Source organism: uncultured Dysosmobacter sp. (assembly GCF_947631635.1).
GTDB lineage: Bacteria > Bacillota > Clostridia > Oscillospirales > Oscillospiraceae > Oscillibacter.
On the sequence record NZ_CANRMB010000007.1, the window covers coordinates 1 to 56,880 of the forward strand.

Below are 56,880 nucleotides of genomic sequence, written 5' to 3' on the forward strand. Positions count from 1 at the left end.
ACCTCCGGCTTTGACCGCTACTTCCAGATCGCCCCCTGCTTCCGGGACGAGGACGCCCGGGCGGACCGCTCCCCCGGCGAGTTCTATCAGCTGGACATGGAAATGGCCTTTGCCAACCAGGAGGATGTATTCGCCGTTCTGGAGGATGTCCTGCCCCCCATCTTCGCTAAGTACGGCAAGTATGACCGGGCCTCCGGCGCGCCCTTCCTGCGCATCCCCTACACCGAGGCCATGGAGAAATACGGCTCCGACAAGCCCGACCTGCGCATCGACCTGACTGTGACAGACGCGACCACCGTTCTGGGCGGCTGCGGCTTCGGCCCCTTTGAGGGCAGCGTGGTCAAGGCCGTGGTGGTCTCCGACTTCCACGAGACCCGGAAATTCATCGACAAGACCCTGGCCGACGTGGAGGTCGTTTCCGGCGGCAAGCCCTACTGGTTCCGCCTGGACGAAAAGGGCGAGATCGTGGGCGGCATCGCCAAGTTCGTCCAACCCATCAAGGAGCAGGTCATCGCCGCTCTGGGGCTGAAGCCCAATGACTTTGTGGCCCTGTCCGCCGGTAAGCTGGGCCAGGCCCAGAAAACTGCGGGCGTTCTGGTCAAGACCCTGGGCGCCGCCGTGCCCGGCCACATGGACCGCGAGCAGTACGCCTTCTGCTGGATCGTGGACTTCCCCATGTACGAGATCGGCGAGGAATCCGGTGAGCTGGAATTCTGCCACAACCCCTTCTCCATGCCCTCCGGCGGCCTGGAGGTCCTGCTGAAGGCCGAGCGGGGCGAGATCGATCCCCTGTCCATTACCGCCGACCAGTACGACCTGGTCTGCAACGGCGTGGAGCTCAGCTCCGGTGCTGTCCGGAACCACTCCCCCGAGATCATGATCAAGGCCTTTGAGATGGTCCGACTGGGCGAGGACGACGTGAAAGCCAAGTTCCCCGCCATGTACAACGCCTTCACCTATGGTGCCCCCCCCCACGCAGGCATCGCCCCCGGCGTGGACCGCATGGTCATGCTGCTGGCTGGCGAGGAGTCCATCCGGGAGATCATCCCCTTCCCCATGAACAAGAACGCCCAGGACGTGATGATGAGCGCCCCCAGCGAAGTGACTCAGAAGCAGCTGGACGAGCTGCACATCGCCCTGGTAAAACCCGAGGCATAAAATCAGTCTTATCGGTGAAAAAAGTCCCTCTCTAAAGTGGAGAGGGATTTTTTTCATCAACGGTGATGCGAATAGGTCAGACAGAGGATGTGGTTTGATCGCATCCTTTCTTTTTTTGCAGGACTATGATACACTATGGATATCTTTCTCCATGGAGGTGTTCTATGCGTCGCTTTTTTCTCGCGGTGCTGACTGCTTTTTTGATCGGTGTGTTGGCCGCCTGCGGGGCCCCCGCTGAAGGGGGACCGACCGCCCCGGCGGAGCCTCCCGCTGAGGAGTCCCCTGCAAAGGAACCGGAAGCACCCCCCTCTACGGAGCCGGAGGCTCCGGTGGACCCCATGGAGCGCCTGCTCTCCTCCATGACCCTGGAGGAAAAGGTGGGGCAGCTGTTCTTTGTCCGGGTCCCGGCGGACAGTGCCGTGGAGGATGTGGGGACCTACCACCTGGGCGGTTACATCCTCTTTGGCCGGGATACTCAGGACAGGACCGCAAACGACCTCATCCAAACCATCCAGCGCTATCAGGACGCCGCGGCCATCCCCCTGCTCATCGGTGTGGACGAGGAGGGCGGCACGGTGGTGCGGGTCAGCTCCAACCCCCATCTGCGGGCGTCTAAATTCAAATCCCCCCAGAAGCTGTCCGCCTCCGGCGGCATGGAAGCCATCACAGCTGACACCCACGAAAAGGATGTGCTGCTGCACGCCCTGGGGTTTAACGTGAACCTGGCCCCGGTGGCGGACGTGTCCACCAGTGCGGGCGACTTCATCTATTCCAGGTCCTTCGGCCAGAACGCCTCTGCCACGGCGGACTATGTGGCCCAGGTGACCGCCCGGATGACCGCCGACGGCATGAGCAGCGTCCTCAAGCACTTCCCCGGCTACGGAAACAATGTGGACACCCATACCGGCATCGCCGTGGACCAGCGGCCCCTGGAGACTTTTGAGACCTCCGACTTTCTGCCCTTCCAGGCGGGCATCCAGGCCGGTGGGAAGCAGACCGCCGTACTGGTGTCCCACAACATCATGACCTGTGTGGACGACGCCCTGCCCGCCTCCCTCTCTCCGGCCGTCCACGAAATTTTGAGAGGCGGCCTGGGCTTTGACGGCGTGGTGATGACCGACGACCTGGCCATGGACGCTGTGGCGGCCTATGCCAAGGACGGCGCCGTGGCGGTGATGGCCCTGGAAGCCGGAAACGACCTGATCATCACCACCGACTACCGCACCCAGATCCCCAAGGTCATCGAGGCCGTAGAAAGCGGCGTTTTGGAGGAACCAGTCATCGACGCCGCCTGTCTTCGGGTCCTGCGGTGGAAGTCCGCTCTGGGCCTGCTGACAGAGTAATACAGATCTCCATGTCCAAAATTTCCCCTTCTTCTGGGGCGACAAAGCAAAATCTCCCGCCATCCATATACAAATTGTATAAATATTTGAAATATATACGCTTCGTGTAATATTTCTTCTTCAAATTGATATCTCCGGGTCTTAAGACCCATCTCACGATCTGAAAGGAAGTTTTCCACATGGAAACCGAAAAGCTCTACTACCAAGACCCCTTCCTCCGGGAATTCACCGCTGCGGTCCTCTCCTGCGAGGAGGCCAAAGGTTCCTACAAGGTCGTACTGGACCGCACCGCCTTCTACCCCGAGGGCGGCGGCCAGCCCGCCGACCACGGGACCCTGGGGGACGCCGCCGTCACAGATGTCCACGAGAAAAACGGCGTGGTTTTCCACACCTGTGACAAGTCTTTAGAAATTGGACAGACTGTGACCGGCTCCATCGACTGGCCTCGCCGCTTCGACCACATGCAGCAGCACTCCGGCGAGCACATCATCTCCGGCATTCTCTGTTCCGACTACCACTGCGACAATGTGGGCTTCCACCTGGGAGCCGATACCGTGACCATCGACTATAACGCCGACATCTCCTGGGAGCAGGCTCTGGACGCGGAGCGCAAGGCCAACGAGGTCATTTGGGCGGACCGGGCGGTGGAGATCGGCTATCCCTCCCCCGCCGAATTGGCCGCGCTGGAATACCGCAGCAAAAAGGAGCTGACAGGCAAAGTCCGCATCGTCACCTTTCCCGCGGCGGACTGCTGCGCCTGCTGCGGCACCCATGTTCTGCGGGCAGGTCAGGTAGGGCTTGTCAAGGTCCTGTCCTGCCAGAGATTCCGGGAGGGTGTCCGGCTGGAGATCGTCTGCGGCAGGCGGGCCCTGGAATATCTCTCCGCGGTCTACGACCAGGACCGGGCGGTGGCCCAGCGCCTCAGCGTCAAACCCCAGGATACCTTCGCCGCCGTGGAGCGGCTGGAAGCGGAGCTGTCCGCCGCCAAGGTCCGGCAGGCACAGCTGGAAGAACAGGTCTTTGATGCCATCGCCGCAGAAAACGCGGGAAAGGGCGACGTGCTGCTGTTCCAGCCCGCCATGAAATCCGACAGTGTACGGAAGCTGGCGGACACTGTGGCCCACCGCTGCGGGGGATTGGCGGCGGTATTTGCCGGAGAGGACGGCCACTATGCCTACGCGCTGGTCCGGGCCGACGGAGCCGATATCTCCGCCCTTGTCAAGGAGCTGAATCATTCGCTGAACGGCCGGGGCGGCGGGCGGAACGGCTTTGCCCAGGGCAGCGTTCAAGCCCAGAGCGGCGCTGTCTGCCGCTTCTTTCAAAAATAAGCCAGGGGGAAAATCTGATGGCACGTATGCGGTGCAGGCGGGGCGCGGGACGCGGTCTGTGACCGGCTGCCCTGGATGACTCCCCTGCCCCGCCTGTAAGGGTATTTCCGTATATGAATCGGGAGACGATATGCCTAAGTTCGTGTATGCCCCGGAAGAAAAGGAGGAACGATATGAACTATGTCTGGATCACCTACCACCACGAGGAGGACGACGAACCCTCGGAGGTCTATTTCGAACTGGATGAAAACCGGATGGAGGTCCGAAAAGTGGAGTTTTTCCGCAATGGCCTCTGTTTTTCCTACGGAGAGGAGCGGGGCAATTTTGACGCCCTGTCCAAAGAGCCCTTCCCGGAGGACCTGCGTTCTTTGAACCTGGAGGGCGAACGGGATGTGAAGGCCATCTCCCGCAGCTTTTTCCAGGAGATCTGGAACCAGGCCCAGGAGCGGCCAGATGGCTTTATGGGGATGTTTTTCTGATGAGGACCATTTATTTGGCCGGCGGCTGCTTCTGGGGCATGGAGCGGCTCTACCGCACACTGCCGGGTGTGGTGAATGTGACGGCCGGTTATGCCAACGGCAGTTCTCTCGCCCATGCCTATTATGAAGCGGTCTGCACCGGCGTCACCGGATTTCGGGAGGCCGTACAGGTGGACTATGACCCTGAAGCGGTCTCTCTGGCCCACCTGCTGTTTGCCTTTTTTGCCGTCATCGACCCGGAGACTCCCAACCGGCAGGGACCGGATTTCGGCAGCCAATATCAGGCCGGCGTATACTGGACCAATGCGGAGGATGCTGCCGCCGTTCAAAAGATCGCCGCCATGGAGGCGGCCGCATATCCCTATTTTGCCGTGGAGCTCAAACCGTTGGACTGCTTCTTTCCCGCCGAGGCGTATCACCAGCGGTATCTGGAAAAGCACCCCAGCGGCTACTGCCATGTCTCTCCCGGAAAAATCGATGCTCTGCGCCGGTACCCCTTTGCGGACAGGCCCTATGACCGCCCTGCGGCTCAATTGCTGCGGGCCTGGCAGTCCGAGGGGACAGAGCAGTAAACAGCAGAACGATCAAAAAGGCCTGCGGATGATTCCGCAGGCCTTTTGCAGTATTTGCTTGTAATCAGACGACAACGAAGAATTTCACCAGGAACAGTGCGGAGATGACATACGTCAGCACGGACACATCCTTGGCCTTGCCGGTGAACACCTTGATAACGGTATAGGAGATGAGCCCCAGGCCAATAGCATGGCCGATGGATCCGGAGACGGGCATACCGATCAGCATCAGCGACACGGGGAGCATCTGGTCCATATCGTCGAAATCCACATTCTTCAGACCCATGAGCATCAGCACGCCCACATAAATCAGCGCGGCGGATGTGGCCGCGGCGGGAATAATGGCGGCGATGGGGGCTATGAAGATACAGGCCAGGAACAGAATGCCCGTGGTCAGGGCCGTCAGGCCGGTGCGGCCGCCTGCCTCAACGCCGGAGGCGGACTCCACGAAGGTTGTGACGGTGGAGGTGCCGGTGCAGGAGCCGACGATAGTGCCAATGGCGTCGGACAGCAGGGCCTCCTTCATGTTGGGCATATTGCCCTCCTTGTCCACCATGCCGGCCCGGGAGGCAGTGCCCACCAGAGTGCCGATGGTGTCGAACATATCGATCATGCAGAAGGTGATGATCAGGGTGATGGCTGTAAACCAGCCGATCTCCAGGAAGCCGGAGAAGTTGAACTTGAAGAAGGTGGTCTCCACCATGTCGGCAAAGGGCGGCACAAAGGAAGCGGTGCTCAGGGAGGCAAAGGGATTGGTTCCCAGGAACAGCGCCTGCCCCGCCCAATAGATCACCGACGCCACCAGCATACCCAGCAGCACGGCGGCCTTGATGCCCTTCTTCGCCAGGATCACGATCACGAACAGCCCCACAAACATGGTGACCACGGTGAGGATCATGGCGCTGTATCCAGAGCCCATGGAGGTCTTTGCCACGCTGGGCGTCAGAGCGCCGAAGAAGTCCCGCATCACGTAAAAGGGACCGCCATTTTCAGAGTAGATACCCACATTGGAACCCAAGCCGATATTCATCAGCATCAGGCCGATGGCAGGAGCGATGCCTAGCCGCACACCCAGGGGAATGGCATCCACGATCTTTTCCCGGATGTTCAGGATGGACAGGATGATGAAAACGATGCCCTCCATCAGGATGATGACCAGGGCGGCCTGGAAGCTGGCCACATAGCTCATGCCGGTCAGGGCCGCGATGTTGGCCGCCACCACGGCGAAGAAGCTGTTCAGGCCCATGCCGGGGGCCAGGGCAAAGGGTTTGTTTGCCAGGAACGCCATGCAGAACATGGCGATGGCCGAGGCGATGCAGGTGGCCATAAACACACCGTTCCACAGGGAAGATCCAACATCAAAGTTGGTCAGCAGATTGGGGTTCAGGGCGATGATGTACGCCATCGTCATGAACGTGGTAAGTCCGGCCAGGATCTCTGTGCGGACCGAGGTGCCATTCTCCTTCAGTTTAAATATTTTTTCCATAATGCCTCCCTTTCTCTCCGTCTTTCACCCAACTCTTGCAGAAATTGTTAGATGAAAAAGCAGTTTCTGTATTTTTATCATACGAAACTTTCTTGGAAAATACAAGTGGCTGCTCCACGTCAATTTGTGGAAAAAGATTTCCCCTTTTTGGATAAACCCACAAGAAAAAAGGCATGCCAGGATGACATGCCCTCTCTCCTGTTCAATATTGGAAATGCGTCCCGTAATAGTATTCCAGGCTCTGGAAGGTGTGCAGCGCAACTTTTCCCGCCTCGTCCAGCGTCTCCACCAGTTGTCCGTTCTGCACATAGCGGCCCACGGTGGTCAGCACAGGGATCTGCCGCCAGATGTCCGTGGTGGCCTGGGCCCAGGCGTCGCCCTGCCAGCCGCACTGGTCAAACAGCAGGTTCATCAGGAAGCAGGAGGACACGTCCGGTCCCTCCCCCTGGAAATCATTGCCCAGCGCCGCCTTGGCCGCGTCGTTGGCCCAGATCAGATACCGGGTGCCGTAATAATTGTAAAAGCCCTCCTCTGTGGAGGTATCCAGGTTGACGCCCAGCTCCTGATAGGCGGAATTGCCGTCACCGAACCAAGGCTTATGGTCTCCGAATACCACCACGACCACCGGCCGCTCCTCCTTTCGGAACTGATCCAGCAGCCATTGGAGCTGGACCGCCGTATCCTCCACGGAGCCCAGATAGTTATCCACAATGTTGGTGGTCTCTGTAGAATACCGGCCGTCGGTGTAGTGGTTGCCCCGCCAGACGCTTTCCGTGTCATAGGGGCCATGGCCCTGATAGGTCACGTTGAAGGAGAAATAGGGCTTCCCCTCCCCGTCCCGGTTGGCCTCGTACAGCTTAAAGATCTCCGGCAGCAGCACATCATCGGTGGCAATTCCGCCGGTGTAGCGCTCCCCGTAATAGTTCTCCTGAAAATAGTAGGTGGGCAGGCCCAGATAGGTGTTGACGTTGCGGCGGTTGTAGAACCACTCATAGCTGGGATGGCTCCCCTCCACAGCGTAGCCCTGTCTGCCGAAGTACCAGCCGTAGGAGTTGGTGTTGGTGCGGTAGTTCCACTGGTCCGCGTAGCCCGTGAGAAAGGCCCGCTCCGTGTTCACCGTACCTCCGGCAAAAATGTTGGTCAGAAGGTTTCCGGTATAGCTCTCCGCCTCCAAAGCGTGGTAGACAGCATACGCCTTTTCCCAGTCGATGCCCTCCACACCCGCGAAGCGGGAGAAGTCCGCAAAGGCCTCCAGCTGGAGGGTGATGACGTCCACCTGCTCCTCCGCCGGGATGTCCGCAGAGACGTAGCTTTCCAGCAGGGCCGCCGTCTCCCGCTCGCTGTATCCGCCGGGTGCCTTGATGGAACCCACGGTGACGCTGTGGAGGAAGGGATAGACAAATCCCTTGGAGATATAGACCTGGGTGGAGGACCAGCGGTTGATATAGTCGTAATTCGCCGTGCGGGCATTGTAAAGGTCCTTGTCCTCATAAAATTTCCAGGCGGGCACACAGAGCAGCGCCCCCGCCAGAAACAGCGGCAGCCGCACCTTCCATCTCGGGATGCCCCGCACCAAAAACAGCAGCAGAAGCGTCCCCAGCACGATGCAGGCAAGGCCGAACCAGACCCGCTTGTCCGGCGTCAGGTCGTAGTTGGCGGTCTTGGTGATGGAGCCGGCCTCCCGCAGGTATTTCAGATCCTCAAACATCAGGGGATCGTCCCGAAAGCGCAGCTTGTAATAGTTGCCCAGCGACAGCCCCCAGACCAGGATGGAGGACAGCAGAAACGCGATCCAGGGCCGCCCGGCCAGCAGGTATAAAAGCAGTACCAGTCCCACCACAGGCGCCACGTTCAAAAGCAGCAGCAGCGGCCGCTGGAGATAGCTCTTCATCAGCATGTCCGTGTAGTCGCCATAGGCGAAAAAAATGGACAGCATCCCCAGACATACACCGGATGCCAGCATGACGGCAGCATTCCAAAACCAGAACGCGATTTTTTTGCCTCTGTCCAGACCGGCGGAAGAGGTTCCAAACAGCCAAAAATTTTTCAAGTGATCCATGCCTTTCCTAAAACCGGACGGCCCCGGAACCGATCAAACCGCATTCCGGGGCCGCAATCTATCCAACAAAAACAATAGGCCAGCTTTTCAGTCAAATACGCCTTCAACTCACTGATGGGGATCCGCACCTGCCTCCCCATCAAACTTGTTTGATGGGGTCCCCTTGATCCCATTTTTGCCCAGGCGAAGTGAATCCGCTTGGACGTAAGGCTCTGCCTCCGGCAGACCGCTTACACGCCGCGCCGCGGCGGGACCATGGAGCAGTCCGGCTATTCTCTTAATAGGCCAGCTTTTCCGCCAGATATGCTTTCAGCTGGGAAATAGGAATCCGCACCTGCTCCATGGTGTCGCGCTCGCGGACGGTGACGCAGTTGTCGCCCGCCTTCTCCGCGTCGCCCACGGTGTCGAAGTCCACAGTGACGCAGAAGGGCGTGCCGATCTCGTCCTCCCGGCGGTAGCGCTTGCCGATGGAACCGGCGTCGTCAAAGTCCACCATCCAGTCCTTGGACAGCTCCCGCTGGAGTTCCAGCGCCTTGTCGCTGAGCTTCTTGCTCAGGGGTAGAACCGCCACCTTGAAGGGTGCCAGGGCGGGATGCAGATGGAGCACCACACGGACATCGTCCTTGCCGTTCTTGTCCTGACCCACGACCTCCTCGTCATAGGCCTCGCACAGGAAAGCCAGGGCCACACGGTCCGCGCCCAGGGAGGGCTCGATGACATAGGGGATATAGTGCTCGTTCTTCTCCTGGTCGAAGTAGGTCAGATCCTTGCCGGAGGCCTCCTGATGGCGGCCCAGATCGTAGTCGGTACGGTCGGCGATGCCCCACAGCTCGCCCCAGTCGGTGAACGGGAAGGCATACTCGATGTCGGTGGTGGCGCGGGAGTAGAAGGCCAGCTCGGCGGGCTCATGGTCGCGCAGCCGCAGGTTCTCCTCCTTGATGCCCAGGTCCAGCAGCCAGTTCTTGCAGAAGTCCTTCCAGTAGGCGAACCACTCCAGGTCCGTGCCGGGCTTGCAGAAGAACTCGCACTCCATCTGTTCAAATTCCCGGGTGCGGAAGGTGAAGTTGCCGGGGGTGATCTCGTTCCGGAAGGCCTTGCCCACCTGGCACACGCCGAAGGGCAGCTTGCGGCGGGTGGTGCGCTGGATATTGGAGAAGTTCACGAAAATGCCCTGGGCGGTCTCAGGCCGCAGATAGCAGGTGGAGGAGGAATCCTCGGTAACGCCGATGGCGGTCTTGAACATCAGGTTAAACTTGCGGATGGGGGTGAAGTCGTGCTTGCCGCAGACAGGGCAGACCACATCCTCATGCTCCGCGATGAACGCGTCCATCTCGTCAAAGCTCATGGCGTCCACGTTGACCTCAGGATGCTCCTCGCCGATCAGCTTGTCGGCCCGGTGGCGGGCCTTGCAGGCTTTGCAGTCCAACAGGGGGTCGGAGAAGCTGGCCACGTGTCCGGTGGTCACCCAGGTCTGGGGATTCATGATGATGGCCGCGTCCAGGCCCACGTTGTAGGGGTTCTCCTGGACGAATTTCTTCAGCCAGGCCTTCTTCACGTTGTTCTTGAACTCCACGCCCAGAGGGCCGTAGTCCCAGCTGTTGGCCAGGCCGCCGTAGATCTCGCTGCCGGCGTAGACAAAGCCGCGGTTTTTGCAGAGATTCACGATTTTTTCCAGGGTCTTTTCGCTGTTTTTCATATTGTTTTCTCCTTCTGTGGGCCCAGGGCAAAAAAACGCCCCGAGCCGGATTTCGGCTCAGGGCGAGTTAATCATAACCCGTGGTTCCACCTGAATTCGTATCTGGCTGATACGCACTCTCTCCCGGTAACGGCGGGGTCCGGCGGGGCATTTCCGCTCCGCGGCTCAAAGGGGCCTTCTCCCCCTCTCCGCAGGGACTTGCACCGACCGTCCCCTCTCTGATGCGGAGCTGATGAGGATACTGTTCCTTCTCACAGCCTTTTCTATCGTGGGTGAGAGTGTATCATGTTTTGGGCCGAATGTCAAGGGTATGACCTTCAAGTCCTCCCTGATATTTGCAGGATCGCAATCCATATCCTGGTTCCCCATCGATCCTCTCTTGATATTTTTCACCCAATCAGCTATGTCGGCCACAGAAGCCCCGCCGCTGTGGTCCGGTCTTGAAAACCGGCGCGGAGATGTTCTCCGCTTGCCCAGCGGCGGGGCTTTTTCTGCCATTTAGGAACCACTCTCAATGAAGGGAAGGCGGGCACGCCTGTGCCCGCCTTCCTTCTGCTTTGTTTACTTCCGCTGCTTTGTCAGTCTTCCTTCCCGTCCGGGAAATGGAAGGTGTCTCCCGCCTCGAGATATTCGAACTCCGAGTAGGTAATCGTTACCGCCGCGAAGTCCACTGTCGAGGTGTCGCCGCCGAAGGCGATGACGGCCTCCACCTTCGGTCTCGGATCCTCCGAGGTGAAGTACAGCATCCCGTCGCTCCGGTCGTATCGGAGGGCCGCCGTGCCCTCCAGCGTGGTCAGGCGGTAGAGGGAGATGGTGGCGTCGTAGGTGCCGTCCCCACGGTCAGCCAGCTCCAGACTGCTGTACACATCGGGCGTCCCCTGGGTGTCGACGTACACGCCGGCCACGTTCCTCCCCATGCCGCCGTAGCGGAGGCTGGTCCCCTCCGGGTTCTGGAGGGTGATGATCCCCGCCCTGCCGTCCTCCACCAGGGTGAACCATACCGCGCCGCCTGCCCCGGCAACGGAACCGTCGTGATAGAAGAGGTCCGCCCGTTCCTCCGTATATTGGTTCTCGGACATGGCGTCCTTCAAACCCTGGGTAATGACCTCATCGTAATGGGGCAGGAACTCCTCCGCCGTCATGATGAGGGTCTCCCCCTTCTCCGAGGCCAGTACCCGGGGCCAGGCAATCATGCCGGCGACATCCTCCCGGCGGTCCTCCTCCACGGCTTTGTAAAACTCACAGTAGAACGACTGGGCAAAGCTCTCCTCCATCCCGGTGGCGTTGTAGAAATCGTCCTCCGTGAACATCGGTTCCACCTCGGTGTCCCCGGTCATCTCCGGCTTCCGGACATCCTTCAAAACCGTAAAGTCAATGCCGTCGGCCAGGGCCTCCAGGTGCTCCCGGTCCAGGTTCCCCGGCCACAGGGGGTCGTCGGGGTTGGTGCCCGCCAGCACGTTCACCGCGATGAAGCAGTCCGGGAAGTCCCCCAGCACCAAGGCCTTCCCCGGCCCCAGGGCCAGCACCACCGTCTCGCCGGAGGCCGTCTCATACTGCCACTGGTTGTACTCGCTGACGTCGGTGATATTCAAGGTCACCTCGTCAAAGACACCCTTCACTGTCCGGCGGAGCTGATAGTCCACCTGACCGTAACCTTCCACATACGCGTTGCCGTCGAACTGGAAGGTGCCGTCGTCGTAAAGATAGGCCCAGTACTTCCCGTGCTCCTCCGACAGGAATTCGCCGCCGATCCTGCGGCACAGCTCGTCGTGCTCGATGATGTTGATCTCCCGGTGAACGTCAAGATCGTACTTCTCCGTGATCTCCTTCAGCTTCTCCACCATCTCACGGGTGTAGACGGAATACTGGCTGAACCGCTGGTAGTCCGGGTCGTCCTCCAGCCCGGTGGGGCCGTTGCCGATGGCCTCCAGCGCGCCGCCGTCGTCATAGGTCTCCAAAAACGCCTGCCATTCCGCCCCGGCCTGGTTCTCCGGGCTGTTCTGAAAGCCCGCCAGGCTGATGGTATCCACGCTGTTCTCCACCCGCTCCCCAGTCTCCGGGTCCAGCATGGTCACATCCTCTTTGCCCAGCAGCAGGTCCCGCAGGCCGAACAGGTCCGCCGCCACTGCCGCGGCGGACAGCGCCGCCAGCAGGGCGATCACCGCCGCCAGGGTCATGATATTTTTAGAGATACGCTTCTTTTTTGGTCTCATAGCCTCCATATCCTCCCATCGGATCACCGTGGAAGAATGGACCTGGGAAAAGGTCCGCCGGTACAGCTCACGCATCCTTCCACACCTCCTTCAGCTGCTTCTTCAACAGCTCCCGGGCCCGGGACAGGCGGGTCGTCACCGCCGACTGCCGCAGGCTCAGCAGAGCCGCGATCTCCTTGGTGGAGAGTTCCTCGTAGTAAAACAGGTCCAGCACTGTCCGGTATTTCTCCGGCAGGGCCATCACCGCCTGGTACAGTTCCCGTTCCTCCGGCTTGTCAAACACCGGCTGGTCCGGGACTGAATCCAAGGGTACCCGCCGCCTTCGCCAGGGACTTTTTAGGGCGTCCTTACAGACATTGATGGTCACCCGGATCAGCCACCGTCGCAGGTGCTCGCCGCCCTCAAAGGGCTTCTCCGCCGTGTAAAGGCGCAGAAACACCTCCTGCACCGCGTCCTCCGCATCCTGGGAAACGCCGAACTGGTGCAAGGCAATGCGGTATACCATGTCCTGGTACTGCCCGACGGCATTTTGAAATTCACTTTGTTCCATGGTTCTCTCCTGTTTTGAAAGCTTTCACTTATCATACGACAGAGCAGGGCGTTTTGTCACGAAAAGTAAAAAACCGCCCGGAAACTCCGGGCGGTTTTTCTAATCAACGGTATCTCACCGCTTCTCGCGGTCATAGGCCACGATCACGCGGCGGTTGGGCTCGGTGCCGGTGGAGTAGGTGGTCACACCGGGCACCTCCTGCAAAGCGGTGTGGATCACATGGCGCTCATAGGCGTTCATGGGCTCCAGCGTGACGCTGCGGCGGTACTTGACCACCTTGCCGGCCACCTTGCGGGCCAGGTTCTGCAAACTCTGCTCCCGCTTCTCCCGGTAGCCCTCGGCGTCCAGCTGCACGCGGACACGGCCGCCGGTGCGGTTGACGGCATAGCTGGTCAGCTGCTGGATGGCATCCAGGGTCTCGCCCCGGCGGCCGATCAGCGTGCCTAGGCTCTTTCCCTCCAGAATGACCTTATAGCGGCCTTTCTCCGGCAGATAGACCTTGACCTCGGCGGAGCTCTCCATCTGGGCCAGCAGGCCGGACAGGAACTTTTTGATGGCCTGGGCCTTCTCGTCGTCCACTTCCTCGCCCAGCTCCCGGACAGGGGCGGGCCTGCTCTCTACCTTTTCCTGCCGGGTGGGAGCGGGCTTCTCCGTCTTTTTCTCGGGCTTTGGAGCCTTCTTGGGCTGCTCAGGCTTCGGCTGGACCTTGGGAGCGGCAGGAGCCGCAGGGGCGGGCTCCTCTTCCTCTTCAGGGCCATAGCTCACCCGGACCTTGGCCGGGCAGCTGCCCAGTCCCAGGAATCCAGACTTGGCGCGTTCCAGAATCTCAACGGACACATCATCCCGGTCGAGACCAAGCTGTGCCAGAGCCTTGCTGATGGCCTCGTCCTCGGTTTTGCCCGTTACATCGATAAACTCTCTCATAACGGTCCCTCAATCCTTATCTTCATAACGGTCTTCCTTATAGGAGCGGCCGCGGGCGTAGGGGCGGTCGCCGACGCGGCCAGCCTCTGTGGTGCTGGTGCCGGCCTTCTTGGCCTTCAGCGCCTTGGCCTCCTGTGCGGCCTGCTTCTTCTCTTTCAGAGACTTCTTCTGCACGGACTGCTGGCGCTGCTGCTCCTGCTGCTTCTTTGCCTCTTCCATCCGTTTCTGACGGTCCGCCTGGCGGGCCTCATAGAGGGCATTCTCCTCCTCTTCCAGCTTCTTGTTGTAGAACTTTCCGAGGACAGCCTCCTGAATCGTGGAGAACACGCTCTGAGCGATCCAGTAGATACCCAGGGCGGCGGGCATGATGAACGCGATGTACACGGAGAACAGGGGCATCATATACATCATCATTTTGGTGGAGCCTGCGCCGGGGCCATTCTGCTGGGGCTGCTGCTTCATGGTGATGCGGGTCATCAGCAGCTGGAAGCCTCCTGCCAGGATTGGGATCAAGATCAATCCAATCACTGCCCAGGAAAAGCTGAAATTGGAAAAAGCACTGCTGGGCATTGCCGACAGATCCAATCCCAGGAATCCATAATCCAGATTGATCCATCCGTCGATGCCTGCCACGGCTTCCGGGACCTGTGAGGTAACGGCCTTGACCAAATTGATCTGACCATAGGACTGCAGCTGGGTGATACCGTTCTTCACAATGACGGCGCCGGTCTTGTCTGTCATGACGATGGTGGACATGTCCACACCGGCAGCGGTGACTTTTGCCACCAGCTCCTGCACCACGGAATTGGAGAGCAGCATGAAATGGGTGATGGGCTGGCGCATGATGGAGTACAGAGCCATCAGGATGGGCAGGGGCAAAAAGCTCCACAAACAGCCGCTCATGGGGCTGACGCCCTCCTCGGCATAGAGCTTCTGTACTTCCTCAGCATACTTCGCCTGGTTGTTGGCGTACTTCTTCTGCAGCTCCTGCATCTTGCCGGACAGCCGGGTCATACGCATCATGCTCTTCTTGGACTTCATCTGGAAGGGCAGCATGATGAGCTTGATCACCAGTGTGAACAGGATCAGAGCCGCGCCGTAAGAGCCTGTCAGACTGTAAAACAGGCGGACCAGCCACGCGAACGGGATACAAATATAGTATCCGAGAGTCGAAAACATAGGCGTTTCCTCCAAATTGTAGTCAAACCCGGCAACCTTGCCAGGTCAGCCGCCCGGGGCGGCATTTACCAGCCGAGCTGGTCGGGGGAATGCAAAGAGAGGCTCGTCCCCTCCTTGCCTTTCAGGGCACGGGGTCATATCCGCCCTTGTGAAACGGATTGCAGCGCAGGATGCGCCTGAACGCCAGCCAGCCGCCCTTCAGGGCGCCGTACTTTTCAATGGCCTCCAGGGCATATTGAGAGCAGGTGGGGATGTAGTTGCAGCAGCGGGGACGGTAGGGAGAGATGGCCTTCTGATAAAACCGGATCATGGCCTTCATGAGGTGCTTCATACGTCCTCCTTCAGGAGGTCCAGCTTCCGGCACAGCCGCAGGAAAGTGTCGTTCAGATCCTTCCAAGGGGCTGTCGTGGTCCGGCTTCTGGCCACCAGAATGATGTCATAGCCCTGCCGGAGCTTGTCCCCGTTGAGACGGTAGACCTCCCGCAGGCGCCGCCGGGCGCGGTTGCGCACCACCGCATGTCCCAGCTTCACGGAGACGGTGACGCCGAGACGGTTGTGCCCCAGCCTGTTTTTCCTGCAATAGAGCACCATCCCATTGCCAACCGCCGACGCGCCCTTCTGGTACAGCCGGCGAAACTCATAATTCTCTTTTAATGTCACCGCTCGCTTCATATGCTTCCCTGCCTTGCCATTTTGAACAGAAACTCTTTTAGGGACGGAGGAATCCAGAAAATTCCCGCCGTCCCTCAAGACGTCTGTTCAAGTGTCTCCCGCGCGTCCGTTTCGCTTAGTAGGACAGACGGGCGCGGCCCTTGGCGCGGCGACGGGCCAGGACCTTACGGCCGTTGGCGGTAGCCATTCTCTTGCGGAAGCCATGGACCTTCTGGCCGTGCAGCTTCTTGGGCTGATAGGTACGTTTCGTTGCCATGTTTGAGACACCTCCTGTCAGAATTCCGGCCGCCTTGCGGCGGCTCTTACTCGACACCATTTCTTTCAAAACGGCGCAGTAAACAATGATCAAACGCCCTTGCCTGCAAATACAAGCACAAAGCGCAGCGGCGCTTCTGCGCCGCGTGCCGTTCATTATAGCATATCCAAACAAAAGGTGTCAATAAAAACTTGAAACTTCCATAAAATTCACGATTTTTTCTCCTTTTCCGCACTAAAAAACAGAACGTCTCAAAATATAGTGTTCTAATTGCAAAAGATCATCTATATCTAGTTCTTTTTTTACCACTTTCTGTTACATCTTATTATTAGAATAAGTATTGCCTCTCCTCCGATTTTTTGGTATAATAAATCTGTATTGTTTTGCCCATTTTTTTACTAGAGAGAGGTGTTTCTTTTTGAATTCTGTCGCTGACGTGTGGGATAACGTCCTGCAACAGCTGAAGAAAGAGCTTTCGGATACCACCATTGCCACCTGGTTCGACGAACTGGAGGCTGTGGACATCCGGGGCAACACATGTATCCTCCACTGTGCCAACGACTTCAAAAAGGGCTACATCGAGTCCCTGTTTTTGAAGAACATCAAGGCCTCCCTCCACGACATTTTCTCCATGGATTTTGAAGTCCAGATCCTGGACGATGCGGCTTTTGCCGAGTTCAGCGGCGGCGCCAAAAAACAGGGCGACCGCTTTACATGCGCGGAGTTTACCTTTGACACCTTTGTGGTGGGTCCCTCCAATAAACTGGCCTATGCGGCCTCTGTGGCTGTTGCGGAGCACCCTGCTCAAAACTACAATCCGCTTTTGATCTACGGCGATTCCGGCCTGGGAAAGACCCATTTGATCTACGCCATCGCCAATGTCATCCGCCAAAACGATCCCCGCTCCAAGATCGCCTACGTCAAGGGCGACGATCTGACCAACGAGCTGGTGGATGCCATCCGGGAGGGTAAAACCGCTGAAATGCGGGAAAAATACCGGCAGGCGGATCTGCTGCTGGTGGATGACGTACAGTTCATCGCCGGCAAGAAGCAGACCCAGGAGGAATTCTTCCACACCTTCAACACCCTGTATGAATCCGGCCGCCAGATCGTCCTGACCTCTGACCGCCCGCCCTCTGAAATGACACAGCTGGAGGACCGGCTCCGCACCCGGTTTGAATGGGGCCTGCTGGTGGACGTGGCGCCGCCTGATTTCGAAACGCGGCTGGCCATCGTGAAAAATAAGGCCGCGCTCCTCGGCATGGAGCTGCCGGACAAGATCTCCGCCTACATCGCGGAGAACGTCACCGCCAACGTCCGCCAGCTGGAGGGAACCATCAACAAGATCCTGGCTTATAAAGACCTGCTGGGCAACGACGCCGACGAGGAGACCGTCACCCGCGCCATGCAGGACATTCTGAAGCGCAGCAACGAGTACATCCCCACCCCCGACGCAATCCTGGAATACATCAGCAAATATTACGGCCTGGAGGAATCCGTCATCCGGGGCCAGCAGCGGATCCGGGACGCGGTGGCCGCCCGGCAGATCGCCATGTACCTCATCCGCAGCATGACGAACCTCAGCTTGGACGACATCGGCAAGGTGTTTGACAACCGGGACCACTCCACAGTGCTGTACTCCATCCAGCAGGTGGAAAAGAAGATGAAAAAGGAGCCCTCCTTTGCCGAAACGGTGAAGGAAATCAAGACCAATATCAACTCCAAACGGTGATTACTTTTTTCCACATCTTTCGTGGAAAAGGAAAAAGATGCTGTGGAAAACCGGCAGAAAAAAGCAGCCGTGGAAAATCCGTACCATTCTTCCACAACCTCTGTGGAAGCCCAATTTCTTGAAAATACAAGAACTTTCTGTTTTTTCCACAAATTTTTATTCTATGGCTACTTTTCCTAAAGACGATTTATTTTTTCTTTTAAAAAAGACCATTCGTGACTATCAACACTCCATATAGAGAGGAAGCGTCTGAATATGATGAAATTCTCCTGTGAAAAAGTCCTGCTGCAAAGCGCCATCGCCATTACCAGCCGGGCCGTCGCGCAAAAAAGCTCCATCCCCGCGCTGGAGGGACTCCTTCTCCACACGGACCATCAGCTGACCATCTCCGGCTACAACATGCAGACCGGCATCCGCACCAAGGTCTCCGCCGACGTGACCGAGAGCGGTGACATCGTGCTGAATGCCCGCCTGTTCGGCGACATCATCCGCCGGATGCCCGACGATGTGGTGACCTTCACCGCCGACGACAAGCTCATGGTCCATCTCAGCTGCGGCGACGCGGATTTCGACATCCAGGGCCTCAGCGCCGCGGATTATCCCGACCTGCCCAACGTGGAGGATGAGTACTCCATGTCCATCCAGCAGAAAACCCTCCGGTCCATGATCGAAGAGGTGGCCTTTGCCGTCTCCACCAATGAGAGCCGCCCGGTACACACCGGAGCGCTGTTTGAGATCAATGAAAAGGGGCTTACCATGGTGGCTGTGGACGGCTTCCGCCTGGCCATCCGCCGGGAACCCTTGGAGAAGATCGAGGGCGGCGCATTCCGCTTCGTGGCGCCCAGTTCCGCCCTGAACGAGGTCAAGAGCATCTGCGGCGATGTGGAGGAATTCGCCGCCGTCACGCTGGGCAAACGGCATATCATGTTCGAGGTGAACGACACGGAGCTGATCTGCCGCCGTCTGGAGGGCGAGTTCCTGGACTATAAGAACGCCATTCCCCGGAAGAATCCCATCACGGTCATCGCGGACACCAAGGCGCTGATCGAGAGCATCGACCGTGTATCCGTGGTCATCTCTGATAAGCTGAAGAGCCCTGTCCGCTGCACCTTCGATCAGGACAAGGTCCTTTTGTCCGCCAAGACCGCAAACGGAGAGGGCAAGGACGTCTGCCGTGTCTCCGGTGACGGAGACGGACTGGAGATCGGCTTCAACAACCGCTATCTGATGGAGGCGCTGCGGTATGCTCCCGCTGACAGCGTAAAGATCGAGCTGAACACCAGCGTCTCCCCCGCTATCATCGTCCCCGTGGACGGTGAGGAAAATTTCCTGTACATGGTCCTTCCCGTGCGTCTGAAATCCGCGGAGTAATGGAGTTCTATGAAAACTGTTACAATCACAACTGAATTTATCAAGCTCCAGGACCTGCTGAAATTCGCCAATCTGGTGGAGACCGGCGGGGCGGCCAAGGAGTGCGTCCAGTCCGGCGAGGTCACGGTAAACGGGGAAGTCTGCACCATGCGGGGCAAGAAGATCCGCCCCGGCGACGACGTCTGCTTCGGCGGACAGCATTACATGGTGTCCTATGCGGATTGACCGCCTGGAGCTGGAGTGCTTTCGCAACTATGGCCGGCAGGCGGCGGATTTTGATTCCCGGTGCAACGTGATCTTCGGAGAGAACGCCCAGGGAAAGACCAACCTGCTGGAGGCGCTGGTCTACCTCTCCTGCGGCAGGTCTCCCCGGGCCAGAACGGACCGGGAGATGATCGGATTTGACGCGGTATCCGCCAGAATGTGCGCCCAGGTGTCTGCCCGGGACCGGGAGTTTCGGGTGCAGGTGGACCTGTTCCGGGACCGGAGGCGGAAGATGTCTGTCAACCAGGTCCCGGCCAAAAACAGCGCCGCTTTGAGCCAGGTCTACAACACCGTCTTTTTCTGTCCGGAGGACCTGTACCTGATTCGGGAGGGCGCCGCGGCCCGAAGAAAATTTATGGATACGGCGCTGTGTCAGCTCCGTCCCCGGTACGCCGCGGCCCTGGCTGAATATCACCGGACCTATGAGCACAAGACCCGCATCCTGCGGGACGGACAGGAGCGGCCGGACCTGCTGGCGGCTCTGCCGGATTTCAATGAGCATCTGGTGCGGTACGGCGCGGTGCTCATCCATTACCGCCAGCAGTTTGCCCGGCGGCTGAACGAGTACGCGGCGCTCCACCACTTGGAGTGCTCCGGCGGAAAGGAGCGTTTGGAGGTCCGGTATCAAACGGTGTCCTCCGTCACGGACCCCTCGGCGGACATGCGGGTTTTGACGGACCAGCTGCGGCGGCACATGGAATCCCATCAGGCCGCGGAGCTGGCGTCCCGACTGTGTCTGTCCGGCCCCCACAAGGACGATCTTCTGGTCAGCATCGACGGACGGGACGCAAAGGCTTACTCCTCCCAGGGGCAGACCAGGACAGCCGCTCTGGCTTTGAAACTGGCTGAACGGGAAATCTATAAAAACGCCACCGGAGAGTATCCGGTCCTGCTCCTGGATGATGTGCTTTCCGAGCTGGACCCCAAACGGCAGGAATTCGTTCTGAACCGCATCCAGGGCGGACAGGTGTTCATTACCTGCTGCGAGGATGACCGTTTGCCTCAGCTGCTAGGCGGCAAGGTGCTCCACGTCCATGCAGGGAAGCTGGTTTGAGAATAAAAAAATGTTTCATTCCGCTACCGCCAGTCATGGCCTGCATGGCGCTGGCCGCTGTGGGTGTTTGCGGGATGAGCGGTATTGTCCTATTTTGAAATACATTTTGCGTGTTATGAAACCAAAGAGGCCCAGATCAGCGGCGAGAGGATCTTGAAGGAGATGCCGGACATCGCCCTGACAGACGCGGATTTGGCGCTTGAAGAGACTCTTTTATCCGCGCCGGAGGTCATAGAGGCGATGAAATCCGGTGAGAGTATGTCTCTGCCGGATTTCCTGACGGAACAGCTGGCGAATGGATATCTGCCGGAAAATGCGGAGCTGTTTGATGTTTCCGTCTCGCTGAACACGGTGTATTTTGACTATTTTGAGACCCCGGAAAAGAGAGTCATGCTGGCGTTTTTCCAGGATGAAACCTATGGACAGCAAAAGACCATCGGCCTGTACAAGGTCAAAGGAGACGGCGTGGTGTGTAAGGCGGTTTATGAAAATGAAAACGGCGATTTGAAAAAATATACGGAATCCCGCCACTTGTTCGCTTATTCTCGGGACCGCCTATGGGAGGAATGAGAGATGTACCTTCATTTAGGACAAAACGAGATTGTCCCGGACCACCGGATCATCGGTATCTTCGACCTGGATAAATGCACCTACGGCAAGCGGACACGGGAGTATCTGGCCGCCGCTGAAAAAGAGGGCGTGGTGCTGGATATCTCCGGCGACATTCCAAAATCCTTTGTGATCTGCGACCACCCCTACCACCCGCAGATAGTCTACCTGTCCCAACTGAACGCCGCCACATTGCAGAAGCGGGCGGAGAGCCGGAAGATGGAATTATAAGGACAGGGAACATGAATATCGCGCTGCGGGAACTGTGGCAGATCGGCTTCCTCCATGTCCTGTTTTATCCGAGTCACTTCCTCTTTTATATTGGATGGGCGGCGGTGGTTTTGGGCGGACTGATCCAGTGGCTGCTTTTGAAGAAGGCAAAATGTACAGGAACAAAGTGGGTGTTTGCGGGACTGCTGCTGTTCGGACTCTTGGCCGGTGAGACGGGCTACCAGACGATTATCGGCTGGGATCAGCTGCTTCCGCTGTTTGGGTATTGGATTTGCCTGATGCTTCTGTTGGGCAGCGGCGCGGCCTGGGTCCTGCATCGCTTTTTCCAAAAAACGCATTCCATATAGTTCATTAACCTGAAAAACGCACGGGATTTTTCAAGAGGGCAATGCCCGCTGTGCGTAAAGCGAATTGTGATTGATTATAAAATCGTCACATTCAGGGCAAGGAGAAACGGGCCGGAAATGGCTCCGGCCCGGCTCTTCTTGCCTTGTATCAGGAAAACATTCCCTTGAAAGGAGAACCTACATGGCTGAAAATGAGATTCTAATGAGTTCCCAGACGGAACACGAGTATAACGCCTCGGAGATCCAGGTCCTGGAGGGCCTGGAGGCGGTGCGGAAGCGGCCGGGTATGTATATCGGCTCCACCTCCTCCTCCGGACTGCACCACCTGGTGTACGAGATCGTGGACAACGCCATCGACGAGGCTCTGGCGGGTTACTGCACGGATATCCTGGTGCAGATCAACGAGGGCGATACCATCACCGTGGTGGACAATGGCCGCGGCATTCCCGTGGATATCCAGGCCCAGACCGGAAAGCCCGCCCTGGAGGTGGTATACACCATCCTCCATGCGGGCGGCAAGTTCGGCGGCGGGGGCTACAAGGTATCAGGCGGTCTCCACGGCGTGGGCGCCTCCGTGGTCAACGCCCTGTCCGAATGGCTGGAGGTCCAGGTCCACAAGGACGGCAAGATCTATGAGATGAAGTTCTCCCGGGGCCATGTGACCCAGGAGATGACCGTCATCGGCACCACCGACCGCTCCGGCACCACCGTCACTTTCAAACCGGACCCGGAGATGTTCGAGGATACGGTGTACAATTATGAGACCCTCCACACCCGTATGCGGGAGGAGGCCTTCTTGAACGCGGGCCTGCGCATCCACACCGTGGACAAGCGTCCCGGCATGGAGCAGGACGACAGCATGTGCTTTGAGGGCGGCATCCGGGAATTCGTCACCTGGCTGAACAAAAAGAAGGACCCCCTGCACAACGGCGTTATCTATATGGCCGGACAGAAGGACGACTCCATGGCGGAGATCGCCATGCAGTATAACGACGGCTATAACGAGACCATCCTCTCCTTCGCCAACAACGTCCACACCCCGGAGGGCGGCATGCACGAGGAGGGCTTTAAGCGCGCCCTGACCACGGTGCTGAACAACTACGGCCGAAAGATCAAAATGTTGAAGGACGACGAGAAGGTCTCCGGCGAGGACTGCCGGGAGGGCCTGACCTGCGTCATCTCCGTGAAGCTGACCGAGGCCCAGTTCGAGGGCCAGACCAAGGCCAAGCTGGGAAACAGCGAGATCCGGACCCTGGTGAACAACATCGTGGCGGCCAAGCTGGACACCTTCCTGGAGGAAAATCCCCAGGTGGGCCGCATGATCCTGGACAAGGCCCTCACCGCCAACCGCGCCCGGGAAGCCGCGAAAAAGGCCCGGGAGTCCATCCGCCGCAAGACGGCGCTGGGCGGTGCGGCCATGCCGGACAAGCTGCGGGACTGCAACGAGAACAACCCCGAGCTCACCGAAATCTACATCGTCGAGGGCGACTCCGCAGGCGGCTCCGCCACTCAGGGCCGGGACTCCCGCTTCCAGGCCATCCTTCCCCTGTGGGGCAAGATGCTGAACGTGGAAAAGGCCCGGGCGGACAAGGTGTACGGCAACGACAAGCTCCAGCCGGTCATCACCGCCTTGGGCGCCGGCATCGGCGAGGAGTTCGACGCCGCGAAGCTCCGCTATCACAAGGTCATCATCATGGCGGATGCCGATGTGGACGGCTCCCATATCCGCACCCTGCTGCTGACCTTTTTCTTCCGCTTCATGCGGCCCCTGATCGAGCAGGGGTATGTGTATTCCGCCGTTCCCCCGCTGTATAAGCTGACCCGGGGCAAGACCACCCGTGTGGCCTATGATGATGATGAGCGGGACATGATCTCCGCGGAAATGCGGGGCGGTAACCCCAATGTGAAGATCGATATCAGCCGCTTCAAGGGTCTGGGCGAGATGAACCCCCATGAGCTGTGGGAGACCACCATGGACCCCGAGCGCCGCACCCTGCGCCGGATCACGCTGGACGACGCGGTCAAGGCCGACGAGACCTTCACCATCCTCATGGGCGAAAAGGTGGAGCCCCGTAAGGAATTCATTGAGAAAAACGCCCAGTACGCGGTGAATCTGGATTATTGACCTCATAAAGGAACTTTATTGTGGAAGAAATCGTTGAAAAAAGAGATGTCCCGGCAATGCCGGAAGACATTAAAATTCAGTTTGCCGCCCGGGGCAGTATGCCCTATCAGGAAATAAAGGATATTTCTGAGGAAGGGATCCTGGATATCCTTCAGAAGATCCGCGGCGGGCAGTATGCCAGCCTGCTTCTGGCGCCGGAAGAGGAGGATCTGGACAAATTCCTGATGATGGAATCCTCTTCTGATCTGATCTTCCTGCAAATCTGGGACGCGGAGACGGAAACCGCTTGGTCCTGCTTCGACCCCGCCTGGCTGGATTCTGACGAGGAAGCCCCGATTGAACCCAGCGACGGACAGTCGGTGTTCCAGATGCGGAACACCGTACCCAACACGCCGGAAAACCGGGAATTGATGGCCAAATGTGCGGAGTGGTATATCCACACACTTGAGCCTTATCCGGGCATGGACTGGCTGAAAATGACCCAGTGAACTTTTCATAAAAAACGAACCTCTTACGAAGGAGGAGTCAATGTACAATGAGTAAGAAACCCCAATATGACCCCGAGGAGATCCGCTATCCCGACCAAAAGATCGTGGAATCTCCCCTGGTCCCCGAGATGGAAAAATCCTACATCGAATACGCCATGAGCGTCATCGTGGGCCGCGCCCTGCCGGATGTGCGGGACGGCCTGAAGCCCGTGCACCGGCGCATCCTGTACGCCATGTACGAGGACAATCTGACCTCTGACCGCCCCTTTAAAAAGTCCGCCACCTGCGTGGGCGACGTGCTGGGCCGGTACCACCCCCACGGCGACGCCTCCGTCTATGACGCCCTGGTCCGCCTGGCCCAGGACTTCTCCATGCGCTACATGCTGGTGGACGGCCACGGCAACTTCGGCTCCGTGGATGGAGATCCCCCGGCGGCCTACCGTTATACCGAGGCCCGCATGAGCAAGATCTCCGACGAGATGCTGCGGGACATCGACAAGGACACCGTGGACTGGGACCCCAACTTCGACGAGAGCCGGAAGGAGCCCCGGGTCCTCCCCGCCCGGTTCCCCAACCTGCTGGTGAACGGCTCCAGCGGCATCGCCGTGGGTATGGCCACCAACATCCCGCCCCACAACCTGCGGGAGGTCATCGGCGCCTGCATCCATGTGCTGGACGATCCCAACGCCACTTTGGCGGACCTGATGCAGTACGTCAAGGGCCCGGACTTCCCCACCAGGGGCATCATCATGGGCCGGTCCGGCATCCGGGCGGCCTACGCCACCGGCCGGGGCCGCCTGGTCATCCGCGCCCGGCACGAGTTTGAGGAATTCGGCAAGGACCGCACCCGCATCGTCATCACGGAGATCCCCTATCAGGTCAACAAGCGGATGCTCATCAAGAACATGGCGGAACAGGTGGAGGATAAACGCCTGGAGGGCATCTCCGACATCCGCGACGAGTCCGACCGCAACGGCATGCGGGTGGTCATCGAGCTGAAGCGGGACGCCAATCCCCAGGTGGTGCTGAACCGCCTGTTCAACCAGACCCAATTGCAGACCACCTTTGCCATCAACATGCTGGCCCTGGTGGACAACCAGTCCCAGCCCAAGATCCTCTCCCTGCGGCACATCATCGACGAATATCTGACCTTCCAGGAGGAGATCATCGTCCGCCGGACCAAGTATGACCTGAAAAAGGCCATGGAGCGCGCCCACCTGCTGGAGGGCCTGCTGGTTGCCCAGGACAACATCGACGAGGTCATCAAGATCATCCGCACCAGCTACGATAATGCCAAGGAGAATTTGATGGCCCGCTTTGGCCTGGACGAGATCCAGGCCCAGGCCATCCTGGACATGCGCCTGAAAGCCTTGCAGGGCCTGGACCGGGAGAAGCTGGAAAACGAGTACAAGGAACTGGAAGAGCGGATCGCCTACTATAACCGCATCCTGTCCGATGACGGCTTGGTGCGCCAGATCCTGAAAGAGGAATTGCAGGCCATCTCCGACAAGTACGGCGACGACCGCATGACCGAGATCCAGGATGTGGAGGACGAAATCGACATCGAGGACCTCATCGAGGAGGAGGAGTGCGTCTTTACCCTGACCCAGGCGGGCTATATCAAGCGAACTCCCGTCAGCGAGTACACCGCTCAGTCCAAGGGCGGCATGGGGAAAAAGGGCATCACCACCCGGGAGGAGGACTATGTGGTGGATGTGTTCACCGCCTCAACCCACGACTATATCCTCTTCTTCACCGACACCGGCAAGGTCTACCGGAAGAAGGGCTACCAGATCCCCGAGTCCGGCAAGACCGCCAAGGGCACCAATATCATCAACATTCTCCAGGTGGAGCAGGGCGAGCGGGTCCAGACCATGATCCACACCCGCTCCATCGAGGACGACGGCCGGTTCCTGTTCATGGTGACGCGGAACGGCACGGTGAAGCGCCTGCCCGCCAACACCCTGAAGAACCTGCGGAACAACGGCATCCGGGCGCTGCGGATGGACGAGGGCGACCGGCTCATCACCGTCCGGGAGACCGACGGCAGGCAGAAGATCCTGATCGCCACCCACGACGGCATGGCCTGCTGCTTTGATGAGAACGACGTCCGCCCCATGGGCCGTGACGCCGTGGGCGTCCGGGGCATCCGCCTGCGGGAGGGCGACTATGTGGTGGGCGCCGCCCGGGCCACCGAGGGCAAATGCGTCCTCTCCATCACGGAGAGGGGCTACGGCAAGCGGACCCCTGTGGAGGAGTACCGCATCACCAACCGGGGCGGCATCGGCATCAAGAATTACATGGTGACGGAAAAGACAGGCCCCGTGGTGGGCATCAAGGTGGTGGACGGCACCGAGGACCTGCTCCTGGTCACCCAGGCGGGCATCCTGATCCGTACCGCGGTGGAGAATATCCGCACCGCCGGCCGGGCCACCCAGGGCGTCATTGTCATGCGCTTCAAGGAGGAGGGCGACCAGGTGATCTCCCTGGCGCTGACCGACCGGGAAGCGGCGGGAGAGACAGAGACCGTCGCGGAGCCGGAGGAATAAGCCATGCCCGGACTTGGGTCTGCCGTGGTGAAGCGGTTTCTTCTGAATGAGCCGCTTCTGGTCCCATATGGGAAACGGGTCATACAGTCCGGGAAGAGTGGGAGAGCAGCAGACAAAACCTCCGGGCGATCGGGAGAAAATGCTATGAGGCGAAATACCATCAACTGCCTGCGCTGCAATACGCCCATGGACTTTTTGGGACAGCGGCAAATACAGTTGGGAAAGACAGGCTGGCTCCTGGGAGACCTTCCCAATCTGTTTGCGGGCGCCATGGATGTGGCGGCCTTTAAGTGCCCGATGTGCGGAAAGCTGGAATTTTTCAGTGCGGAGCAGACCGGCACACCATGCAGAGGCAAAGGGGAAAGCTCCCGAAAAAGTTGCCCGGAGTGCGGCGCGGAGTATGACGGAGATTGCGGCTGCTGCCCCATCTGCGTGCATGGATCCATCAAATAGAGGTAAGAAATTTGAAAACAGTTACGATCTACACCGACGGGGCCTGCTCCGGAAATCCAGGCCCCGGCGGCTGGGGAGCGATCCTGATGTACGGCCCGCACAAAAAGGAGCTCTCCGGCGGCGAGGCGGACACCACCAACAACCGCATGGAGCTGACCGCCGTCATCCAGGCGCTGTCCCTGCTGAAGGAGCCGTGCGTCGTGGAGTTGTGGTCCGACTCCAAATATGTCATCGACGGCTTGGAAAAGGGCTGGGCCAGGGGCTGGAAGGCCAGGGGCTGGAAAAAGGCCGATAAAAAGCCCGCCCTGAATCCGGACCTGTGGGACCGGCTTTTGGAGCTGACGGACATCCACTCCCTGCGCTGCCACTGGGTCAAAGGCCACGCGGAGAACGAGTACAACAACCGCTGTGATGAACTGGCCGTGGAGGAGAGTCAAAAATACAGGTAAGTTCCCGCGCGGCCTGGGGCCCCGCAGGGCGGGGCGGCGCAAAAGCGCCGTACAAGCATTTTGCAGAGCAAAATCTTGGCGCAGGGCGAATTCATTTCGCCCGGAGCAAATCAAAATGAAAGGGCTCCCATCCGGCTAAGCCGGATGGGAAACCCACGCGGAGAACGAGTACAACAACCGCTGTGATGAACTGGCCGTGGAGGAGAGTCAAAAATACAGGTAAGCTCCCGCACGGCCTGGTGCCCCGCAAGGCGGGGCGGCGCAAAAGCGCCGTACAAGCATTTTGCAGAGCAAAATCTTGGCGCAGGGCGAATTCATTTCGCCCGGAGCAAATCAAAATGAAAGGGCTCCCATCCGGCTAAGCCGGATGGGAAACCCACGCGGAGAACGAGTATAACAACCGCTGTGACAAACTGGCTGTGGCGGAGAGTCAGAAATATAAATAGCCGGGAGAATGGGGAGATTTTGAGGCGGACTAGCCGCGAAATCGTTTTTCTGGAAAAGGTTCACAAACTGTTCATAGGAAAAACATAATTCCGCAAAATATCTCGGGTATCTTAATACTCAAGCAAAGGGTCCTCCCAGCCCGATGCGTTTTCTCCCTCCTAAAACACACACAGCAAAAAGGACCGCCATTGGCGGTCCTTTTTGTGCGTCCTTTTTCTTGTAAAAATGCAAACAGCGGTGTAAAATAACCGTAATATCAAGAATCCAAATAAGGAGATCTCGCTGATGAAAGATGGTTTTATTTCTGTCGCCTGCGGAACGCCCAAGCTGCGGCTGGCGGACTGCGACTACAACGCGGAGCAGACCTTCACCATGATGCGGGCCGCTGAAAAGGCCGGCGTGAAGGTGCTGGTGCTGCCGGAGCTGGGCCTGACGGGCTACACCTGCGGGGACCTGTTCTATCAGGATACCCTGCTGCAGGGCGCGGAGCAGGCCCTGTCCACGGTGCTGGCGGCCACCCGGAATCTGGAGGTGGTCACGGCGGTGGGCCTTCCGGTGCGGGTTAACAACAGATTGTATAACTGCGCGGCAATTATACAAAAAGGAAGGATTTTAGGCCTGGTGCCCAAGACCTACCTGCCCAATTACAGCGAATTTTATGAGAAGCGGCAGTTTACCACAGCGCCAAAGGCCAATGAGCCGGTCTGTGTCTACCTTTGCGGTGAAGAGTTCCTTATGGCGGCGGAGCAGGTGTTCCACTGTGAAAATATCCCGGAACTGAAGCTGGGCTTTGAAATCTGCGAGGACCTGTGGGCACCGGATTCCCCCTCTGTCCATATGGCCCAGGCGGGAGCCACCATCATCGGCAATCTGTCTGCCAGCAACGATATCATCGGCAAGGACAGTTACCGCCGCCAGCTGGTGACCATGCAGTCCGCAAAGCTCCTGTGCGGATATGTCTATGCCAGTGTCGGCGAGGGAGAGTCCACCTCCGACGTGGTGTTCGGCGCCCACCAGATGATCGCGGAGAACGGCGCGCTGCTGGCGGAGCGCCGGTTTGACGGCGGCCTTTTGATCTCCGAGATCGATGTGCAGAAGCTGGCCTATGAACGCCGCCGGACCCAGATGCTGGACACGCTGTCGGAGAGCAGGATGCCGGTACAGAGACTTTTCTCCCTGTCCCTGTCCCCCACCAAGCTGACCCGCTATGTGGCCCCCATGCCCTTCGTCCCCGAGGGGAAGGAGGACCGGGACGCCCGCTGCCGGGAGATTTTGCTGATCGCCTCCCTGGGCCTCAAGCAGCGGCTGGAGCACACCGGGGCCAAGACCGCCGTGGTGGGCCTCTCCGGCGGACTGGATTCCACGCTGGCGGTCCTCATCACCGGCCTTGCCATGAAGATGCTGGGCCGGCCCATGACGGACATCATCGCCGTCACCATGCCCTGTTTCGGCACCACGGACCGCACGAGGAACAACGCCGTCATCCTGGCGGAGCAGATGGGGGCCACCCTGCGGACCGTGGATATCTCCAACACCGTCCGCAGCCACTTCCGGGACATCGGCCACAGCATGGAGGACCATTCCGTCACCTTTGAAAACGGCCAGGCTCGGGAGCGGACCCAGGTCCTCATGGACATTGCCAATGCCAACGGCGGCCTGGTCATCGGCACCGGAGACCTTTCCGAGCTGGCCCTGGGCTGGTGCACCTACAACGGCGACCATATGAGCATGTACGGCGTTAACGCCTCTATCCCCAAGACCCTGGTGCGCCATCTGGTGGGCTATCTGGCCCGGGACAACGAGGGCAAGGACGAGGCGCTCCACGACGTGCTGGAGGATATTCTGGACACTCCGGTCTCCCCCGAGCTGCTGCCCGCCGTCAAGGGCGAGATCAGCCAGCGCACGGAGGACCTGGTGGGTCCCTACGAGCTTCACGATTTCTTCCTGTATTACGTCCTCCGTTGGGGCTTCTCCCCCGCCAAGGTCTACCGGCTGGCCCAGTATGCCCTGGACAGGCAGTACAGCAGCGAGGTCATTTTAAAGTGGCTCAAGACCTTCTACCGCCGCTTCTTCACCCAGCAGTTCAAGCGGAACTGCCTCCCAGACGGCCCCAAGGTGGGCACGGTGGCCCTCTCCCCCCGCGGCGACTGGCGGATGCCCAGTGACGCGAAGGTGAATCTATGGCAGGCGGAGCTGGAAACGCTGAAATAAGCGGAACCGAGGAGCCAGTCGCCTCTCCGGGGTCCCCGCGAAAACCCAGCGGAGCGGTTTTCGTGGGGTGAGGAGGAGCAAGGGAGCGAAAGGAGTTTTCGCCGCAGGCGGAAACGAAACGGAGAGGACTTTGCGACGACGAGGCGGATGCCCAGTGACGCGAAGATGAATCTATGGCAGGCAGAGCTGGAAACGCTGAAATAAGCGGAACAGAGGAGCCAGTCGCCTCTTGGGGGTCCCCGCGAAAACCCAGCGGAGCGGTTTTCGTGGGGAGAGGAGGAGCAAGGGAGCGAAGGGAGTTTTCGCCGCAGGCGGAAACGAAACGGAGAGGACTTTGCGACGACGAGGCGGATGCCCAGTGACGCGAAGATGAATCTGTGGCAGGCAGAGCTGGAAACGCTGAAATAATAGAAAATGAGGAACTAACGCCCTTCCCTGCAAAAATCCATCAGAGTGGTTTTTGCAGAGAAAGGGTGGCGCCCGCAGGCGCGTTTCGATGCCAACCTTTATTTTAGAAGAAATCAGATGCGAAATGGAAGAATGGAAAGCGGGCATTTTGGCTGCGGAGGCAGACAGCACCGGGAAAGAAGGAGAAGAATGCGTTTGAAACAATACATCGTGGACGCTTTTACGGACCAGGTGTTCCACGGCAATCCAGCGGCGATCTGTATTCTGGATGAATGGCTGCCGGAAAAACGGATGATGGATATGACTGCCGAGAACAACCTGTCGGAGACCGCCTTTGCGGTGAAGGAGGGCATCGGCTACCGTCTGCGCTGGTTTACCCCCGGCGGGGAAATTGACCTGTGTGGTCACGCTACCCTGGCCTGCGCCTATGTGCTCCTGCACTTTTACGAGCCGGAGGCCCAACGCATTCCCTTTCAGACGCTGAGCGGCGAATTGACGGTGGAAAAGCACGGGGACCTGTATGAGATGGACTTTCCGGCCTACGAGCTGAAACCAATCCCTGTGACGGAACAGATGATTGACGCCATCGGAGCCGCGCCCCGGGAGGCATACCTGGGCCGGGATCTGCTATGCGTCTTTGACAGTGAAGAGACCATACGGAGGATGCAGCCGGATCAGGAGAAGGTCAGAGTGTTGGATGGTCTGCTTCTTCAGGTCACAGCCCCTGGAACGGATACGGACTGCGTTTCTCGTACGTTCGCCCCCAAATGCGGCGTTGCGGAGGACCCGGTGTGTGGTTCTGGCCACTGTCACATCATCCCTTATTGGGCAAAAGCGTTTGGAAAACGTGAGTTGGTAGCATATCAAGCGTCCCGCCGGGGCGGTACGCTGTACTGCCGGATGGACGGAGACCGGGTGAAGCTGGCGGGGAAAGCAGCACTTTATTCAGTCTCGGAGTTGTTTATCTAATTCGTTTATATGTTCCCCTGACAAAAATTTAGAAACTAAATGGGGTGTCAGGCTATCTCAAAGTGATGAGATAGCCTGATTTATTTTCGGATTTCCATCACATGGATAAAGGTTTTTTTCAGGTAGTGAATGGTACCTGGCTGGACAGGGTATGCAGAAGTTCCCTCTTGACAATAGTTGATATCGCACTATAATATAGTCCGAAACCGTACTAAGGAGGCGCTGAATGCATATTCGCCAGCAGATGGAGCAGCTCTGTGCCTGCTTCTGCCGTCAGGAGGAATTATACCGTGAGTGGGCCAAGGCCCACAGCATGAGCTATAATGAGGTCATGACCCTGTACGCCCTGGACCTGGGGCGGTCCTATACCCAAAAGCAGATCTGCGAGGAATGGCTGATCCCCAAGCAAACGCTGAACACCATCGTCAAGGACCTGGAGCGCAAAGGCTGCGTGTGCATGGAGTCGCTGCCGGGAAAGCGGGAAAAGACGGTCCGGTTTACAGAAAGAGGCCACGCTTACGCCGGGGGACACCTGCGGGAGCTGTATCAAATGGAGGAACGGGCCATGGCGGCGCTGGACGGGGACATGCGCCGCGCCGTTGTGGAGGGGGCACAGCGCTTCACCGAGGCCTTTGCCCAAGAGGTGCGCCGTGGATAACGCCCTGGCAAGACAGTTCCGCACCGCTTCCCTGCTGCGGTTCGCCCTGCCCAATATCATCATGATGGTGTTCCTGTCTTTTTACACCATTGTGGACGGCATGTTCATCTCCCGTTTTGTGGGGACCTTGGCCCTGTCCGCCATCAACATGTCCTATCCGCTGAACTGTTTGGAGATGGCGGTGGGCATCATGCTGGCCTCCGGCGGCAGCGCCATCATCGCCAGGGAGCAGGGAGAGGGCAAAGAGGATATCGCGCGGCAGGATTTTTCCTGCATCATCGCGGTGTCCCTGCTGACCGGCGTGCTGTTTTTGGTGCTGGGGAACCTGTTCCTGGACCCGGTCCTGGAGCTGCTGGGCACCAGCGGGGCCCAGTTTCCCTACTGCCGGAGCTACACCCGGATTCTGCTGCTGTTTGCGCCAGCCTTTTTTTTGCAGACGGCCTTTCAAACCCTGTTCGTCACCGCCGGAAAGCCGGGACTTGGACTGGGCCTCACCCTGGCCGGCGGACTTTCCAACATTGTGCTGGACTGGCTCTTTATGGGGCCCTTGGGCATGGGTGTGGAGGGGGCGGCCGTGGCGACGGCCATTGGATACTGCATCCCCGCCGCCGTAGGCGTGATATTCTTTTTCCAAAATAAAAAAGGGACACTGTACTTTACGCCATTCCGTCCCAGGCGGCGGGTGCTGCTCCAGACCTGCGGGAACGGCGCTTCCGAGATGGTGACCAACATCGCCAACGCCGTCACCACATTTCTGTTCAACCTCCTCTTCCTGAAATTCTGGGGAGAGGACGGCGTGGCGTCCATCACCATCATCATGTATTTTCAATTTGTGTTCACAGCGGTATTTTTCGGCTTTTCCATGGGCGTTGCGCCGGTGGTCAGCTACAAATACGGCGCCCAGGACACGGACCAGCTGAAAAGGATCTTCCGGTCCTGCCTGGGATTCATAACGGCCTGTTCCGTGGGGATGTATGTCCTGGCCCGGCTGGTGATTGGGCGGTGCCTGACGCTCTTCACCGACGCAGACAGCGCGGTGTATGCCATCACCATGGAGGGCTTCCCCCTCTATGCGGTGAGTTTTCTGTTCATGGGGATCGGCATTTTTGCCTCCTCCCTGTTCACCGCGTTTTCCAACGGGACGGTCTCTGCCGCCATCTCCTTTGCCAGGACCTTTGTGTTCCTGGTGGGGATGCTCCTGATCCTGCCCGAACTGTGGGGCGAAACAGGCATCTGGCTGGCGGTCCCTGCGGCGGAGCTGCTGGGTCTGGCGGTGTCTGCTGGATTTTTGATCTGGGGGCGGAAGAGCTACCAGTATTGAAAAAATGGGTGCGGAATGGCTCCGCACCCATTTTTCTATCATTCTTTTTCAATCATGCGGGAGAACTTCTCTCAGAAAATTCTTCCACGGCTGGCCGCTTCGGCGCAGAGACAGGCCAGAGAATAGTAGAAGGAAATACGGGAGCTCTCTAATAAAGCGCGCATGTTAGATAAAGCGGCGTATAAAATAGACATGGCAGAAAACCACACGATTCCGTGTGAAAGCACCAAACGGCATTGCAGATCAAAGACGGCGGCATAAAACGCTGCCGTTCTCTACTACTCATTTCTCAAGATGAAATGTCAAAAACTCTTGACATATGTGCACTATTATAGTATATTAAGAATGTCAAAAGTATTTGACACAGGAAGAGAAACACAGAAGGGAGAAGCATTTATGCCGGTCGCTGCAATGATGTTTTTAGGGGTTGTCTTGGCGGTATTTGCTATTTTGGACATGATCATGTTGGTATCGCTTCTAAGACCGGGAGATGAGCGCAATCAAATCATTGTTTGGAAAGCCAGTTCCTTTACTTTATTGGCAACAGTTGGAGCAAAAATCATAGATGTGATTGAGAATTTTGCAAGAGCGCAGCCCATGACAGTCAATCCATTTATTCAACTGGAGGTTGCTGCTGTTATTTACTTTATGGCCCTTATGTATTATAAAAAAAGGCACAGTGGCTGATATGAAAAATATAATTAGAGACAGACGAAAAGAATTGGGCCTCTCACAAGAGGAATTGGCAAAAAAATGCGGTGTTTCCAGACAAACCGTGAATGCGATTGAAAACAACAAATATGACCCCACCTTGATGCTGGCGTTCAGTTTGGCGAGGGAGTTGGGCACAACTGTTGACGAGCTTTTCAATCCATAAGTGAACAGAAAACCAGTCAGAGCAGTCAACGGCCAGCTTGTCATATCCGCCGCAAAGACGGCGTTGAAAAGGACTGGACATGCTGGAGAAGAAGTCAAAGACCACCTTCCGGGGCCAGTCCGGCCAGTTGCTCTTTCGCGTATTCCGTCGTCACCATCCCTTTGAATGAAATCGCCATATTCCAGAGAAAAAGCCATCTGACAGGAGAGAAGCAGACCAGCCATGCGCATTTGCGCATGGCTGGTCTGCTGAGAAACTTATTTCCGGAACTCGTCCACCCGCAGGCACCGGGTGGCGTTGAGAATGGCGATAAAGGCCACGCCCACATCGGCAAATACCGCCTCCCACATGGTGGCCATATTGAACGCGCCCAGGATCATCACGCCGAATTTGACGATCAGGGCGAACCAGATGTTCTGGTTTACGATCCGCAGCGTCTTGCGGGAGATGCGCATGGCGGTGGCGATTTTGGAGGGCTTGTCGTCCATCAGCACGATGTCGGCGGCCTCGATGGCGGCGTCGGAGCCAAGGGCGCCCATGGCGATGCCGATGTCCACCCGGCTCAAGACGGGGGCGTCGTTGATGCCGTCTCCCACAAAGGCCACCTTGCCGTTCTGGGATCTTTCCGCCAGCAGTTTTTCCGTCAGGTCCACCTTGTCGGCGGGCAGCAGCTCCGCATGGTATTCATCCACGCCCAACTCCGCGGCCACCGCCTTGGCCACCGCATCGGTGTCGCCGGTGAGCATGACGATTTTCTTCACACCGCTGGCCTTCAGGTCCGCGATGGCGGCCTTGGCGTCCTCCTTGGGCAGGTCGGAGATGACAATGTGTCCGGCGTAGAAGCCGTCCACCGTCACATGGACGATGGTGCCCGGCAGTTCACAGGGCAGCCAGTTGACATTTTGGCGCTCCATCAGGCGGCTGTTGCCCACACAGACCGCCTTGCCGTCCACTTTGGCACAGACGCCATGACCGGCGATCTCCTCCACATCCGACACCCGGCCGGCGTCGAGACTGGCTTTGCAGGCGGCCCGCAGGGACAGGGAGATGGGATGGTCGGAGTAGTGCTCCGCCAGGGCGGCGTATTCCAGCACCTGCTCCGGGGTGTAGGCGGCCTCTGGATGGACCGCGGTGACGGTGAAGGTGCCCTTCGTCAGGGTGCCGGTCTTGTCGAACACCACGGTCTCCGTCTTTGCCAGAGCCTCTAAGTAGTTGCTGCCCTTCACCAGGATGCCGCATTTGCTGGCACCGCCGATGCCGCCGAAAAAGCTGAGGGGCACGGAGATGACCAGAGCGCAGGGACAGGAGATGACCAGGAAGATCAGCGCCCTGTGGAGCCAGTTGGCCCAGTCGGTGCCCAGCAGGAAGGCGGGCTGGCCGGCGGCGGGGATCAGGAATAGGGCGATGGTAGGGATCAGGAACAGCGCCAGGGCGGCAATGACCACGCAGGGTGTGTAATACCGGGCGAACCGGGTGATGAAATTCTCACTGGAGGCCTTCTTTTCGCTGGCGTTTTCCACCAGGTCCAGAATTTTGGACACCGTGGATTCCTCGCAGAGCTTGGTCACCCGGATGCGCAGCAGGCCGGACTGATTCACGCAGCCGCTGATGACCGCGTCGCCGGGGGCCACGTCCCGGGGAACGGACTCGCCGGTGAGGGCGGCGGTGTCCAGCGAAGAGCTGCCCTCCAGCACCACGCCGTCCAGGGGCACCCGCTCGCCGGGCTTTACCACGATGACAGCGCCCACTTCCACATCCTCCGGGTCCACCTCTTCCAGCTCGCCGTTCTCCCCCTCCAGGTTGGCGACGTCGGGGCGGATATCCATGAGGGAGGCGATGGACTGCCGGGACTTGCCCACAGCATAGTCCTGGAACAGCTCGCCCACCTGATAGAACAGCATGACGAACACCGCCTCGGCGTATTCCCCGGTGCCGAAGGCGCCCACGGTGGCCAGGGCCATCAGGAAGTTCTCGTCAAACACCTGTCCGTTGCGGATGTTGCGGACAGCCTTGTACAGGACATCCCAGCCGATGACGGCGTAAGGCGCCAGATAGCAGACCGCCGTCAGCAGGCCCTGTTCCGGCAGCACGGCGAATGCCGTCAGCAGCTTGACGATCACCAGCAGCACCGCTGAGGCGATGATGCGCCTCAGCATCTTCTTCTGTTTTTGAGTCATTTTGATCCCTCCGGGACGATTGGTTTTTGGATGACTGCCATCCCAACAGGCAAGCGCCCCGGGATGACGGTCAGTTGGCAGTCCGGCAGGCCAGCCCTCTCTAAAAAGGCCCGATAGCTCTGCCGGGTAAAAAGTTGTTTTTGCCGGAATCCCAGCAAGCGGTACAGGGAGATCAGCCTCTTCATTAGCGGACCCGCCTCCCCCATGAGAAACGTGGGCAGGAGCAGAACGCCGCCGGGGGCGGTGACCCGCCACAGTTCCGCCACGGCCTTTTCCGGCGCGTCCAGCAGGTGCAGGACGTTGGCGGCGCAGACGGCGCCGAAGGCGCCATCCGCGTCCGGGAGATGGAACAGGTCCCGCTGGGCAAATTCGATCTGGGAGAGTCCCCTGCGGGCGGCTTTCCGCCGGGCCTGTTCCAGCATGGGGAGGGACAGATCCGTACACAGGATCCGCCCGGCAAAAGGCGCGGCGGCCAGGGAAATCTCCCCAGTGCCCGCCGCGCACTCCAGCATATCAGAACCCACTGGGACACAGCGGGCCGCCTCCGCGGCCATTCCGCGGACCGCCCGGCGGTTGGCGAACTCCGCCAAGTCGTACAGGCCCGCGATCCTGTCCCAGAATGTCCGACTCATCTTAAACGGACAGCTCGCAGTCAGGCTCCACCTTCTTGGCGGTGGCGACGACCTCTTTCAGGATCTCGTCAAAAAGGGCGTCGTCGGCGTCCAGGACCATCTTCTGGGACATAAAGTTGATGGTGACGGAATGGACGCCGTCAATCTTTCTGACCGCATCCTCCACCTTGGCGGCGCAGTTGGCGCAGTCGATGACGAACTTGTAACGCTTTTTCATGATGATCTTCCTCCAATATGTATTAAAAATGTGGAAAACTTACTCTGAAACGTGTTCAAGACCCTGGTCGATGATGGTTTTCACATGGTCGTCCGCCAGCGAGTAGAAGACGGTCTTTCCCTCTCTGCGGGCCTTCACCAGCCGGGCGTTCTTCAAGGCCCGCAGCTGATGGGAGATGGCGGACTGGGTCATGCCCAGCAGCTGGGCGATGTCGCACACGCACATCTCCGCCTCAAACAGCACATACAGAATGCGGATGCGGGTGGAATCGCCGAAGATGCGGAACAGCTCCGTCAGATCGTATAAGGTGTCCTCGCTGGGCAGCTCCCGGCGCACCCTCTCCACGATCTCCTCATGGGCGTGGATGAAATCACAGCACTCCACATTGTAACGGTCCTCCATGGGTACCCTCCTTTCAATTGAACGATTGTTCATATGTTCAGTATACGCAATATCATGGATTTGTCAACCCCCTTTTAAAAAATGTGGAAAATTTTTTGCAGACATGATAAACTGTCCCTAAATCTCACAACAAGGAGCGTCCTATGAACGAACTAGAACAGCAGCTTTTGGAGCGGTACAAAAAAAACGCCTTTATGCGCCATAATCATATCGAGATGGAATCCGTGGAGCGGGACCGGGCGGTATTCCGGCTGGTGATCCGGCCGGAGAGCAAAAACCCCTACGGCATGGTCCACGGCGGAGCCATCTACACCATGGCGGACAATGCCAGCGGCACCGCGGCCCACACCGACGGGCGCTACTATGTTACCCAGACCAGCGCCCTCCACTTCCTGCGCAACCAGTCCGCGGGAACTGTCCGGGCGGAGGCCTATGTCCGGCACCGCGGCAAGTCCACCTGCCTGGTGGCGGTGGATATCACAGGAGAAGGCGGCAAGCTGATCGCCACCGGCGAATTCACATTTTTCTGCGTGGACAAGGCCCTGATGGACCAAAAGATAAGTCCGAATGAATGCCGGCCAAACACTGGGGCATGATATCGTCTGTGTACTGGAAAAACGGGAAAGCTCGGCGGATCGCGTGAGAAACAGCGGCGCTGCCCTCTTTGGCAGGCGTCGGCCCGCCTGCATCCCTTTTACACATTCTCAGACGCACCGGCCATATCCTATCAAATAAAAGCGTTCTAACCGGAAGGAGGCGTGGAATGACAGAGTGCAGATCCTTTCACAAGCCGGCGGAAGCACCCCTCCGGGCGCTTTTGGACCGGGAGTACGGGACCGCCGCGGGTACGGTCCTGCGGCTGGCCTGGCAGGCCGGATTGCAGAGAAAAGAGATCTCCGCCCTCACCTGGGCAGGCGTGTACCTGAATGAGGGCACGCTTCAGATCTCGGAGCGGGCCATCCCCCTGTCCGGGGAATTAAAGAGGTATTTAGAGGACCTGCGGGACTGCCAGGGCCGCGTGAGAGCCAGCGGCCGGGTGCTTCTGTCGGACAGCCGCCATAAGCCGCTGGCGGTCTACTCCGTCTCCAACCTGGCGCGGACGGCCCTCCAGGCCGAGGGGTTGGAGGGCGTCACCCTGGGGGACCTCCGCACGGATTACACCCTGCGGCAGATCGGCTCCGGCGGACTGGAGCACGCCGCCCGCGTCACCGGCATGAACGTCCACTGGCTGATGCGCTTGGCGGCGGAGGAGGACCTTCCCGCTGAAAAAATGCGTCCCGCAAAAGCCGGTCCCGTGGGCGAGCGCCCGGAGATCGACCGGGCGGCCCTGGAGGAACTGGCCCGCCGGGAGGGCAGTACAGACGGCGTTCTGGCCGTGTTTCTGGCGCTGGACGCCGGAGCGGACCTGCGGGAGATCGCGGAGCTCCGCTGGTCCGGCGTGGACCTGCCCGCCGGGACCTTGACACTGCCGTCCGGGACCATCCACCTCTCCCCCACCCTGCTGGATCTGCTTTCGGCCCGCCGCAGCAGGCCGAAAGCAAGGGTCCTGACCGCACCGAGAACAGGAAAAGCCTATCCCGCGGAGCGGATCTCCCGGCTGGCCCGGACGGCGCTGGTGCGGGCTGGGATGGACCGGCTGTCCCTGAAGGACCTGAACCGTGCTTACGCCCGAAGGGACGCCGGGGAAAAGCTCACCGCCTGGATCCGGCAAAACGGCCCCATCAAGCGGTCTGCGGCGGCAAAGCTGCTGGATCTGCCGGACCAGACGGCGGGCCACATGCTCCGCATTCTGTGTGAGGACGGCGTTTTGATGCCGGTGGGGATGAAATATTACCTTCCCGGTGCTGCGGTCCCGCCGGAGGAGCAGCGTGCCCGGGTGCTCCGCCTGCTGGAAAAGGAGCGCTCCGCCAGCTGCGCGGCCTTTGCGGTGGAGCTGGGGACCGACGTCCGCCAGTGCGGCACGCTTCTGCGCCGCATGGTCCAGGACGGCGACATCGTGCAGGTGGGCCGAAAGTACCAATTGCCTGATAAGTTATAAATGAATAGCAAAAAAATGTGAGAGTTGGTCATGTGTACCAGCTCTCTCGTTCTTTTAATTACGATTAGAATCAAATTTCAAAATCAAATTGACGAACGAGTTACAATGATGTAACAAAAGACAATAACTTATGGACATTTCGAAAGGAACGTTGTAGATTAACACCAGCGGGAGGCGATTCAGCCCGACAGGCCATTCCGAGCCTGATGCGGACACTTGCTAGCCGCCGCATGAAGCCCGGATCGGTTTCAACGGCAGAAGCGTCCTGACCGCAAAAATTTAAAGGAGGAAAATACCCCATGAAGAAGTTCCTTTCTATGGTTCTGGCTCTGGTGATGGTCATGTCTCTGGTCACCGTCAGCGCCGGCGCCAAGGGCTTCACCGATGACAGCAAGGTACAGTACAAAGAAGCTGTCGACGTGATGTCCGCAGTGAAGGTTATCGACGGTTATCCCGACGGTTCCTTCAATCCCCAGGGCACACTGACTCGTGGTGCCGCCGCCAAGATCATCTGCAACCTGATCTTGGGCCCCACCACTGCCTCTGCCCTGTCCGCCGACACGGCTCCCTACAAGGATGTCCCTGTCAACCACACCTTTGCCGGTTACATTGCTTACTGCCAGCAGCAGGGCATTATCTCCGGCTACGCTGACGGCTCCTTCCGTCCCGGCGCCACTCTGACGAACTATGCGTTCATGAAGATGCTGCTGGGCGCTCTGGGCTATGACGCCGACATCGAAGGTTATGTGGGCGACAACTGGTCCATCGCCGTTGCCAAGCGCGCTTTGAACATCGGCCTGACCGATGACATGGTGGAGGAGTTCGTGGGCACTGATTACGCCACCCGTGAGCAGGCCTGCCTGTACGCCCTGAACACCATGACCGCCGACATGGTCCAATATGACTCCCGCACCTCCGTAACCGTTGGCGGCGCTGAGGTCGTCATCGCTGGCTCCAAGGCCGAGGTCGTGAAGAACACCTCCAAGACCGACGGCAACATCTTCGCCGAGGACGGCGAGATGCAGTTCGCCGAGAAGTACTTCACCAATCTGAGCGTTACCAAGGGCTCCGACGACTTCGCCCGCCCCGCCAACGTTTGGAAGGTGAAGTCTGAGAAGATCGGCACCTATGCCGACAAGGCCGACGTGACCTACACCGGCAGCGTCAAGTCCAAGGACATCTACAAGGACCTGGACCTGGGCAGCACCATTGCCAAGGCTGACGTTGAGGTTTACAACAACGGCGTCGAGGCTGCCAGCATCGCCATCAAGAAGGGCAGCGAGGACAAGATCGCTGCCGCCGGCAACGGCGTTCTGACCGAGGTCTTCTACAACGATGATGATGACTCCGTTATCGTCACCAGCGTCCAGACCTATGTGGGCACCATCAACAAGTCCGTGGCCGCCAAGGGCGACAAGGACGCCTATGTTGAGATCGCTCCCGAGTCCGCGCCTAAGGGCGTGTCCGGCATCCTGAAGTTTGAGACCAACGAGGAGTTCGAGGACGACGCCTATGTCCTGTTTACTTACTCCGAGGATACTGACGAGGTCAAGTCCGTGGCCGTGGCCGAGGAAGTCTCCGGCACCGTCACCAAGGCCGAGAACTCCGACACCAACGTCACCGACAAGAAGGCCCTGACCATCGACGGCGAGCGCTACAAGGCCTCTGCCAACATCGCCGGTCAGAACCTGGGCGACGTCACCGTCAAGGAAGACTACACCATCTACCTGGATGCCTATGGCTACATGATCTACGTGGAGGAGAACGAGTCCACCGACTATGCTCTGGTCCGCGCTGCCGCTGACAAGGGCTCCTTTGTTGGCAAGAAGGCCGAGCTGGTCTTCGCTGACGGCACCTCCAAGGTCGTGGAGACTGAGAAGAATTACACCAGCCTGGTTGACGAGATTGTCACCTACAAGGTGGACGACGACGGCGTGTACACCCTGAAGGCTGTCAACACCACTGTTGCCAAGGCGAACCTAAGCACCTTTGAGATGACCAACGACAAGGCTGGCATCAAGATTGACGGCGATACTACGGTCACCGCCAACAGCGCTTCCGTCTTCGTGGTCGGCGAAGAGGGCAAGAAGATCGACGACATCGACGATTACACCGCCTACACCGGCATTAAGAACGCTCCTTCCATCAAGACGAGCGCCGCCGAAAATGACCAGGTCAACGTGTACTACTACTGCAAGAACGGCAAGATGGTCACCATCATGTTCGTTCTGCCCGAAGAGAACGTTGAAGTCACTGACGGCGTCAGCAAGACCGTGTTCCTGGCCAAGGAGTCTGTCTCCAACCTGATCCACGACGCTGACGGCGACTACTTCGAGTACAACGCTGTTGTGGACGACGAGATCACCACTGTCAAGGTGGCTGACGACGTTACCGTCGATGGCAAGAAGCTTGAGGTCGAAGGGGGCGATTCTTACAGCAAGACTGTCAAGAAGACCCTGAACGGCCTGTACAAGAGCTACTCTGTCGACAAGTACGGCATCATCACCGACCTGAAGACCTATGCCAGCGACACCTTCGATGGTGAGAAGGGCTATCTGGTCGATGAGGGTATCGACAAGGTCTCCAAGGAGTACACCGTTCTGGTTGGTAAGAATGGTTCTGCCTACGACTACACCATCACCTGCGATGAGGACGCCACCTACTACTATGTGGATAAGGACGGCGAAATCAGCGAGAGCTCCTACAAGGCTCTGTCCCAGGACGACAACGACGTTGTCTACCTGCGCGCTAAGGACTACATGGTCCAGGCCCTGTTCGTTGAGGAAGTGAAGGCCGCCGCTGCTACCTATGGTGTGACCATCGACTCTGCCGATAGAACCTATAACTATACGGTGGACGGCAAGAAGGTCACCAAGGCTGTCACCATCGAGGCTGATGAAAAGGGCGACGACGTGGACTTCACCATTGAGGCCGTTGAAGGCTATCAGATCGACAGCGTCAAGGCCGGCTCCACGACCCTGAAGGCAGACAAAAACGGCGTCTACACCGTCGAGAACGTGAAGAGCAATGTCGCTGTTACCGTGACTGTCAGCAAGATTCCCGGCGAGACCGTCAACGTGGCTGTGTACTATGTTACCACCAGTGGCGACAAGGGCACTGCGGTCGGCACTCAGGCTGTGAAGGCATCTGCTGAAGCCGGCGTGCTGGGAACCGTGGAACTGACTGATGTAACGATCCCCGCTGGTTACAAGTACAAATCAGGTCTGCCCGCTACCTTCACTGTCGGCAACGGCACCCCCGAGGTCCTGGTGGTTGTTGAGAAAAAGAGCAACCAAACCCAACCTAGTGTTGCTCAGGAAAGTATCTCCAACACGGGTTCTAATCCCTCAGCTACGGCGACAGTAAACGACTCCGGTATTTCTATCTCTGTCACGAACGGTAGCGGTGATAACAACGGTGATACCATCACTATGAAAGTGACCGCAGCCGCTCTGGGTTCCTGCAGCCCCGAACAAATTATTCTGACCTATGATGGTAGCAACTGGACTGCTGACGTCGAAACCGTAACCGGCACTGCCGAGGATGGTACTACCAAGGAATACACTGTAACGGTTAGCTAATCAAAAGCGATTTATCAAAACACATCTGTGTTGAGATAACAAAAGCCCCGCTCCTGAGGGAGCGGGGCTTTTGCGTCCACGTCAGTTTGGGAAACTCACTTGACGCCCCAGATGGTGACGGAGGTGCCGGGCTGAAAAGTGCCCTCATACGTGCTGATACTCAAAGACTTCACCTTCTGGAAGGAATCTTTGGAACAGAAGGTGCCGTAGGTCCTATTGAATGGATGGATAAAGCCGCCGATGGGCTGTGAGGGCGTGAAGCAGGGGCAGGCGATGACATGCCAGCAGGGGCCGATGTAGCTGTCGATATACATGGAGGAGCTTCCGTTGAATGAGATACTGCATTGGACAGAGGGATCCTCCGTCTGAAAGATGAAATGGACCTCCCGCCAGTCCGCCCAGTTGATGTCGTTCAGAGGCACGGGAAAACTGGTCGCCGCCTGATCCATGGTTTCCACCCGGATCAGCTGTGCCCCCGCCCGTTTGTCCAGCGCCGCCACCGCCGCCTCCCGGGCGGCTTTTTCCGCCTTGTCCCCGTTGATGCGGGCGGCTTCCTCCGCCGCCAGCGCGGTCTGCTCCGCCTTCTGGCTCACCTGGGCGGTCAGGCTGTTCACCGCGGAGGCGTCGGCCTTCTCCGCCACCTGCCCCGCCAGACCGTGCAGGGCCGCGTCGATTGTTTGGTTGTCGTGGTTGAAATCCGCCATGAGGATCGGGTCCTCAAAGTCCCATTGATTCAGTTGATAGTGTTCCGTTTGCAGCAAAACGAGTCTCTCCCTCTATTTTTTGATTTGTCACCCCCGCTGAAAACGGCTGAGGCGGGCCGCTTCCCCCGTCCGTCCGGCCCTCGCCAAGGCCCGCCGGACACGGCCCGCCCCCACCTGAGACTTGCAGGGCCTCCACCGGGACCGTCTGGGGCGGTCTCCATCGTTCTCCCCCGCTGTGTCCCCGCGGAAAAAAGCCCTACACTACCTCCGGTAGTGTAGGAAAAAGTTGCACGCCGCCGTGCGCCATGGGGCAAAAAAATTGTCCCGCTCCATTTGGAGCGGGACTTTTTTCAATCCGCCAGGGGGAAGGTCACCACGGCGGTAAACAGGTCCGCCACAGTCTCCACCCGGAATTCCCCGCCGCAGGCCTCGGTAAAGCTGCTTGCGATGGAGAGGCCCAGACCGCTGCCGCCGTCGGTGCGGCTCGCGTCTCCCCGGACGAACCGGGCGGTGAAGTCCACGCCCTGAGGCAGCTCCTCCCGGGAGACGTTGCGGAGGGAGGCCGCAGCCTTTCCCGCCTCCGTGGTCAGCGTCAGATGGACCCGGCTGCCCTCCAGGGCGTATTGCAGGGCGTTCTGGATCAGGTTCTGGAACACCCGGTACAGCCGTCTGCCGTCCGCCACGATCTCTACCGGCGCGTCCGGCAGGTCGATTTTGAAGGTCAGGTGACTGGCTTGGATGGGATCGTCCATGTCCGCCAGGGTCTGCCGCAGGAGCTTGGCCAGGTCCAGCCGCTCCAGCCGGACGGGCAGCTGGTCCGCCGCGGCCTTGCTGATGTCGAATACGTCCTGCACCATGGAGCGCAGGCGCTGGGCCTTCTCGTCGATGATGCGGGCGTAGTCCGCCGCCGCGCCCTCCAGCGGCTCCTGCCGCAGCAGCTCCGCGTAGGAGAGAATGGAGGTCAGGGGCGTTTTCAGGTCATGGGACACGTTGGACACCAGCTCCACCTTCATCCGCTCGCTGCGGGTCTGCTCCGCCAGAGCCGTGTGCAGCCCGGCCTGGATGTCGTTGAGGGCTTCGGCCGTCTGCCGCAGGTCTGCGTCCTCCGGCAGGTCCAGCGGCGTGGAGAGGTCGCCGTTCCGGATGGCCTCCACCTGGCCGGAGAGCAGGCCGATGTCCTGGGCCAGCGCCGCGTGTTTCCGCAGGATCAGCAGAAGCGCCGCGGCGGCGATGACCGGAAATGCCGCCATAAGCCAGAACAGCCAGTGCTGCGGGGAGAGACCCAGGCTGATCGTCAGCAGAACTCCCGCCGCAGGGAACACGCAGATCAGAACAAGCGCGGCGCGGTTCAGCCAATTCATACGCTTTTGGAACGTATACCGCGGAAGCCGGATGGAGATCAGGCGCCAAAGGCTTCGGTGCTTCTCCCTGGGGTTGTACCGGTGGTCGTTGTGAATGAGCCACAGCACCCACACCAGCCCCAGCAGGGCGGGGATATTGGACACTGGAAGGAGCAGGAGATACCGTCCCACAAGGCTGGCCCAATAGTCCCAGTTTTCAAAGATATCATAGCGGGACGCCCAGGCCAGCTCCGACGCCGCCGGATTTCCGGCGGTCATCCACAGCAGGCAGGCCGCCACAGCCAAAAGGCGCGGCTCTGTCCAGATATGGAGGGTCCAGGAGGCCAGCTTCTGATCCGCCAGCCTTTTCTCCCGCCGCAGGGCCAGCCACAAAAGCAGAAACAGAACGCCAACGCCCAGCAGCACCGCCTGCCGGAAATAGAACGCCCGGGCCTCCTGGAGGCGTTCATATACCCAGTACATCCGGGCGGTCTGCACGCCGTTTTGGGTGAAGTACTGGAGGGGCGTCTCCCGCACGGCCATGTATACGGATACGTCCTCCACGCCCTCCCCCGCCGGGAAGTTCTCATAGCCGGGAACGAACCAGTCGGAGTCCGCGTCATAGATGCCGTCGCCGTAGACGTCCAGCGTCTGGCCGTCCTTGACGATGGTGACCTTGCCATGGAGGAAGGCCAGCATGAAGTTGTAGCCCTCCGGCAGCTTGTTGTAGATGGACAGTGCCTGGCTGTCATCCACATTGCTGTAGTAGATATCCTTCTTTGCGTTGGTCACCCGGTACAGCACACTTTTGTCATTCCGGTAATAGAGATCCTTATCAGAGGGCACCGGGGAGCTTGAGGAAAAGTCCGAATCTGCCTCAATGGCATCCGAATAGGTCACCCCATACCACCGGGCCGAACCGTATCCGCCCTCCTGCACCACATTCGTGCCGTACCAGTTCAGATGCTCTCCGGCGCCCAAAGACAGAAAATCCTGCAAATAATCCGCTACCTCCGCACGAAAGGCCTCTGTCTCCTGCCAGTCGGACACCTGCCACTCCGGACTGCCCCGCTGGGCGATCAGCCGTCCCGCCATGGCGCCCAGGCTCCCCAGCACCAGGCTCACGCCCAGCACAAAGGCCAGAAAGGCGATGACCGCTTTGACATGCCGTCCCCTTTTCGGAACGCTGTCCCCTTCCTTTACCTCGTCCTGGATCGGCTCCGCCGCCTGTTCCAGGGGCTCTTCCGGCGCCCTATCCATGCTGTTCCATTTTGTATCCAATGCCCCACACCACCTTGATATAATCTGGCTCCTTGGGATTCAGCTCAATTTTTTCCCGAATGCGCCGGATGTGCACCATCACTGTGTTCTCGCAGGAATAGGCGTCCTCGCTCCACACCCGGCGGTAGATCTCCTCCGCCGGGAAGATGCGGCCGGGGTTCCGCATCAGCAGGTCCACGATCTTTGTCTCCGTGGGCGTCAGCCGCACCGCCTCCCCGTCCGCCTGCAGGACCAGACTGTCCGGATCGTAGGTCAGCCGCCCGTTGACGATGAGATGCTTCCGGCCCTCGGCGTGGATGTCCCCCAGAGACGTGTACCGCCGCAGCTGGCTCCGCACCCGGGCCGTCAGCTCCTGGGGATTGTAGGGCTTGGTGATGTAGTCGTCCGCCCCCATGGAGAGGCCCAGGATCTTGTCGGTGTCCTCGCTTTTGGCGGAGAGGACGATGATGGGCAGATTCCGCTTCTCCCGGATGCGGATGAGGGCGGACAGGCCGTCCAGCCTGGGCATCATCACGTCGATGAGGATGAGCCGCACCGCCGGGTCCAGGCACAGGTCCAGGGCCTCCATGCCGTTGCAGGCCCGGAGCACCCGGTAGCCCTCCCGCTCCAGAGTGATGGCGATGGCGCCCACGATCTCGGGGTCGTCGTCCACGACCAGGATGCATTCGTTCATGCTGTTTCCCTCCTAGCAGTTTCAGGATACCGGGAAATTCTGACGGGTCTCCTGACAAAATTCTTACAGATTTCTTAAGATTGCAGAAACAGCGCCAATGAAGCTCATTGGCGCTGTGCTCATTTTTTCAGGGGCATGGTGAAGATGAACCGTGTGGATATGGCGTCGCTCTCGGCTCTCAGGCTGCCGCCGTGCTCCTCCGCGATGGTCCGGGCGATGGGCAGGCCCAGCCCAAAGCCGGACTGCTCGCCCCGGGAGGCGTCCGCCCGGTAGAACCGCTCGAACAGGCGGCTCAGCTGCTGGGCGGGGATAGGCTCGCCGGGATTGGAGACCACCAGCCTTGCCTGCCGGTCCGTCTTTTGCAGGGAGAGGGTGACGGCGCCGGCGCCGTATTTGATGGCGTTGTCCAGCAGAACGCCAACCAGCTGCCGCAGCTTGTCCCGGTCGCCCAGGACGGTCACGTCCTCTGTGATTTGGTAATCTAAGGGCTTGCCTGCCTCAAAGGCCACCGGCTCAAAGGCCAGGGCGCAGTCGGCGGCCACGTCGGAGAGGGAGGTCTCGCTTAAAACGGCGGTGCGGACCATGTTGTCCGCCCGGGCCAGGGTGAGCATTTCCTCCACCAGGGATTTCATCTGAATGGCCTCGGAGCGGATGTTGTCCGCCCACCGGGCGGGCTTGTCCGAAAGCGGCGCGGTCTCCAGCAGCTCCGCGTTGGAGAGGATGACCGTCAAGGGCGTTTTCAGCTCATGGGAGGCGTCGGAGAGGAACTGGCGCTGCTGCCGCCAGGCCTTTTCCACCGGGCGGGTGGCCCACCAGGACAGCAAAATGGAGACGCCCAGCAGCAGCAAAAGCGCCGCGGCGCCGATGACCAGATAGCTGCCCATCATCTCCTGCAGCATGGCGCGTTCCATGGACATGTCCACAAAGGCCACCTTTTGATACAGGCCGTTGTCCCGCCGCAGATAGCGCAGATGATAGTCCTGGATGATGCCCTCGGATTCCGGCTGGCTCAGGCAGTCCTGCAAAATGGCGGTGAGCTCCTGGGTATTGTCCAGGTCCGCGTAGGTGCCGCCGGTGACATAGGCGGTATAGGTGCCGCCGCTGGGCCACACGTTCACGGTGAAGTAGGGCAGCAGGACGACCCGGTCCTCCCCGATGGCGATGCTGATATCCGGGCGGCGCTGACCGGAACCGGCGTCCTCCTGGGCGACGCGGTACAAAAGCTGGCGGCTCAGGTCCTCGATGTTCCGCTGCATGGAGAAAAACACGGAGAGGAAGATCACAGCCAGAACGGCGGTGACCATGGACATGCAGATGGCGACAAATTTCAGCCGCAGCTTTCGGATCATGACAGCCCCTCCTGTTGAAAAGTTTGTGGAAAACGTGGAAAAAAATGGTGGAAAACGTGGAAAAAGTCAATTTGCGGCAGTTTCCAGACAGTAGCCCACCATCCGGATGGTCTTGATTTTCACCTTGGAATGAAGGTGGTCCAGCTTCTTGCGGAGAAAGGAGATATAGACCTCCACGTTGTTGTCCTCCGCGTCGGATTCGTAGCCCCAGATCTTCAAAAGCAGGGTCTCCTTGGTGAGCACGATCTCCCGGTTCAGCATCAAAAGCTCCATCATGTCGAACTCCTTGCGGCTCAGGCGGACGGACCGCTCTCCGCAGGAGAGGGTGAAGGAGCTTTTCTCCAATTTCAGGTCGCCGTATTCCAGCAGGTCGGTGTTCCGCAGCTCCGGCTGGCGGCGGGTCAGCGCCCGGATGCAGGCCAGCAGCTCCTTGGGCTCAAAGGGCTTGGTGAGATAGTAGTCCGCGCCGCAGTCCAGTCCCTCCACCCGGTCCGCCACCTCGGAGCGGGCGGTGAGCAGCAGCACCGGCGTGGCGTTTCCGGCGGCCCGCAGGCGGCGGAGCACGGTGAAGCCGTCCAGCTTGGGCAGCATCACATCCAGGATCACCACATCATAAATGGCGGACAAGGCGTTGTCCAGGCCCGCCTCGCCGTCGTGGCAGGTGTCGGCGGTGTAGCCGTTCAGCTCCAGCAGGTCCTGGAGCGTGGCGGCCAGACGGATCTCGTCCTCAACGATCAATACCCGCATCAGGGACCCTCCTTTTATAATCAAATCACTTGAAAAGTGATCAATTCACTTTTCAAATGTCACAGCACATGTGCGCTGTGGCAGGCCGCGGACCGCGGTCTTGGTTTGCATTTCATAGGCAATCGCTGTGCGCTTTACGCACAGCGGGCATCGCCCGCTTGAAAAATCCTGTGCGATTTTTTAAGTGAATGGACTATAAAAGTGCTCATGTGGACAAGGGGACGTTTTCAACGCCCCCTGTCCCGTTTGGTCTATGCTTCCAGTCCGTTGACGGAGATCCGCATCAGCGGGTCCAGGGACGCTGTGGGCAGCAGGTAGATGGTGGTGTCGTCCTTCAGCTGCACGTAGCGGCCGTCGCCGCTGGCGGCCTTGATGCCGATATACAGCGTCAGGGTCTGGCTGGCGTCGGTGCCCGTGGTGTATTCCACTGTCAAAGTGGCGGCGGGGGAGTCAAAACCGCAGATGGAGAGGGCCTCGTCGGAGGGGCGGTAGTCCACGCACCGGTCGATGGACAGGCCGGTCAGGTCCTCCAGCAGGGCCTGCACGGTCTCATTGCCGGTGACGTCGCTGCCGCCGCAGCGCCAGGAGGTCTCCGTGGAATCCCCCTCCCCTGTGTGCCGGGCGTTCAGCACCGTGGAGAGAGCGGCGGTGCCGTCCTCTCCGGCAGTGCCCTGAATCGTGATGGATTGAATATTGCGCTCCGTCAGCTCCGGCAGTTCCGGTAGGACCATCATGTCGTAAATGGGCGTTTTCAGGTGGTTATACAGCGTGTCTGCGATGATATAGACCGTGGACTCGTCGCCGTTCATCAGCATGTAGTAGCTGTCTCCGTCGGTGGTGGCCTTGCCCAGGGACAGGGTCAGCACAGCGTCCTTGGCGGTGGTGGCGGTGAGGGCTGCCGTGGGATTGTCCAGGCCATAGCTCTCCAGCGTGTCGCCGTTGGTGATGGTCTGCTGGGGCTTCAGGGTGGACAGCTCGTCGATGATGGCGGTGATGACGGCGTCGTCCAGGGGGAAATCCGGATCGTCGCTCCAGATCCAATTCCCCGCCTCGTCCAGAGAGAAGGACAGCGACGCGCTGCCGTTGTCATAGGACAGTGCCGTGTATTCATGCTCCGCGGCGATCAGGGGGCCGGCGGTCTCTCCGTCCTCCCCGGTGTCCCCCCGGGACGCCTGGTATCGGATGCCGAGTACGATCAGCAGGGCGATGGACAAAACCGCCAGGATCGCGCTGAGGATGGTGATGGTCCGTCTCTCTTTCCAAGTCATGTGGATGATCCTCCTGTTGTGGTGATTTAAGAACCTGTATTCACAAGCGGGGAATGCCGGATGGACGCGGGATTTCCCCGGCAGACAAGGCGCTTTGACGCAGGAAGTTTGTGTATTTCAAGGAAAAGCAACGCAGTATGGCGGGAAAAGACCCACTCAGACGGTGTTAAACGCTTGTGAATACAGGTTCTAAAACTTGCGGCGGCGCATCCAGCGGACAAAGCCGAAAACCAGCAGTGCCCCGGGGATGACCGGGATGAACAGCAGCGCCCAGACGCCGCCGCCTGGCAGCAGGTTCACAGAGTCCGGGGCCATATGGGAGCGCTGCGGCTGTTCCGTCATATCGGCGGAGAGCGCGGCCTCCCTGTGACCGGAGGTCTGGCAGACCGTCCGGGCCGCCGCAGTGAGAACACCGTCCACCGCGGCGGTCAAAAGCCCCTCGCCGTCAAAGGCGGTCTCGTTGTAAACGCCATAGTAATCATAAGACATTATATCATATTCGATGATATCGTCAATCGAAAAGGATTTCTGCCGTCCGGTGGCCTCGCAGGTGACCACCACGGTGCCGCTGTCCGTCAGGCCGAACTGGATCCAGCGCTCCGGCAGCTGGGCCCCAGCAGGCCGAAGATCTGCCCGTCCTCCACTGTAAAGCTCAGGTGGTCCACCGCGAGGCGGCCGCCGTATTGCTTTACCAGATCCTTGACCTCGATCACAAAAATGCCCCCGTTTGACGCATGGTTCCCTTACCATACCCACAGAAACTGAAACGCACCTGAAACCGGGAGAAAAATAAAAAGCATTTCAAGGTTGGTTTCAGGCTTTTGCCGTATAGTGGCCACATCCTCTAAGGAGGTTGCTTTTTTCGCATTTTTTCTCCGAAACCGGAGACGCACGCCATGGCGCCGGACGCCGCGGCGTGCGTTTTCGGTTTTCCTGCGAAAATACTCCAAAAAAACACGGTTTCCAGGAACATATCCTTGCAAAAGAGCCGTCTGTTTATTATAATGAGAACGCCAATCATCCGGCATCACATAAAGTACCCGGAGCGGAATGCGACCGCCCGGTGAAAAATGGAGGAGAAAGCGATATGAGAGGAGTTCACAGCGCGGTAGACGATATCCGCCGCAATGTATTCACGGAGGTGGCACGCCTGGCCTATGAGGGCGGCGATCTGAGCCGCGTGGATACGATCCCCTATAAGATGATCCAGGGCGAGGTGGCCCACCACCGCCACGACGTGTTCCTGGAGCGTGCCATCGTGCAGGAGCGCCTGCGCCTGGCCCTGGGCATGAACCTGCAGCCCGCCGAGGAGCAGATGCCCATTTCCGCCAGTATCAACGAGGCGGCCACGGACCAGAAGTATTTTGAAAATCCCCTGGTCAACATCATCCCCTTTGCCTGCAACGCCTGTCCCCCCAAACAGATCCGCATCACGGACAGCTGCCAGGGCTGTATTTCCCACCCCTGCATGAACGTCTGTCCCAAGGACGCCATCTACCTGGACAAGGACAAGCACTGCCACATCGATCAGGACAAATGCATCAAGTGCGGCAAGTGCTTCAACCAGTGCCCCTACCGGGCCATCAGCAAGATCGAGCGCCCCTGTGCCGCCGCCTGCGGCATGGACGCCATCGGCTCCGACGAGCTGGGCCGGGCCAAGATCAACTATGACAAGTGCGTCTCCTGCGGCATGTGCCTGGTGAACTGCCCCTTTGCCGCCATCGCAGACAAGAGCCAGATCTTCCAGATCATCACCGCCATCAAGCGGGGCGAGAAGGTCATCGCCTGCGTGGCCCCTGCCTTTGTGGGCCAGTTCGGCAAGGAGGCCACCCCCGCCAAGCTGAAGGCCGCCATGCGGTCCCTGGGCTTTGCCGATGTGGTGGAGGTGGCCATCGGCGCGGACCTCTGCACCGTGGAGGAGGCCAACGACTTCCTGGAGGAGGTCCCGGCCAAGCAGCCCTGGATGGGCACCTCCTGCTGTCCCGCATGGTCCATGATGGCCAAGACCCTGTTCCCCGAGTTCAAGGACTACATCTCCATGGCCCTGACCCCCATGGTCATCACCGCCCGCATGGTGAAGAAGGGCCATCCGGACGCCCGCATCGTGTTCATCGGGCCCTGCGCCGCCAAGAAGCTGGAGGCCAACCGGAAGTCCGTCCGCTCCGACGTGGACTTTGTGCTGACCTTTGAAGAGCTCCAGGGCATGTTCGACGCCAAGGAGATCGATTTCTCCAAGGTGGAGGCCGACCCCACCGACAGCATGGACGAGGGCACCGGCATGGGCCGGGGCTTTGCCGTGGGCGGCGGCGTGGCCGCCGCTGTGGTGGAGGCCATCAGGCACATCGATCCGGACCGGGAGATCAAGATCGAGTACGGCGACGGCCTGCGGGAGTGCCGCAAGATGCTTGCCATGGCCAAGGCCGGCAAGCGGGACGGCTACCTGCTGGAGGGCATGGCCTGCCCCGGCGGCTGCGTGGCCGGCGCCGGCACCATCCAGCCGGTGAAGCAGAGCGCCATCAGTGTGGAGAAGTTCAAGAACGAGGCCACCGAGATGAGCTGTACCACCAGCCCCCACCTGGACCGCCTGAAAGAGGTCGAGGAATAAGCGGAAACAGAGAGCCAGGCCCCCGGCGAAAGCCGGGGGCCTGGCTTTGCGATAAGCGGTCAATCGTTGATCGGGTCGCAGCAGATCGTCGTCAAAAGCCGCTGGAGGTCCGCCGGGGTCTCGGCGCAATCCTTCACGCTGTCCGGCAAGACGGGACCGCAGGACGCGGCCTCCTCTGCATTCGCATAATAGGAAACCTGTTCCCGCAGCAGGTCCATGGCGTCCTCCACCGTGACAGTCCGGCTGTGAAAAGCGCCCTTGGTGTCCGTATAGGTCCAAGTGACCTGGTCCAGATTTTCCACCAGCGCCAGCATAATGACCGCCCGGGGCGTCAGGAGGAGGTTCATGCGGTTGGCCCGCGCCTCCGTCATGGGGGCCGAAAATTCCAGCGTCCAGTCATAGGGCTGCTCCGAGGTTTGGAGACTGTTGGTATAGTTGCCCAGCTTCAGGCGAATGCCCAGGGCCTCCGCGATTCCCCCCAGGGCGGGGGCGTTCCCCAGATAGGGCGTTTTCACTTGGTACAGGTCCCAGGCCTCCTTGGAAATGATCACGCCGTCCTGCCAGACGCTCCGTCCGCAGAGACGGACCTCCCGGATCCCCTCCAGGGGGATCTCCACCGTCCCGCCGCCTGTTTGGAACAGGGGCGACACCAGCACGGACCGGGCGTGGATGTCAGCCACACCATCGCTGATTTCCACCGTCCAGCCCCAGTGCGCTGTTCCGGAATAGGGCGTGGAGATGGCAAGGGAGAGCACACCGCCGTCCTCCGACCACTGGACCACAGCAAGCTCCTGCTCCTGAGCCGGGGTCCCGATGACAAACAGCTTGGCGGCAAAGCCCGCCGCCACCAGTGCCAGCGTGCAGAAAACAGCGCCCGCCGCCCATTTCCACCGCCGCCGCTTCACCTTTTTCAGATAGTCCACCTCTTTGACGGTCTCCGCCTGCTCCGGAGGCGTTTCAGGGGCCGTCATGGCCCGCTTCCGCGCCGCACAGTCAGCGCACGCCGACAGGTGGGCGTCCACCGCCCGGTTGGTCTCCGCAGAGGTCAGTCCCTCCACGTAGGATGGCAATAGGTCCCGCACCACCGCGCAGGTCAGATCATTTTTCATCGCTCGCTCCTCCGTTCCGCAGTTTTTCCTTGCTCCGGTAAAAAACCACCCGGGCCCAGGTCTCCGTCCGGCCCATCACATCGCCGATCTCCCGGAAGCTCAGGCCTCCAAAGGCCCGGAGATAGACCACCTCCCGGGCGTCGGGCGGTAGGTCATGGATCTGGCGCAGCAGCGATAGCTGCCCCTCCCGGGCCAGGAGGCCCTCCTCCGCCGAGGAGACCAGGCCTTTCGGGCCGTCCTCCGGCAGAGGCGCCTCCCGCCGGTGTCTGCGCAGATGCTGATACCACAGGTGCTTGGCAATCTGGCACAGCCAGACGGAGACCTTACAGCCGCCGTCGAACCGGCCGATGGAGCGGACCGCCTGGTAAAACGTCTCCTGGGTCAGCTCTTCCGCCAGGTCCTGGTCATGGGTCTGGGAGAGGAGAAACTTATAGACAGTCTGGGCATACTGCTGATAGATCCGGGCCATATCGTCCATGGTCTCCCCTCCTTTCACCTCATATATCCTCCTGGACGGGCATTCGTTACAAAAGCTCTGAAAAAAATCTGACGGCGCTCCGCCGTCAGATCCTTCGCGTTATTCCAGCGTCTCCGTCTCAAACATCTCCTCAAAGGACCGGATATAGTAGTCCGAGAGCCGGCGGATCTCCGCCTGGTCCGCCTCGGCGGAGGGATCGTACACCCCGCACACCCGGAATCCGGCCCTCTTGGCGGTCCGAATGGCGTGGACAGCGTCCTCAAAGATGACGGTATCCCGCTTGGTGGAGCGGAGGCGCGTCATGGCCCGCTCATAGATCTCCGGGCTGTCGTTTTTTCCCGCGCCGATCTCGGAGCAGGTCAGAAGCCCCCGGAAATACTGGTCGATCCCGGCGTGGCGCAGGGCGGCCTCCGCCAGATGCCGGTCCGTGTTGGTGGCCACGTACATCCACACGCCCTCCATTTTCAGCAGGGACAAAAACTTTTGAACGCCGGGCTTGGCCTGGACCTGATGCTCATAAAAATCGCACACCCGGTCCTCGATCTGCTGGATGATCTCGTCCACCGACAGGGGCAGGCCGTATTCCTCTTTGCACAGCTGCGCACCCTCTCGGAGCGTCAGCACCATCACCCGGTCCGCCAGGTCCGGGGCGGGCTCAATGCCCATGGAGCGGAGCATATTGGGTCCCAGGTCCTTCCAGATGGGCATGGAGTCCAGCAGGGTGCCGTCCATATCAAAAATCGCGCTTTGCAGTCTCATAAAAACCTCGCTTGTATTGCACAGAACTTGAAACTATTGTAACATGATGTCAGGATAGAATACAAAAAAAACCGATGAGAGGAGGCGCACCATGCGGCTGTTCGCTGCCATTCGGTTTTCTCCGGCGGTGCGGGCCTCCCTGCTGGAGGCGGCCGCCGCGCTACAAAGACAGGGCGCCGGCAGGTTCACCCGGCCGGAGAATTTTCATCTGACCCTGGCTTTTATCGGAGAGACGGAGAAGTTAGCGGAGGCTAAGGCCGCCCTGGAGGCCGCCTGCACAGGAGGGCCTGTCTCTCTCACCGTGGGCGGCCTGGGACATTTTGGAGACCTGTGGTGGACCGGCATTCGGGAAAATCCCAGATTGGCCGCACTGGCCCTGGGCGTCCAGCAGGCTTTGCGGGACCAGGGCTTTTCCGTCGAAAAACGCCCTTGGAAGCCCCATGTGACGCTGGTGCGCCAGTGGCGGGGGCCATGTCCCCGCCTGACGGTCCGAGAGGTCTCCATGCGGGCGGAACGGGTGTCCCTGATGAAGTCCGAGCGCATCCATGGAAAACTAACCTACACGGAGATTTACAGCGTCAGGCTGTGAGCGGACTGAAAAAGAGCCGCAGGCGATTTCGTCGCCTGCGGCTCTTGCCATATGGTATCATCAAATAACTTGAAAAGCGGCAAAACCACTTTTCAAGTTATTTGACTATATCATATCCTGCATGGGGAGCGGTCACCCCGGCATGGTCCATGCCTTCACCCCGTCGAAATAGGGGCTCTGCTTCCGGCGGCGGAAGTCGTCGGCATCCTTCTGGGACCAGTCGTACAGCCCCTCCCCCGCCGCCTGTCCGGTCTTGCCGCTGGCGAGGCCCGCTTTCACCAGGGACTGGATCTCCCTGGTGCCGCACAGGTCGGGATAGACGTTCCGGGCAATGGTGCTCTCCAGGTCAAACCCCACGGCGTCGAAGTACTCTAGCAGGCCGATAGAGGCATACCGCATCCCCATGGCGTATTTCACCGCCTTGTCAATGTCCGCGGCGGTGGTGACGTCCTG

54 protein-coding genes and 1 other annotated feature (1 of these 55 only partly in view) are annotated in these 56,880 nt (G+C 59.3%); of the genes, 28 read left to right on the forward strand and 26 right to left on the reverse strand.

The genetic code is table 11. The features are described from left to right. From Q0Z71_RS05220 to msrA, 5 genes are all read left to right on the forward strand, one after another. Positions 1–1,158: amino acid--tRNA ligase-related protein (locus Q0Z71_RS05220; RefSeq protein WP_298019275.1), on the forward strand; the 1,158-nt coding region annotated here is incomplete at its 5' end. A 164-nt stretch (positions 1,159–1,322) separates the two neighbouring features. Beyond that, positions 1,323–2,501, forward strand: a complete 1,179-nt coding sequence (locus Q0Z71_RS05225) for a glycoside hydrolase family 3 N-terminal domain-containing protein (protein ID WP_298019278.1) — start codon at positions 1,323–1,325, stop codon at positions 2,499–2,501. A 179-nt stretch (positions 2,502–2,680) separates the two neighbouring features. Next, on the forward strand, positions 2,681–3,829 hold the full coding sequence (locus Q0Z71_RS05230) for an alanyl-tRNA editing protein (RefSeq protein ID WP_298019282.1): 1,149 nt from the start codon (positions 2,681–2,683) through the stop codon (positions 3,827–3,829). Between the two features lie 173 nt (positions 3,830–4,002). Beyond that, entirely contained in the window at positions 4,003–4,308 is a 306-nt protein-coding gene (locus tag Q0Z71_RS05235) for a DUF6881 domain-containing protein (protein WP_298019284.1), read from the forward strand. Continuing rightward, positions 4,308–4,880 (forward strand): peptide-methionine (S)-S-oxide reductase MsrA, encoded by a 573-nt coding sequence (msrA, locus tag Q0Z71_RS05240; protein WP_298019287.1) that lies wholly within the window; start codon positions 4,308–4,310, stop codon positions 4,878–4,880. The genes Q0Z71_RS05235 and msrA overlap by 1 nt, the downstream gene beginning before the upstream one ends. Before the next feature lie 64 nt (positions 4,881–4,944). On the opposite strand, the gene Q0Z71_RS05245 is transcribed toward msrA, so the two are convergent. The 10 genes from Q0Z71_RS05245 to rpmH form a co-directional block, all read right to left on the reverse strand. Beyond that, complete coding sequence (locus Q0Z71_RS05245) at positions 4,945–6,366, reverse strand: NCS2 family permease (protein WP_298019290.1); 1,422 nt, start codon at positions 6,364–6,366, stop codon at positions 4,945–4,947. A gap of 202 nt (positions 6,367–6,568) precedes the next feature. Then, on the reverse strand, positions 6,569–8,329 hold the full coding sequence (locus tag Q0Z71_RS05250; protein WP_298019293.1) for an LTA synthase family protein: 1,761 nt from the start codon (positions 8,327–8,329) through the stop codon (positions 6,569–6,571). A gap of 373 nt (positions 8,330–8,702) precedes the next feature. Further along, positions 8,703–10,121 carry a glycine--tRNA ligase gene (locus tag Q0Z71_RS05255; RefSeq protein WP_298019296.1) on the reverse strand — a complete coding sequence of 473 codons (1,419 nt, stop codon included), beginning with the start codon at positions 10,119–10,121 and terminating at the stop codon, positions 8,703–8,705. 55 nt (positions 10,122–10,176) lie between these two features. Further along, positions 10,177–10,385, reverse strand: a binding site (T-box leader). 314 nt (positions 10,386–10,699) lie between these two features. Next, positions 10,700–12,409, reverse strand: a complete 1,710-nt coding sequence (locus Q0Z71_RS05260; RefSeq protein ID WP_298019299.1) for a hypothetical protein — start codon at positions 12,407–12,409, stop codon at positions 10,700–10,702. After that, on the reverse strand, positions 12,402–12,884 hold the full coding sequence (locus Q0Z71_RS05265; protein ID WP_298019302.1) for an RNA polymerase sigma factor: 483 nt from the start codon (positions 12,882–12,884) through the stop codon (positions 12,402–12,404). Before Q0Z71_RS05265 ends, Q0Z71_RS05260 begins: the two co-directional genes overlap by 8 nt. A 114-nt stretch (positions 12,885–12,998) precedes the next feature. Then, positions 12,999–13,808 (reverse strand): RNA-binding cell elongation regulator Jag/EloR, encoded by an 810-nt coding sequence (gene jag / locus Q0Z71_RS05270; RefSeq protein WP_298019304.1) that lies wholly within the window; start codon positions 13,806–13,808, stop codon positions 12,999–13,001. Between the two features lie 9 nt (positions 13,809–13,817). Next, positions 13,818–14,987, reverse strand: a complete 1,170-nt coding sequence (locus tag Q0Z71_RS05275; protein ID WP_298019307.1) for a YidC/Oxa1 family membrane protein insertase — start codon at positions 14,985–14,987, stop codon at positions 13,818–13,820. Positions 14,988–15,108: 121 nt separating this feature from the next. Beyond that, positions 15,109–15,318: a membrane protein insertion efficiency factor YidD gene (yidD, locus tag Q0Z71_RS05280; protein WP_298019310.1), complete on the reverse strand. Its 210-nt coding sequence runs from the start codon at positions 15,316–15,318 to the stop codon at positions 15,109–15,111. Beyond that, complete coding sequence (gene rnpA, locus Q0Z71_RS05285) at positions 15,315–15,659, reverse strand: ribonuclease P protein component (RefSeq protein WP_298019316.1); 345 nt, start codon at positions 15,657–15,659, stop codon at positions 15,315–15,317. Before rnpA ends, yidD begins: the two co-directional genes overlap by 4 nt. 115 nt (positions 15,660–15,774) lie before the next feature. Continuing rightward, the gene (gene rpmH, locus Q0Z71_RS05290) at positions 15,775–15,915 is read right to left on the reverse strand and encodes a 50S ribosomal protein L34 (RefSeq protein ID WP_021751147.1); all 141 of its coding nucleotides are present in this window, start codon (positions 15,913–15,915) and stop codon (positions 15,775–15,777) included. A gap of 418 nt (positions 15,916–16,333) precedes the next feature. Here rpmH and dnaA point away from each other — a divergent pair, with 418 nt between their 5' ends. The 18 genes from dnaA (at position 16,334) to Q0Z71_RS05380 (ending at position 34,478) form a co-directional block, all read left to right on the forward strand. Then, complete coding sequence (gene dnaA / locus Q0Z71_RS05295; protein WP_298019319.1) at positions 16,334–17,647, forward strand: chromosomal replication initiator protein DnaA; 1,314 nt, start codon at positions 16,334–16,336, stop codon at positions 17,645–17,647. Between the two features lie 255 nt (positions 17,648–17,902). Then, the gene (gene dnaN, locus Q0Z71_RS05300; RefSeq protein ID WP_298019322.1) at positions 17,903–19,018 is read left to right on the forward strand and encodes a DNA polymerase III subunit beta; all 1,116 of its coding nucleotides are present in this window, start codon (positions 17,903–17,905) and stop codon (positions 19,016–19,018) included. A 9-nt stretch (positions 19,019–19,027) separates the two neighbouring features. Further along, positions 19,028–19,243: an RNA-binding S4 domain-containing protein gene (locus Q0Z71_RS05305; protein WP_298019325.1), complete on the forward strand. Its 216-nt coding sequence runs from the start codon at positions 19,028–19,030 to the stop codon at positions 19,241–19,243. Continuing rightward, the gene (gene recF / locus Q0Z71_RS05310) at positions 19,233–20,336 is read left to right on the forward strand and encodes a DNA replication/repair protein RecF (protein ID WP_298019328.1); all 1,104 of its coding nucleotides are present in this window, start codon (positions 19,233–19,235) and stop codon (positions 20,334–20,336) included. The genes Q0Z71_RS05305 and recF overlap by 11 nt, the downstream gene beginning before the upstream one ends. 84 nt (positions 20,337–20,420) lie before the next feature. Continuing rightward, positions 20,421–20,906, forward strand: a complete 486-nt coding sequence (locus Q0Z71_RS05315) for a hypothetical protein (protein WP_298019330.1) — start codon at positions 20,421–20,423, stop codon at positions 20,904–20,906. 3 nt (positions 20,907–20,909) lie between these two features. After that, on the forward strand, positions 20,910–21,176 hold the full coding sequence (gene remB, locus Q0Z71_RS05320; RefSeq protein ID WP_298019333.1) for an extracellular matrix regulator RemB: 267 nt from the start codon (positions 20,910–20,912) through the stop codon (positions 21,174–21,176). Positions 21,177–21,187: 11 nt separating this feature from the next. After that, complete coding sequence (locus Q0Z71_RS05325) at positions 21,188–21,523, forward strand: hypothetical protein (RefSeq protein WP_298019335.1); 336 nt, start codon at positions 21,188–21,190, stop codon at positions 21,521–21,523. A 181-nt stretch (positions 21,524–21,704) separates the two neighbouring features. Next, positions 21,705–23,648 (forward strand): DNA topoisomerase (ATP-hydrolyzing) subunit B, encoded by a 1,944-nt coding sequence (gene gyrB / locus Q0Z71_RS05330; RefSeq protein WP_298019337.1) that lies wholly within the window; start codon positions 21,705–21,707, stop codon positions 23,646–23,648. A gap of 56 nt (positions 23,649–23,704) precedes the next feature. Continuing rightward, a complete protein-coding gene (locus Q0Z71_RS05335; protein WP_298019339.1) occupies positions 23,705–24,136 on the forward strand; it encodes a hypothetical protein in 432 nt (143 codons plus the stop codon). 47 nt (positions 24,137–24,183) lie between these two features. After that, positions 24,184–26,685 (forward strand): DNA gyrase subunit A, encoded by a 2,502-nt coding sequence (gene gyrA, locus Q0Z71_RS05340; protein ID WP_298019342.1) that lies wholly within the window; start codon positions 24,184–24,186, stop codon positions 26,683–26,685. Positions 26,686–26,829: 144 nt separating this feature from the next. After that, positions 26,830–27,138, forward strand: a complete 309-nt coding sequence (locus tag Q0Z71_RS05345) for a hypothetical protein (protein ID WP_298019344.1) — start codon at positions 26,830–26,832, stop codon at positions 27,136–27,138. Positions 27,139–27,149: 11 nt separating this feature from the next. Next, the gene (gene rnhA / locus Q0Z71_RS05350) at positions 27,150–27,587 is read left to right on the forward strand and encodes a ribonuclease HI (RefSeq protein ID WP_298019346.1); all 438 of its coding nucleotides are present in this window, start codon (positions 27,150–27,152) and stop codon (positions 27,585–27,587) included. Positions 27,588–28,319: 732 nt separating this feature from the next. Next, a complete protein-coding gene (locus tag Q0Z71_RS05355) occupies positions 28,320–30,245 on the forward strand; it encodes an NAD(+) synthase (RefSeq protein ID WP_298019349.1) in 1,926 nt (641 codons plus the stop codon). A gap of 603 nt (positions 30,246–30,848) precedes the next feature. Continuing rightward, positions 30,849–31,622 (forward strand): PhzF family phenazine biosynthesis protein, encoded by a 774-nt coding sequence (locus Q0Z71_RS05360; RefSeq protein ID WP_298019352.1) that lies wholly within the window; start codon positions 30,849–30,851, stop codon positions 31,620–31,622. 226 nt (positions 31,623–31,848) lie between these two features. Further along, positions 31,849–32,280: a MarR family winged helix-turn-helix transcriptional regulator gene (locus tag Q0Z71_RS05365; RefSeq protein ID WP_298019354.1), complete on the forward strand. Its 432-nt coding sequence runs from the start codon at positions 31,849–31,851 to the stop codon at positions 32,278–32,280. After that, complete coding sequence (locus Q0Z71_RS05370) at positions 32,273–33,601, forward strand: MATE family efflux transporter (protein ID WP_298019357.1); 1,329 nt, start codon at positions 32,273–32,275, stop codon at positions 33,599–33,601. The genes Q0Z71_RS05365 and Q0Z71_RS05370 overlap by 8 nt, the downstream gene beginning before the upstream one ends. Positions 33,602–33,997: 396 nt before the next feature. Further along, the gene (locus Q0Z71_RS05375; protein ID WP_298019359.1) at positions 33,998–34,288 is read left to right on the forward strand and encodes a hypothetical protein; all 291 of its coding nucleotides are present in this window, start codon (positions 33,998–34,000) and stop codon (positions 34,286–34,288) included. Position 34,289: 1 nt separating this feature from the next. Next, a complete protein-coding gene (locus Q0Z71_RS05380) occupies positions 34,290–34,478 on the forward strand; it encodes a helix-turn-helix transcriptional regulator (protein WP_298019514.1) in 189 nt (62 codons plus the stop codon). Positions 34,479–34,735: 257 nt separating this feature from the next. Here Q0Z71_RS05380 and Q0Z71_RS05385 read toward each other — a convergent pair whose 3' ends face one another. From Q0Z71_RS05385 to Q0Z71_RS05400, 4 genes are read right to left on the reverse strand one after another with little or no spacing between them, the layout of a single operon-like run. Then, complete coding sequence (locus Q0Z71_RS05385; protein WP_298019362.1) at positions 34,736–36,655, reverse strand: heavy metal translocating P-type ATPase; 1,920 nt, start codon at positions 36,653–36,655, stop codon at positions 34,736–34,738. Continuing rightward, on the reverse strand, positions 36,652–37,287 hold the full coding sequence (locus Q0Z71_RS05390; RefSeq protein WP_298019365.1) for a class I SAM-dependent methyltransferase: 636 nt from the start codon (positions 37,285–37,287) through the stop codon (positions 36,652–36,654). The genes Q0Z71_RS05385 and Q0Z71_RS05390 overlap by 4 nt, the downstream gene beginning before the upstream one ends. Position 37,288: 1 nt before the next feature. After that, positions 37,289–37,504, reverse strand: coding sequence for a cation transporter (locus tag Q0Z71_RS05395; protein WP_298019368.1), 216 nt, complete (start codon positions 37,502–37,504; stop codon positions 37,289–37,291). A gap of 39 nt (positions 37,505–37,543) precedes the next feature. Further along, entirely contained in the window at positions 37,544–37,906 is a 363-nt protein-coding gene (locus tag Q0Z71_RS05400) for a metalloregulator ArsR/SmtB family transcription factor (RefSeq protein WP_298019371.1), read from the reverse strand. 143 nt (positions 37,907–38,049) lie between these two features. Between Q0Z71_RS05400 and Q0Z71_RS05405 the strand changes: the two genes are divergently transcribed. From Q0Z71_RS05405 to Q0Z71_RS05415, 3 genes are all read left to right on the forward strand, one after another. Next, positions 38,050–38,502 (forward strand): PaaI family thioesterase, encoded by a 453-nt coding sequence (locus Q0Z71_RS05405; protein ID WP_298019373.1) that lies wholly within the window; start codon positions 38,050–38,052, stop codon positions 38,500–38,502. Between the two features lie 167 nt (positions 38,503–38,669). Then, entirely contained in the window at positions 38,670–39,944 is a 1,275-nt protein-coding gene (locus Q0Z71_RS05410) for a hypothetical protein (RefSeq protein WP_298019375.1), read from the forward strand. 299 nt (positions 39,945–40,243) lie between these two features. Further along, a complete protein-coding gene (locus Q0Z71_RS05415; protein WP_298019377.1) occupies positions 40,244–43,525 on the forward strand; it encodes an S-layer homology domain-containing protein in 3,282 nt (1,093 codons plus the stop codon). Between the two features lie 95 nt (positions 43,526–43,620). Here the strand turns inward: Q0Z71_RS05415 and Q0Z71_RS05420 are convergent, their stop codons facing one another. From Q0Z71_RS05420 to Q0Z71_RS05455, 8 genes are all read right to left on the reverse strand, one after another. Then, positions 43,621–44,286 carry a hypothetical protein gene (locus Q0Z71_RS05420; protein ID WP_298019378.1) on the reverse strand — a complete coding sequence of 222 codons (666 nt, stop codon included), beginning with the start codon at positions 44,284–44,286 and terminating at the stop codon, positions 43,621–43,623. A 293-nt stretch (positions 44,287–44,579) separates the two neighbouring features. Continuing rightward, positions 44,580–46,850: a HAMP domain-containing sensor histidine kinase gene (locus tag Q0Z71_RS05425; protein WP_298019379.1), complete on the reverse strand. Its 2,271-nt coding sequence runs from the start codon at positions 46,848–46,850 to the stop codon at positions 44,580–44,582. After that, positions 46,822–47,523, reverse strand: a complete 702-nt coding sequence (locus Q0Z71_RS05430; RefSeq protein WP_298019380.1) for a response regulator transcription factor — start codon at positions 47,521–47,523, stop codon at positions 46,822–46,824. Before Q0Z71_RS05430 ends, Q0Z71_RS05425 begins: the two co-directional genes overlap by 29 nt. A gap of 119 nt (positions 47,524–47,642) precedes the next feature. Next, entirely contained in the window at positions 47,643–48,872 is a 1,230-nt protein-coding gene (locus Q0Z71_RS05435) for a cell wall metabolism sensor histidine kinase WalK (protein ID WP_298019381.1), read from the reverse strand. Between the two features lie 66 nt (positions 48,873–48,938). Further along, positions 48,939–49,619, reverse strand: coding sequence for a response regulator transcription factor (locus Q0Z71_RS05440; protein WP_298019382.1), 681 nt, complete (start codon positions 49,617–49,619; stop codon positions 48,939–48,941). Between the two features lie 251 nt (positions 49,620–49,870). Next, complete coding sequence (locus Q0Z71_RS05445; protein ID WP_298019383.1) at positions 49,871–50,887, reverse strand: DUF4340 domain-containing protein; 1,017 nt, start codon at positions 50,885–50,887, stop codon at positions 49,871–49,873. Between the two features lie 189 nt (positions 50,888–51,076). After that, positions 51,077–51,448 carry a hypothetical protein gene (locus Q0Z71_RS05450; RefSeq protein ID WP_298019384.1) on the reverse strand — a complete coding sequence of 124 codons (372 nt, stop codon included), beginning with the start codon at positions 51,446–51,448 and terminating at the stop codon, positions 51,077–51,079. A gap of 14 nt (positions 51,449–51,462) precedes the next feature. Then, a complete protein-coding gene (locus tag Q0Z71_RS05455; RefSeq protein WP_363316683.1) occupies positions 51,463–51,600 on the reverse strand; it encodes a hypothetical protein in 138 nt (45 codons plus the stop codon). A gap of 374 nt (positions 51,601–51,974) precedes the next feature. On the opposite strand from Q0Z71_RS05455, the gene Q0Z71_RS05460 reads away from it, so the two are divergent. Next, on the forward strand, positions 51,975–53,492 hold the full coding sequence (locus Q0Z71_RS05460; protein WP_298019385.1) for a 4Fe-4S dicluster domain-containing protein: 1,518 nt from the start codon (positions 51,975–51,977) through the stop codon (positions 53,490–53,492). A 59-nt stretch (positions 53,493–53,551) separates the two neighbouring features. Here the strand turns inward: Q0Z71_RS05460 and Q0Z71_RS05465 are convergent, their stop codons facing one another. The 3 genes from Q0Z71_RS05465 to Q0Z71_RS05475 all read right to left on the reverse strand — a co-directional run bounded on the left by Q0Z71_RS05465 (position 53,552) and on the right by Q0Z71_RS05475 (position 55,838). Continuing rightward, a complete protein-coding gene (locus Q0Z71_RS05465; RefSeq protein ID WP_298019386.1) occupies positions 53,552–54,601 on the reverse strand; it encodes a DUF4825 domain-containing protein in 1,050 nt (349 codons plus the stop codon). Next, positions 54,591–55,079 (reverse strand): RNA polymerase sigma factor, encoded by a 489-nt coding sequence (locus tag Q0Z71_RS05470; protein ID WP_298019387.1) that lies wholly within the window; start codon positions 55,077–55,079, stop codon positions 54,591–54,593. The genes Q0Z71_RS05465 and Q0Z71_RS05470 overlap by 11 nt, the downstream gene beginning before the upstream one ends. A gap of 99 nt (positions 55,080–55,178) precedes the next feature. Next, the gene (locus Q0Z71_RS05475; RefSeq protein ID WP_298019388.1) at positions 55,179–55,838 is read right to left on the reverse strand and encodes an HAD family phosphatase; all 660 of its coding nucleotides are present in this window, start codon (positions 55,836–55,838) and stop codon (positions 55,179–55,181) included. 91 nt (positions 55,839–55,929) lie between these two features. On the opposite strand from Q0Z71_RS05475, the gene thpR reads away from it, so the two are divergent. Then, positions 55,930–56,427, forward strand: a complete 498-nt coding sequence (thpR, locus tag Q0Z71_RS05480; protein ID WP_298019389.1) for an RNA 2',3'-cyclic phosphodiesterase — start codon at positions 55,930–55,932, stop codon at positions 56,425–56,427. 132 nt (positions 56,428–56,559) lie between these two features. On the opposite strand, the gene Q0Z71_RS05485 is transcribed toward thpR, so the two are convergent. Next, positions 56,560–56,880, reverse strand: the end of a protein-coding gene (locus Q0Z71_RS05485; RefSeq protein ID WP_298019391.1) for a 3-hydroxyacyl-CoA dehydrogenase family protein. 612 nt of this gene lie beyond the right edge of the window; only the last 321 of its 933 coding nucleotides appear in the window; the start codon falls outside the window, past its right edge — the gene reads right to left on this strand; its stop codon occupies positions 56,560–56,562.

What these genes read in the sequence shown, in the direction of transcription:
- rpmH (WP_021751147.1), bottom strand. Translation starts at nt 15,915, where the DNA reads ATGGCAACGAAACGTACCTATCAGCCCAAGAAGCTGCACGGCCAGAAG.
- msrA (WP_298019287.1), top strand. Translation starts at nt 4,308, where the DNA reads ATGAGGACCATTTATTTGGCCGGCGGCTGCTTCTGGGGCATGGAGCGG.
- Q0Z71_RS05440 (WP_298019382.1), bottom strand. Translation starts at nt 49,619, where the DNA reads ATGCGGGTATTGATCGTTGAGGACGAGATCCGTCTGGCCGCCACGCTC.
- Q0Z71_RS05475 (WP_298019388.1), bottom strand. Translation starts at nt 55,838, where the DNA reads ATGAGACTGCAAAGCGCGATTTTTGATATGGACGGCACCCTGCTGGAC.
- Q0Z71_RS05265 (WP_298019302.1), bottom strand. Translation starts at nt 12,884, where the DNA reads ATGGAACAAAGTGAATTTCAAAATGCCGTCGGGCAGTACCAGGACATG.
- Q0Z71_RS05460 (WP_298019385.1), top strand. Translation starts at nt 51,975, where the DNA reads ATGAGAGGAGTTCACAGCGCGGTAGACGATATCCGCCGCAATGTATTC.
- Q0Z71_RS05380 (WP_298019514.1), top strand. Translation starts at nt 34,290, where the DNA reads ATGAAAAATATAATTAGAGACAGACGAAAAGAATTGGGCCTCTCACAA.
- Q0Z71_RS05390 (WP_298019365.1), bottom strand. Translation starts at nt 37,287, where the DNA reads ATGAGTCGGACATTCTGGGACAGGATCGCGGGCCTGTACGACTTGGCG.
- Q0Z71_RS05410 (WP_298019375.1), top strand. Translation starts at nt 38,670, where the DNA reads ATGACAGAGTGCAGATCCTTTCACAAGCCGGCGGAAGCACCCCTCCGG.
- Q0Z71_RS05260 (WP_298019299.1), bottom strand. Translation starts at nt 12,409, where the DNA reads ATGCGTGAGCTGTACCGGCGGACCTTTTCCCAGGTCCATTCTTCCACG.
- Q0Z71_RS05470 (WP_298019387.1), bottom strand. Translation starts at nt 55,079, where the DNA reads ATGGACGATATGGCCCGGATCTATCAGCAGTATGCCCAGACTGTCTAT.
- Q0Z71_RS05465 (WP_298019386.1), bottom strand. Translation starts at nt 54,601, where the DNA reads ATGAAAAATGATCTGACCTGCGCGGTGGTGCGGGACCTATTGCCATCC.
- Q0Z71_RS05355 (WP_298019349.1), top strand. Translation starts at nt 28,320, where the DNA reads ATGAAAGATGGTTTTATTTCTGTCGCCTGCGGAACGCCCAAGCTGCGG.
- Q0Z71_RS05430 (WP_298019380.1), bottom strand. Translation starts at nt 47,523, where the DNA reads ATGAACGAATGCATCCTGGTCGTGGACGACGACCCCGAGATCGTGGGC.
- Q0Z71_RS05305 (WP_298019325.1), top strand. Translation starts at nt 19,028, where the DNA reads ATGAAAACTGTTACAATCACAACTGAATTTATCAAGCTCCAGGACCTG.
- Q0Z71_RS05345 (WP_298019344.1), top strand. Translation starts at nt 26,830, where the DNA reads ATGAGGCGAAATACCATCAACTGCCTGCGCTGCAATACGCCCATGGAC.
- Q0Z71_RS05245 (WP_298019290.1), bottom strand. Translation starts at nt 6,366, where the DNA reads ATGGAAAAAATATTTAAACTGAAGGAGAATGGCACCTCGGTCCGCACA.
- dnaN (WP_298019322.1), top strand. Translation starts at nt 17,903, where the DNA reads ATGATGAAATTCTCCTGTGAAAAAGTCCTGCTGCAAAGCGCCATCGCC.
- Q0Z71_RS05375 (WP_298019359.1), top strand. Translation starts at nt 33,998, where the DNA reads ATGCCGGTCGCTGCAATGATGTTTTTAGGGGTTGTCTTGGCGGTATTT.
- Q0Z71_RS05275 (WP_298019307.1), bottom strand. Translation starts at nt 14,987, where the DNA reads ATGTTTTCGACTCTCGGATACTATATTTGTATCCCGTTCGCGTGGCTG.
- gyrA (WP_298019342.1), top strand. Translation starts at nt 24,184, where the DNA reads ATGAGTAAGAAACCCCAATATGACCCCGAGGAGATCCGCTATCCCGAC.
- Q0Z71_RS05230 (WP_298019282.1), top strand. Translation starts at nt 2,681, where the DNA reads ATGGAAACCGAAAAGCTCTACTACCAAGACCCCTTCCTCCGGGAATTC.
- Q0Z71_RS05385 (WP_298019362.1), bottom strand. Translation starts at nt 36,655, where the DNA reads ATGACTCAAAAACAGAAGAAGATGCTGAGGCGCATCATCGCCTCAGCG.
- Q0Z71_RS05335 (WP_298019339.1), top strand. Translation starts at nt 23,705, where the DNA reads ATGCCGGAAGACATTAAAATTCAGTTTGCCGCCCGGGGCAGTATGCCC.
- Q0Z71_RS05365 (WP_298019354.1), top strand. Translation starts at nt 31,849, where the DNA reads ATGCATATTCGCCAGCAGATGGAGCAGCTCTGTGCCTGCTTCTGCCGT.
- yidD (WP_298019310.1), bottom strand. Translation starts at nt 15,318, where the DNA reads ATGAAGCACCTCATGAAGGCCATGATCCGGTTTTATCAGAAGGCCATC.
- Q0Z71_RS05235 (WP_298019284.1), top strand. Translation starts at nt 4,003, where the DNA reads ATGAACTATGTCTGGATCACCTACCACCACGAGGAGGACGACGAACCC.
- jag (WP_298019304.1), bottom strand. Translation starts at nt 13,808, where the DNA reads ATGAGAGAGTTTATCGATGTAACGGGCAAAACCGAGGACGAGGCCATC.
- gyrB (WP_298019337.1), top strand. Translation starts at nt 21,705, where the DNA reads ATGGCTGAAAATGAGATTCTAATGAGTTCCCAGACGGAACACGAGTAT.
- rnpA (WP_298019316.1), bottom strand. Translation starts at nt 15,659, where the DNA reads ATGAAGCGAGCGGTGACATTAAAAGAGAATTATGAGTTTCGCCGGCTG.
- recF (WP_298019328.1), top strand. Translation starts at nt 19,233, where the DNA reads ATGCGGATTGACCGCCTGGAGCTGGAGTGCTTTCGCAACTATGGCCGG.
- Q0Z71_RS05415 (WP_298019377.1), top strand. Translation starts at nt 40,244, where the DNA reads ATGAAGAAGTTCCTTTCTATGGTTCTGGCTCTGGTGATGGTCATGTCT.
- Q0Z71_RS05435 (WP_298019381.1), bottom strand. Translation starts at nt 48,872, where the DNA reads ATGATCCGAAAGCTGCGGCTGAAATTTGTCGCCATCTGCATGTCCATG.
- Q0Z71_RS05225 (WP_298019278.1), top strand. Translation starts at nt 1,323, where the DNA reads ATGCGTCGCTTTTTTCTCGCGGTGCTGACTGCTTTTTTGATCGGTGTG.
- thpR (WP_298019389.1), top strand. Translation starts at nt 55,930, where the DNA reads ATGCGGCTGTTCGCTGCCATTCGGTTTTCTCCGGCGGTGCGGGCCTCC.
- Q0Z71_RS05395 (WP_298019368.1), bottom strand. Translation starts at nt 37,504, where the DNA reads ATGAAAAAGCGTTACAAGTTCGTCATCGACTGCGCCAACTGCGCCGCC.
- Q0Z71_RS05325 (WP_298019335.1), top strand. Translation starts at nt 21,188, where the DNA reads ATGAATATCGCGCTGCGGGAACTGTGGCAGATCGGCTTCCTCCATGTC.
- Q0Z71_RS05405 (WP_298019373.1), top strand. Translation starts at nt 38,050, where the DNA reads ATGAACGAACTAGAACAGCAGCTTTTGGAGCGGTACAAAAAAAACGCC.
- Q0Z71_RS05250 (WP_298019293.1), bottom strand. Translation starts at nt 8,329, where the DNA reads ATGCTGGCATCCGGTGTATGTCTGGGGATGCTGTCCATTTTTTTCGCC.
- remB (WP_298019333.1), top strand. Translation starts at nt 20,910, where the DNA reads ATGTACCTTCATTTAGGACAAAACGAGATTGTCCCGGACCACCGGATC.
- Q0Z71_RS05400 (WP_298019371.1), bottom strand. Translation starts at nt 37,906, where the DNA reads ATGGAGGACCGTTACAATGTGGAGTGCTGTGATTTCATCCACGCCCAT.
- Q0Z71_RS05255 (WP_298019296.1), bottom strand. Translation starts at nt 10,121, where the DNA reads ATGAAAAACAGCGAAAAGACCCTGGAAAAAATCGTGAATCTCTGCAAA.
- Q0Z71_RS05445 (WP_298019383.1), bottom strand. Translation starts at nt 50,887, where the DNA reads ATGACTTGGAAAGAGAGACGGACCATCACCATCCTCAGCGCGATCCTG.